Below are 55800 nucleotides of genomic sequence, written 5' to 3' on the forward strand. Positions count from 1 at the left end.
CGGCCTGGTGGGAGGCCTTCCGGCAGGCGGGGCACCGGGTGCCGATGCACGCCGTCCACCGGGCCGTGGGGCTGCCCTCCTCCGACCTGGTCGCCCGTCTGCTGGGCGAGGACCGGGACACCGGCCGCGACGACGAGCTGAGCGCGGCGCACAAGGCGCTGTACGGGCAGTACTTCGACCGGCTGCCCGCGCTGCCGGACGCCGGCCGGCTGCTGAAGCGGCTGCACCGGGACGGCTGGACGGTGGTGCTCGCCACCTCGGCGGGCGGTGCCGAGCTGAGCGCGCTGCGCCGGGCGATCGACGCGGACGAGGCGATCGGCGCGACGGCGAGCGCCGACGACGTGTCGGAGGGCAAGCCCGCGCCGGAGCCCGTCGAGCACGCCCTGGAGCTGGCCGGGGTGCCCGCGGAGCGGGCGGTGTTCGTCGGTGACACGGTGTGGGACATGCGGGCGGGCAGCCGTGCCGGGGTGCGCTGCGTGGGCGTGCTGTGCGGCGGCATTCCGCGCGCCGACCTGGAGGAGGCCGGCGCGGACGCGGTCTACGCCGACCCGGCCCATCTGCTGGCGTCCCTGTCGGACAGTCCTCTGGCATGACACGGGGCACGGCACGGGTACGGGAGAGGACCGGAGGGGGTGACGCCGTGGGGCGGATGACCCCGGTGGCACGGGTGCGGGACGCCGTGCGGTGGGACGCGCGGTCCGTCGGCCGCGCGGCGCGGGCCGCGTGGCGGGGACCGGGGCGGGAGCGGGATCTGCTCGTCCAGTCGCTGAAGGCCGCCGCGGCGGCGCTGCTGGCCTGGCTGCTGGCGCGGGTGTGGCTCGACGACCCGATGGCCCTGATGGCGCCCTGGGTGGCGCTGGTCCTGGTGCAGGCCACCGTCTACAGCTCGCTGATGCAGGCGGCGCGGCAGTTCACGGCGATCTGCGTGGGAGCCCTCGTGGCGTCGGGGGCGCAGGCGGTCACCGGCGACACCACGGGCGCCCTGGCGCTGTCCGTGCCGGTGCTGGTGCTGCTGTCGAACTGGCCGCGCTTCGGCGACCAGGGCATCTACGCCGCCACCACGGCCGTCTTCACGATCGCCACGGGGACGGTGAGCGCGGTCGCCGTCGGGCACCGGCTGGGGCAGGCGGCGCTCGGCGCGGTCATCGGTGTCGCCGTCAACGCGCTGGTCCTGCCGCCGATCCATCTGCGGGACGTACGGGAGAACCTGGCGGCGCTCGCCCGTGAGGCGGGGGACGTGCTGCACGCCGTCGCCGGGGATCTGCGCGGCGGCGAGTGGGACGCGCAGACCGCCGCGGGCCGGCTCGCCGCCGCGGCGCGGCTGCAGGACCGTCTGGAGGCGCTGCGCTCGGCCCGCGGCTGGAGCAGGGAGAGCCTGCGGCTGACCTCGGGCGCCCTGCGCGCCCTGCACCGGGCGCCGACGGCGGCGCTGCCGCCGGAGCACGAGGACGAGCGTTTCAGCCGCGTCACCGGACATGTCACGGCGCTGACCCGCACGCTCGCGGTGGCCGCCGACGAGGACCGGACGCCCGCCGCGCCGGACGCCGCGGTGCTGAGCTGCTACGCGGAACTGCTGGAGCTGATCGGCGACGCCTGCCACGCGGAGGCCGACCGGCTGCCGGCCGGCGGCACGCGCGTGGACGCCCTCCTGGACGAGCGGACCGAGGCGGTGATGCGGGAGCTGCACGGAAGGCTCCAGGACGGGCTGCGCGAACAGGCCGGGCAGGGCGCCGCGCGGACGGCCGTCCTGGGCACGCTGGTGCTCCAGGCCGAGAACCTCTGGGCCGACCTCGACAGCGGCGGGCGGGACCGGTGACACACGTCACGCCCGCGAGCTGCCGGATGCGGAACACCCGGGGGTGGTTCCCCGTTGAACAGACCGTGGGTGCGGACGGGACAGTGTCCCCGGGCCTCATCATTCGCCCACAGGGACGATCGTTCGGCTGAAGCCCTGTGGAGCCTTTCGCCGAGAGGCGACCGCCGCCCGTGCCCACCACCGAGCCGCCCCGGCCGTGATTCCCCCGTCGCGGTCGGGGCTTCCTTCCGCCCCGCTCCGGGCGCCGCTCGACTTCGAGAGCGCTCCAGTCCGTAGCGTGACGGACATGAACGACACCAGCAGCGCACAGCACCCCATCGGCTCGGGCTTCGGTGCCCGCAGCACCGCGGACGACGTCCTCGAGGGCGTCGACCTGACCGGACGGCTCGCGCTGGTCACCGGCGGCTACTCCGGACTCGGCCTGGAGACCACCCGCGCCCTCGTCAAGGCCGGCGCCCGGGTCGTCGTCCCCGCGCGCCGCCCCGGCTCCGCGCGGGAGGCGCTGGACGGCCTGGAGCGCGTCGAGGTGTCCGAGCTGGACCTCGGCGACCTGGAGAGCGTGCGCGCGTTCGCCGACCGCTTCCTGGCGTCCGGGCGGACCCTGGACATCGTGATCGGCAGCGCCGGGATCATGGCCTGCCCTCAAACCCGGGTCGGGCCCGGCTGGGAGGCCCAGTTCGCCACCAACCACCTCGGGCACTTCGCCCTCGTCAACCGTCTGTGGCCGGCCGTCGAGCCCGGCGGCGCCCGCGTGGTGTCCGTCTCCTCGCGCGGGCACCACGCCTCCGGCATCCGCTGGGACGACGTCCACTGGGAGCGCGGCTACGACAAGTGGGAGGCGTACGGGCAGGCGAAGACCGCCAACGTGCTGTTCGCCGTGCACCTCGACCGCCTCGCCCAAGGCCGCGGCGTCCGTGCCTTCTCCCTCCACCCGGGCGGCATCCTCACCCCGCTCCAGCGGCATCTGCCCCGGCAGGAGATGGTGGACCGGGGCTGGATCGACGAGCAGGGCGACCCGCTGAACCCCGAGGGCTTCAAGACCCCGCAGCAGGGCGCGGCCACCCAGGTCTGGGCCGCCACCTCGGCGCGGCTGGACGGCATGGGCGGGCTCTACCTGGAGGACTGCGACGTCGCCGGGCCAGCCCGGTCCGACGACGCGCGCACCGGGGTCAAGGACTGGGCGGTCGACCCGGAACAGGCGGCCCGCCTGTGGGAACTCTCGGCCCGGCTGACGGGCGTGAACGCCTTCGCGTGAGGGGTACTCGGCCGGTTCCGCGGAGCAGCGGCCGAGAGGAGCGGAAGGTGAGCAGCACAGCGGGCAAGAGGGTCGTCGTCACGGGTGCCACCGGCAACGTCGGGACCAGCGTGGTGCGGGTCCTCTCGCAGGAACCGGAGGTCGGCTCCGTACGGGGCCTGGCACGGCGGATCCCCGACCTGTCGCTCCCGAAGACCGAGTGGTCGGCGGTGGACCTGGCCTCGGACCGGTCCGATCTGGTCGGGGAGTTCACCGGCGCGGACGCGGTGATCCATCTGGCGTGGGCGTTCCAGCCGACGCACGATCCGGCGGCCACCTGGCGCACCAATGTGCTGGGCGGCATGCGGGTGTTCGACGCGGTGGCCGAGGCGGGGGTGCCGGCGCTGGTGCACGCCTCGTCGGTCGGGGCGTACTCGCCGGGCCCGAAGGACCACGCGGTGGACGAGTCGTGGCCGACGCACGGCTGGCCGGACGCCGCGTACTGCCGGGAGAAGGCGTACCTGGAACGGGCCCTGGACACGTTCGAACGTGACCATCCGGGGACGCGGGTGGTACGGATGCGGCCCGCGTTCCTCTTCAAGCGGGAGTCGGGGAGCGAGCAGCGGCGTATCTTCGGCGGCCGTTTCCTGCCGGGGCAGCTCGCGCGGCCCGATCTGCTGCCCGTCCTCCCGGACATTCCGGGGCTGCGGGTGCAGGCGCTGCACACCGACGACGCGGCCCACGCCTACCGGCTGGCCGTGCTGTCCGCCGAGGCGCGGGGCGCCTTCAACCTCGCCGCGGAGCCGGCGGTCGACGCGGAGCTGCTCGGGGAGATGCTCGGGACGCGCCGGGTACGGCTGCCGCGTACCGCGGCCCGCTCGGCGGTCGCCGCCGCGTGGGGGCTGCGTCTGCTGCCGGCGTCGCCGCATCTGTTCGACGCCGTGCTGAGGCTGCCGCTGATGGACTGCACGCGTGCGCGCGTGGAGCTCGGCTGGCGGCCGGAGCACACGGCGACGCAGGTGGTGGAGGAGTTCCTGCTGGGCATGGAGCAGGGCGCCGGGGAGGACACGGAACCGATGCGGGGCCGCAAGGTCGGCTGAGCACCGGGTTTCACCGGTCCGCGCGGAGGTACCCGCGAGGGTCGCGTACGAACGAAGGGAGAGCGCCGTGACCGACCACCGCCTCGAAGGACCCGGTGAGAACGGCGCCGGTGTCCCCCGCGACCTGCCCGACCAGCAGGCCGGCCCCGGTGAGGACCCCTGGGAGGTCGCGCCCGCCGCGGCGGAGCGGGAGAGCGAGCGGAAGGCCGACGAGTCGGAGGAGCCCGAGTCCGACGTGCCGGACACGGACGAGGCCGGCACCGGCCGGCAGGGCGCCCCGCACTCGGCGTCCCCCAACCCGGAACAACCCGTACCGGACGAGTCCTCCGGGTGACCGGCCCGCGCGGTCCCTCAGCGCGGGGCGCGTTCCTGGAGGGCCGTGTGCCAGGCGGGGGGCGGTGACTGCGGGTCCGGGTCGGGGCGGCGGCCGCCGCGGGCGAAGAAGTCGGCGAGCGGCAGGATCGCGGCGCCGACGGTGACCGCGTCGGGGCCGAGCCGGCCCAGTTCGATCGTCACCTTCTCGGCCGGGTGGCGCAGCGCGTACGACAGGGCGTGCCGGTGCACGGCCGGCAGGAAGCGGGAGCCGAGCTGGAGGCCGGCCCAGCCGCCCATGAGGATGCGCTCGGGCTGGAAGAGGTTGATCAGGTCGGACAGGCCCGCGCCCAGGTACTCGGCGGTCTCCTCCAGCACGGCGAGCGCGACGGGGTCGGGGGTGCTGTCGTCGGCCGGGTAGGCGGCGGCGAGCATGGCCGTCAGTGCCGTCTCCTCGTCCGTGCCCCCGGGCACCCGGCCGCCCTCCTCGCGCCACCGGGCGAGCAGCGACTCGGCGCCCGCGTACGCCTCCAGGCAGCCGAGCGCGCCGCAGCGGCAGCGGCGTCCCCTGACCCGTACGGTCAGGTGCCCCCACTCGACCGCCCGGCCGTGTTCCACCTCGGGCGTGACCAGGCAGGCGCCGACGCCGGAGCCGAAGAGGACCACGAGGGCGTTGCGGGCGCCGCGTCCGGCGCCGAACCACATCTCGGCCTGGCCGAGGGTCTTGGCGCCGTTGTCGATGAAGTACGGCACCGTGTCGGGCAGCGGGGACCCGGCGCGCAGCAGGGACTCCAGGGGGACGGCGTCCCAGCCGATGGTCTGGCCGTGCACGACGGCGCCCCGGTCGGGGGTGTGCTCGACGATGCCGGGGACGCCGATGCCGACGCCGAGCAGCCGCTCGGGGGCGAGGCCGGCGCCGGCGAGCACCTCGGCGATGCCGGAGCGGATGTGGTCGACGATGACCTCGACCTCGTAGCGCTGCTGCTCCAGCGGGCGCTGCGCGCGGGCGAGCTCGGTGAGGGTCAGGTCGAACAGTTCGACGCGGACCCGGGTCTCGCCCACGTCGACGCCGATCATGTGGCCGCTGCCCGGTGCCACCCGCAGCAGAGTGCGCGGACGGCCGCCGTCGGAGTCGACGCTGCCGGCCTCCTCCACGAGGCCGTCGGCGACCAGGTCCGCGACGACGTTGCTCACCGATCCGGAGCTGAGTCCGGTCGCGGGGCCGAGTTCGAAGCGGCTCAGCGGGCCGTCGAAGTACAGCCGTTGCAGCACGGCCGTGCGGTTGGCCCGCCTGAGGTCGCGCACCGTGCGCCCGTTCCGCCCCGCCATGTGGCTCCTTCCGAAACCCTGCCCGACCTGCAACATACCGCCGGGAACCGGCTGGGCGCGACTTTCCAGCACCCTTATTTAATGATGTGAACTAACAGGAGTGGCGGATCTCCTCCAACGCGGCCTCCAGTTCCGGGGCGACGGCGGCCCCGAGCCATCGGTCGTGCTCGTCCCCGCTCGCCCGCGGAATGGTCTCGGTGAGCATGATCAGGTAGAGGTAGGCGCGGTAGAGGGCGAGGCGGACGCGGGCCGCCGCGTCGAAGACGGCCCGGCCCCCGGCCTCCCCGTATCCGGCGAGAAACGCCTCGTCCGTCCTGATGTCGCCGAGCAGCGCCAGGGAGACGAAGTCGGCGAGCGGGTCGCCCCAGAACATGCGCTCCCCGTCGATGAGCCCGCCGATCCGGGCCTCCCCCGCCGCCGGGCGCTCCACCAGGATGTTGCCCGGCCACAGGTCGAAGTGGACGAGGACCGGCACGGTGACCTCGTCGAGCGCCCCGGCGGCGGTACGGATCACGGCGGCCACCTCGTCGACGGGGCGCGGCAGCCGGGCGCCGTAGTCCCGGGCGTCGGCGAGGACGGCGTCGGTCATCACGGTGAACGCGGTCCGCCAGTCGGGGGCGAGCGGGCCGAGGGCACCGGACGGATAGCCGAACCCCGGTCCGGTCACCCGGTGCAGCCGGGCCACCTGACGGCCGAGCTCCGTGCGCAGCGCCGCCCGCTCCCCGTCGGCCGGCTCCGCCCGCGTCCAGGGCTCGCCCGGACAGGCGGTCATCAGCAGGTACGGTACGGAGGTGTCGCCGCCGACGGACACGGCGTGCGGTGCGGGTACGCCGGCCTCGGCGGCTCCGGCGCAGAAGTCCGCCTCGGAGACGAGCAGGCGCCGCTCGTGCCGGAGGCCGGGGACGGCGGGCGCGGGCGGGACCTTGAGCACATAGCGGCCGCCGTCGGCGAGGAGGAGTTCCTCGACGGTGTTGTAGGTGCCCCCGCTCAGCGGGCGCACCCCGGTGAGCGCGTCGGGCGGCAGCCCCGCCTCCGCGAGCACCCGGCGGGCCCGCTCCCAGGAGTCCCCCATCGTCCGCACCCCTCCCCTTCGGCGACTGCGGTACAGCGTACGGAACGCACGGGGCCACGGTCCCCGGTAAAAATCGCTGGCTCCCCCCGACGCCGGATATCTACCCTGATCCAGAAACCTAGACCCCCTAGGTTTCGAAAGAGCACGCCAGGAGACGACCCCCATGAGAGCACTCACCGAGCAGGACATCCGCGGTTCGTTCATCAACTGCTCGAAGGGTGAGGCCAAGCGGCTGGCCGTACCACGCGACCTGGGCGAACGTCCCTGGGACGATCTCGATTTCCTGGGCTGGCGCGATCCGGGCGCACCCGACCGCAGCTATCTCGTCACCGAGCGGGAGGACCGTCTCGTCGGGGTGGCCATGCGCTTCCAGCCGGCCCAGCGCGGCTTCCTGCACCGCAGCATGTGCTCCCTGTGCCTGACGACCCATCCGCGCGGCGGTGTCGCCCTGATGACCGCGCGCAAGGCGGGCCCGGCCGGCCGCGAGGGCAACTCGGTCGGCGCCTACATGTGCACCGACCTCGCCTGCTCCCTCTATCTGCGCGGCAGGAAGGTCCCGGAGACCGGTGCCCGCTTCGAGGAGAGCCTCACCCTGGAGGAGCAGATCGCCCGCACCAGGGGCAACCTGTTCGCCTTCCTCGACAAGCTGTAGGCCCGGCCCGCCTTCCCCCGGGGGACTGCCGTCACCGGTGAACACGTTCGTCGCGTCCGGGGAAGGGGAACCGTCCGAGGATGCAAGTGGTACGTGAGATGACCGCGCCGGCCGTCGAGTTCGTCAGGCGGCGCCGGGACCCGGTGACCGTGCAGATGGTGCGGTCGGCGGCCGCGGCGACCGTCGCCTACGTCATCGCCCTGCGGCTGAGTCCTGAAGCCGCCCCGCTCACCGCGCCCCTGACCGCGCTGCTCGTCGTCCAGGTCACCCTGTACTCCACCCTCACCACCGGGGTACGCCGGGTGAACTCCGTGGTGGCCGGGGTCGTGGTGGCCATCCTCTTCAGTCTGCTGGTGGGGCTGACCTGGTGGAGCCTGGGCCTGCTCATCCTGGCGTCGCTGCTCGTCGGCCATCTGGTGCGGGTGGACGAGTTCGTGCCCGAGGTGGCGATCAGCGCGATGCTGGTGCTCGGGGTGACCACGCACGGGGACACCGCCTGGGCCCGGATCGTGGAGACGCTGATCGGGGCGATCGTCGGGATGGGGTTCAACCTCCTGCTCGCCCCGCCCGTGTGGGTGGAGGAGGCCGGCGAGTCGATCGAGGAGCTGGCGCGCCGGGTGCGGCAGCTGATGCTGCGGATCGGCGAGGAGGCGGCGGGCCGCACGCCCCCGCACCGGGCGGCGGCCCGGCTGCACGAGGCCCGCCGCCTGGACCACGACATCACCGAGGTCGACGCGGACCTCCGGCAGGCGGAGGACAGCCTGCGGCTCAATCCCCGGGTGCGTGAGGGCCTGCTGCACCGGGTGGTGCTGCGCACCGGCCTCGACACGCTGGAGATCTGCACGGTGGTGCTGCGGGTGCTGGCTCGCACGCTGACCGACCTGGCCAAGGAGCGCGATCCCGAGCGGCTGTTCGATCCGGAGACGGGCGCCGCCTTCGAGGAGCTGCTGTCCGAGATCGCGGACGCCGTGGTCAGCTTCGCGGTGCTGGTGACCACGAGCGTGAGCGCGAACGCCGAGTCGGCGGAGGAACGGCTCGCCTCCGAACTGCGGCAGGCGGCCGCCACCCGCGACAAGCTGGCCCGGCTGCTCTTCGAACAGGCCCGGCGCGACGCCCGCCAGTGGCAGTTGCTGGGCGCCGTGCTGACCGAGGTCAACCGCATCCTCGACGAGATGGACACCGAGCACCGCACGCGCCGGCTGTTCGAGGAGCTGGACCGGCACTCGCAGGAGCAGCGCGAGCGGCTGCCGCGGCTCACCCGGATACGGGAGCGGCTGCGCCGCAAGCGCGGCGGCGCCTCCCACCGCTCCCGGTGACGCACCCGGCCGGAGGCGCACCCTCCGCGTCATCCGTCGTCATCCGTCGCCGTCCGTGCGCTGCCGCTGCAGCGCACGGGGGCAGGAGGCGGCGCTCGCCTGGGCGAGCAGCACGTGCATGCGCTCGGTGAGCTGCGAGACGTCGTCGGCGGGCGCGTGGAACGGCAGGCGTACGTCACCGTCCGCGCGGAGGCGTTCGATGCGCAGGGTCAGTCCGTGCCGGTCGACGGCGAGCGGCTGGACGCGGACCGCGCCGTGCAGGCTGCCGTGGTCGACCAGCCGGGTCAGCCGCTCGACGGCGTCGGCGTGGCAGTCGGCGAGGTGGGTCAGCAGCCGGGCCTCGGCGGTGGCGAGCCGGTCGGGCTCGGCGGCGGCGAACTCCTCGACGTCGACGACCAGGGCGCCGGACGGCTGCCGCAGCACCACGCGCGTGGGCTGGAAGACGAGGTGTCCGTCCCGCGCGGCGAACCAGCCGGCCAGCCACAGCCGGGCGCGGATCCGGTTGCGCACGGGGACGGGTGCCACGTCGGCGAACTCCAGCACGGCGGACGGCTCGCCGCGGGGCGCGCAGATCGCGGCGGCGAGCAGGGCGCTGTCCTCGGGCACGTGCAGCAGCACCCGTCCGTCGTCGGTCACGGCGTGCGCGCCGACGAGCTCCTCCCGGGTGCCCTCCGCGGTCACCGCGCAGGACCATGCGGCGGCGAGCACCGAGCGGGCCCGTTCCGCCGCGCCGGGCGCGGCCGTCCAGCCGTGTGTGTCGTCAGCCATCCCCGAACCTCCTCTTAGGTAAGCCTTGCCTAACCTACCGAAGATCGGGGTGTGCGCCAACCGGGTGGCGTGATCCTCACGGGACCTTTCAGGGCGCGAGGACGCCCAGCAGGGCGCGTGCGCACAGGTCGCGCACCTGCTCGCGGTCCGGTTCCGGGCCGCGCAGCCACTCCAGGCAGACCGCCGTGGTGAAGGCCAGCCAGCCGCGCACGGCGAGCCGGGTGTCCGGCCGCGCCTCGAAGACGGGGCCGAACTCGGGATCCGCGGCGAGCGCCGCCAGGATCTGCCGCTCCTGCGCGGCCAGCGCCCGCCGGTAGACCCGGCGCACCGCCCGGTCCCCCGCCGCGTCGGCACGGTGGAAGGCGCGGTAGCCGTGCGCGTGGGCCTCGACGTACTCCAGGTACGCGTCGAGACCCGCCGTGAGCTGCTCGCGCACCGGGACGCCGGGGACCGCCGCCGTCATCCGCAGCATCCGCTCGCTCTCCCGCTCCACCACCGCCGCGAAGAAGTCCCGCTTGGTCGGGAAGTAGTGGTAGAGCAATCCCCGCGAGACCCCGGCGATCTCGGCGACCTGCTCGATCCACACGTCGTCGTAGGGGCTCTCCGAGAACAGCCGCGCACCGACCGACAGAAGCTGCTCCCGGCGCTCCGCGGTGCTGAGCCGGCGGCGCGTGCGCCCGCCCTGGTTCACGGCCATCCCCGCACTTTACTTGACGCCCGTTCAGCGGCCGGACCAGACTGAACCCGCCTTATTGAACTCGCGTACAACACGTCGACATGTCACACTCGCGCGCCGGGTCGAAGGAGATCGCGTCATGGCGGAGACGACGACACGGGCCGTACTGCCGAAGGGGTTCCGCAGCGCGGAGCACGGCTGGCCGGAACTGCACCGCATCCCCCACCCGCCGTACCGCCTGCCGCTGCTCGGCGACGTCCTCGGGGCGAGCAGGCGCACTCCCGTGCAGGACTCGCTGAAGTACGCCCGCCGACTGGGGCCGGTCTTCCGGCGGAGCGCCTTCGGCAAGGAGTTCGTGTTCACCTGGGGGGCCGGGCTGGTGGCCGATCTGGCCGACGAGTCGCGGTTCGCCAAGCACGTCGGGCTGGGCGTCGCCAATCTGCGGCCGGTCGCGGGCGACGGGCTGTTCACCGCGTACAACCACGAGCCCAACTGGCAGCTCGCGCACGACGTGCTGGCCCCCGGGTTCAGCCGGGAGGCCATGGCCGGTTACCACCCGATGATGCTGGCCGTGGCGGAGCGGCTGACGGAGCACTGGGACCGCGCGGCGGCCGGGGGGCGGCCGGTGGACGTGCCCGGGGACATGACCAAGCTGACGCTGGAGACGATCGCGCGGACCGGGTTCGGGCACGACTTCGGGTCCTTCGAGCGGTCCCGTCCGCACCCGTTCGTCACGGCGATGGTCGGCACGCTCAGCCACGCCCAGCGGCTGAACAGCGTTCCCGCGCCGCTGAGCCCGCTGCTGCTGCGACGGGCGGGGCGACGGAACGCGGCCGACATCGCGTGTCTCAACCGCATCGTCGACGAGGTGGTCCGGGTTCGGCGGGCGGAGGGCGGCGGGGGCGGGGGCGGTGGGAACGGGGATCTGCTGGACCGGATGCTGGAGACCGCGCATCCAAAGACCGGGGAGCGGTTGTCGGCGGAGAACGTCCGCCGACAGGTGATCACGTTCCTGGTCGCCGGTCACGAGACCACCTCGGGCGCGCTCTCCTTCGCGCTGCACTACCTTTCCCGGCACCCCGATGTCGCGGAGCGTGCCCGTGCCGAGGTGGACCGCGTCTGGGGCGACGCGGTGGCGCCCGGGTACGAGCAGGTGGCCAAGCTGCGTTATGTGCGCAGGGTGCTGGACGAGTCGCTGCGGTTGTGGCCGACCGCGCCGGCCTTCGCCCGGGAGGCTACGCGGGACACGGTGCTGGGCGGGGAGCATCCGATGCGGCGGGGGGCGTGGACGCTGGTGCTGACGCTGATGCTGCACCGGGATCCCGAGGTGTGGGGGGTGGACGCGGAGCGGTTTGATCCGGAGCGGTTCGAGGCGGGGGCGGTGCGGGCCCGGCCCGCGCATGTGTTCAAGCCGTTCGGGACGGGGGCTCGGGCTTGTATCGGGCGGCAGTTCGCGCTGCACGAGGCGACTCTCGTGCTCGCCCTGCTCCTACGGCGTTACGAGCTGCGCCCCGACCCCGGGTATCGGTTGCGGGTGACCGAGCGGCTCACGTTGATGCCGGAGGGGCTGCGGCTGCATCCGGAGCGCCGGGGCTGAGCACGGGGTTTCGGTCTTTGGGCGCGTTGGGGCGGGGCGGGGGTGGGTCGCGCCGCCCGGCGCTTGCGGGGTGCCGTCGCGCCCACCCGTGCCGCCCTGGGGGTACCTCCCAGGCCCTTAAGGCACTGGGGGATGCACGACTGCCCGCGGAGGACGGCGGTGTGCGGCTGCCCGCGGGGACGGCGGCAGGTTCCCGCGGGAGCGGTGGGGTGTTCGGGGGAGTGGTCAGTTCTTCGGGGGCTCCAGGTGGGTGAGGCGGTCGGGGTCGGCCAGGATGTACATGCCGGTGATGTGGTTGTCGGTGATGGTGACGGACATGATCGATCGGATGCGGCCGTCGACCATGCTGAGCAGGCCCAGGGAGTCGTTGACCAGGGCCATTTGGCCGTCCGCGGTGTAGCGGGCGAACAGCATCGCCGACTCGGCGACCGTCTTCGCGCCCCGGAGGACCTTGGATCCGGCCACGCCCCGGACCAGCGCGCCCGCGTCCGCCCGCAGCACCACGTCCGGGTGGAGGACGGCGACCAGCGCCTCGAAGTCGCCGCCGCGCGCGGCGGCCATGAACGCTTCGAGGACCTGCTTCTGCCGGCCGAGGTCGGGGTCGGACGGAGGGGTCGTGTCCCGTACCCGGCGGCGGGCCCGGCTGGCGAGCTGCCGGGTCGCGGCCGTGCTGCGCTCCACCACCGGGGCGATGTCGTCGAACGGCACGGCGAACATGTCGTGCAGGACGAACGCCAGCCGCTCGTCGGGCTCCAGCGTCTCCAGGACCACCAGCATCGCCACGCCCACCGAGTCGGCGTGCAGCGCCTCCTGTTCCGGGTCCACCTGGGAGAGGGGTCTGATCACCGTGTCCGGGACGAACGTCTCGTCCATCGGCTGCTCGCGGCGCGCGGTGCGCGACCGCAGCAGGTCCAGGCAGATCCGGCCGGTCACGGTGGTCAGCCAGCCGCCGAGGTTGCCGATGTCGCCGGTGTCGGTGCGGCCCAGCCTCAGCCAGGCCTCCTGGACGGCGTCCTCCGCCTCGGTCAGCGAGCCGAGCATGCGGTAGGCGACCGCCTTGAGGTGCCCGCGGTGCTCCTCGAAGCGCTCCGCCAGCAGTTCCTTGTCCACGTCCATGGGGCTCACCGGGAGAACACCTCGAAGGCGACCGCGGGCCGGTTCCCGAACCGCTTCCCCGTCTCCTCGGCGAAACCGGTCAGCAGACCGCGGGCGTACGCCTCCGGGTCCTCGTCGGTCAACGCCTCGATGTAGGTGCGGTGTGCGAGCAGCGACGCGACCGCACGCTCCAGCCCGTCCGTCGCGTCCACCGCGTGCGTGGGACTGTCGGAACCGGCGACCGCCACCCAGCGGACGCCGTTCCAGGGTTCGAGGCCCCGCTCGATCAGCTCCGGGAAGATCCAGCGGTTGCCGGCGTCACCGGCCGCGTCGAGCACGGCCCGCCCGACGGCCACGTGGTCCGGGGTGTTCCAGTAGGTGCCGCCCCAGGTGTCCCGGTGGTTCAGGGTGATCACCAGCTCGGGCCGGTACTGGCGGATCGCGGCGGCGATGTCCCGGCGCAGCGCGGGGCCGTACTCGACGACCCCGTCCGCGTGGTCGAGGAAACCGACCTCCGAGACGCCGACCACGGCCGCGCTCGCCCGCTGCTCCCGCTCCCGGAGCGGGCCGCACTTCGCCGGCTCCAGGGTGTCGATGCCCGCCTCGCCGCGGGTCGCCAGGACGTAGGAGACCTCACGGCCGGCGTCGGTCCAGGACGCGATCGCCGCCGCGCAGCCGTACTCGAGGTCGTCCGGGTGGGCCACCACGGCCAGGGCGCGCTGCCAATCGTCGGGCATGGGTGGGAGTTGACTGATCGTCGGCTCGGTCATGCCCGCAGACTAACCCGCCGCACCGACATCCCACCGGCCCGCGCCCGGCCCCGGACTCACACCTCGTCGCGCGCCAGGGCGAGCAGCCGGTCCAGGACGCGGGGACCGCCGGCCCGGACGCCGTCGTGCTCGAACTCGTCGGTGACCCAGGTGCGCAGGCCGCGGATCGCGCGGGCCGTCCCGAGGGAGTGGGCGGTGTCGACGTACATGTCGTCGTGGTAGACGGCCGCCGCGACCGGGACCTCGTTGGCGGCGAGGCGCGCCGGGTCGTACAGGGGCGTCCAGTCGGTGCGCTCGGCGAGCAGTTCGGCGGTCTCGCGCAGCGGGCGCAGCGCGGGGTCGCAGTCGAACATCCACGGGTGGATGGTCTCGCCGGTGAACAGCAGCGGCTCGTCGCCGGCGAGCGTCTTGGCCGCGTCGAACCGCGGGAACTCGGCCCGCACGCGCTCGGCGGACCAGGCGGTGGGCCGGGCGTCCTGACCGTAGATCGCCTCGTGGACGAGCGCGTACAGCGGGTGTCCGGCGTACGACAGCAGGCCCTGCGCCTGCTCCTGGAAGGCGTCGGAGAGTTCGTGGCCGCCCGGGGTGCGGACGAAGGCGTCCTCCAGGAGGAAGTGCAGCTTGTGGCTGCCCTCGCTGCCGCCCAGCATGATGCCGAGCGACTGGAACGCCTCGACGGTGAACCGGTAGCCGTTCGGGAGGACGACCTCGTGGGTCAGGAGGTGGTCGGCGATGCGGCGGGCGCGTTCGACGTCCTGCGGGTAGCGGGCGTAGTGCGCGGCGACCTTGCGCTCGATGCGCGGGTAGGCGGCCCGGTAGACGTCGTCGGCGTGGGCGTCGAGGGAGGGCAGTCCGCCGGTGATCAGGGCGGTGTCCAGGCCCTCGGGGGCGGTGGAGAGGTAGGCGACGGTGCAGAAGCCGCCGAAGCTCTGGCCGAGGACGGTCCAGGGGGCGCCGCCGGTCACCTCGGGGCGGATGGCCTCGCAGTCCCGGACGATCGAGTCGGCGCGGAAGCGGGTGAGGTACGCGGCCTGCTCGGCGGGGCCGCCGCGCAGCGGGAGCGTCTGCCGGTTGGCGGGGGTGGAGTGGCCGGTGCCGCGCTGGTCGAGGAGCAGGACCCGGTAGTCCTCCAGGGCGCGGCCGAGCCATGCGGGCTTCCCGACGAAACGGTTCGCCCCGAAGCCGGGGCCGCCCTGGAGGTAGAGCAGCCAGGGCAGGTCCTGGCCGGCCTTGTCACGGGCGACGACCTCGCGCGCGTACAGCTCGATCGTCTCCCCCGAGGGGTCGTCGTGATCGAGGGGCACGGTGAACCGGCGGTCGGTGAGGACCACTCCGGGCTGGCGGTAGCTGACGGACAACGGGGCTCCAGGGACGAACGGATTGTCGGATCGTGACCCAGTTCAGCACATGTTCGTCCGGCCAACGAGTCCGGGATCATGGAATTTTGCTGAATGCCCGTCAGCGGGCCGCCAGGCTGGAGCGTCGGACCACCAGTTCCGGGCGGAGCACGACCCGGCGGTGCTCGTGCGGCTCGGCCGCGTTCTCGCCCTCGGTCTCCTCCAGCAGCAGCTCGGCCGCCAGGGCGCCCATGGTCACCGCGGGCTGCCGCACCGAGGTCAGCGGTACGGCGGCCGCGGCGGCGAACTCGATGTCGTCGTAGCCGACGATCGCGAGGTCGTCGGGGACGCCGACGCCGGCCGCGTACATCGCCTGGAGCACACCGAGGGCGAGCAGGTCGTTGGCGCAGAAGACGGCGGTGGGCCGGTCGGCGAGTCCGAGCAGGCGGGCGCCCGCGTCGCGGCCGGCGGCGACGTCGAGCCGCTCGGTGGGCAGTTCGCGCAGGCGGTCGGGGCCCAGTCCGGCCTCGGCGAGGGCGTTCAGGGCGCCGGTGCGGCGGTCCCGGACCTGGTTGAGTCCGGGCGGGCCGCAGACGTACGCGATGGAGCGGTGCCCGGCGTCGACGAGGTGCCGCACGGCCAGCGCGCCGCCCGCCACGTCGTCCACGGAGACCGAGCACTCGGTGGTGCCCTCGGCGACCCGGTCGACCAGTACGAAGGGGATGCCGTGCCGGCGGAACGCCTCGATGTTGCGGCCGGTGGCGTCGGCCGGGGTGAGCAGCACGCCCCGCACCCGCTGCTCGGCGAAGAGGGAGAGGTACTCGGCCTCCTCGCCCGGGTTCTGGGCGCTGTTGCAGACCATCACGCCGAGCCCGGCCTCGCGCGCGGCGCGTTCGGCGCCGCGCGCGACGTCGACGAAGAACGGGTTGCCCATGTCGAGGACGAGCAGGCCCATGATGCGGCTGCGGCCGGCGCGGAGCTGACGGGCGGACTCGCTGCGCACGTAGCCGAGCCGGTCTATGGCGGACAGCACCCGGGCCCGGGTCTCGGCGGCGACCGTGTCCGGGCGGTTGATCACGTTGGAGACCGTGCCGACGGATACTCCGGCGACGCGGGCGACGTCCTTGATACCCACCGACTGGGCCATCGGGCAGGGACCTCCAGGGAGAGGGGCGGCGCGGCGGGCCATCACACTACCGGCACCGGCCGCCCCGGAGCGGACACGGTCAGGTGGGCAGGCGGAAGTCGACGACGTGCAGGGGCGAGGGCGTCGTACCGGTGGACTTCTCCTGGTACATGACCGACAGCACCCCGTCCTGGGCGACGCGGGTCTCGTCGACGACCACCTCGCCGAAGGCGTTCAGGCCGGCGCCGTCGTACAGCGGCTTCCAGTCGGTGTGTCCCGAGGCCGCGGAGGCGGCGGCGATACGGCCGTAGGGGAACACGGCGTAGGCGTTGTCGTACCGGTCCAGGACCAGTTTGGTGCGCTGGCTGGAGTTCAGCGGGACGGGGATCTCGGTCTTCCGCCAGCCGGCGGCGGTGCGGCGGACGTGGAAGGCGCGGCCGTTCGCGGTGCGGTCGGCGACGTAGTCCGTGGTGCACTGGCCGAAGCGGCCGGGGACGTAGGAGATGATCGCGTGCGGCCGGCCGGCGGAGTCGGTGAACTGGCTCTCCTGGTTCATCAGGGAGTGGTCCGGGTTCAGCGGGTCGACGACCAGTCCGGCGTCGGTGACGGAGACCCGGTCCGAGCCTCCGGTCCTGCCGACGACGGTGCCCGCGTCGTTGCGCCAGGTGCGGCCGCGGTCGTCGGAGTAGACGTAGCCGGTGTCGTGGTTGGTGATGCCGCCGCCACCGCACATCACGGCGCCGTTCTGCTCGCGCCAGGTGAAGAAGGAGTGCAGGCGGCCGCCGCGGTCGTAGTCGATGCCGTGCAGGTACATGTTGCGGGCGGTGGAGGAGCCGTGCTCGCTGCTGTAGGTGCCGGCGGAGGCGGTCCACTCCCCCAGCGCGGTCCACCGGGTGCCGTCGTACTCGGCGAGGGCGTTGCGGCCGTTGCCGGAGACGCCGGCCCGGTAGCTGAGCTGGAGCCGGCCCTCGGGGGTGGCGACGAACTGCGGGTAGGTGAACCGCGAGGTGAGGGCGAGGCCGTCGAGCGTGGACTGCGGGGCGCCGAAGCGGCTCGCGGTCCAGCTCAGCCCGGTGGGATCGTCCAGGAGCCCGGCGACGGACTTCACGTAGGTGAAGCCGTCGCTGTGGGAGTCCATGTTGAGGTGCAGCCGGCCGTCGGTCTTCGAGACACCCATGGAGATGACGTTGTGGGAGTCGTCGTAGCGCAGGGTGTGGCCGACCCGCACGGTCTGCCAGGTGCTCGCGCCGAGGGCGCGGCGGGCGACGACGGCGTTGCGGTCGGCGGTGTACCAGGCCGCGTACTGATGGCCCTTGTGAGTGAGCAGGCCGTTCTTCTGGAACGCGTTGTTGTTGACCAGGCCGTCGTAGGACACGAAGTAGATGGCCCGGCTGTCGAGCGTGGTGCTGCCGGTGCGGGTGACCGACGGGCCGGGGGCGGCGGCCCGTGCGGTGCCGGAGGCCAGGGCGGGGGCCGCCGCGGTGCCGAGGAGTGCGCCGGCCAGAAGAGTGCGTCGTCTCATCGCGGGCTCCTTCGTCGGGTTCGTCAGGCGAGGTGGAAGACCTCGGTCAGCGGTTTCATCGCCTCGTCCGGCCGGGAGCCGTCGAGGGACTCGAAGAAGGGGGACATCTCGGCCTGCCAGCGGGCGTTGACCTCGGTGGCCTCCATGCCGGCCTTGGCGGCCTCGAAGTCCTCGGTCTCCAGGTAGCCGACGAGGAGGCCGTCGTCGCGCAGGAAGAGGGAGTAGTTGTGCCAACCGGTGGCCGAGAGCGCCTCGCGCATCTCGGGCCACACGGCGGCGTGGCGTTCGCGGTACTCGGCGATCCGGTCCTGTCGGACCTTGAGCAGGAAACAGACGCGTTGCATGAAGTACCGCTCCTTCAGGGGGAAGTGGGGATCAGAAGTCGAACTGGTCGATGTTCTCGGCGTTGAAGACGGTGGGCTTGCCGAGGTTGATCACGCCGTCCTTGCCGATGGTGTACTCGCCCATCGCGCCGGCCTTGAAGGTCTCGCCCTCCTTGCCGGTGATCTGGCCGGAGGACAGGGCGACGGCGGTGCGCGCGGCCAGCTCGCCGAGCTTGGCCGGGTCCCAGAGCTCGAACGCCTCGACGGTGCCGTTCTTGACGTACTTGCGCATGTCGTTGGGGGTGCCGAGGCCGGTCAGCTTGACCTTGCCCTTGTACTTGGAGCCGGACAGGTACTGGGCGGCGGCCTTGATGCCGACGGTGGTCGGGGAGATGATCCCCTTCAGGTTCGGGTACTCCTGGAGCAGGCCCTGGGTCTGCTGGAAGGACTGCTGCGCGTCGTCGTTGCCGTAGGCGACCTTGACCAGCTTCATGTCCTTGTACTTGGGATCCTTGAGCTCGTCCTTCATGAACTCGATCCAGGCGTTCTGGTTGGTCGCGGTCTGCGCGGCGGACAGGATCGCGATCTCGCCCTTGTAGCCGATCTGTTCGGCGAGCAGCTGCACCTCGGTGCGGCCCAGGTCCTCGCCGCTGGCCTGCGAGACGAAGGCGTTGCGGCAGTCGGGAGTGGTGTCGGAGTCGTAGGTGACGACCTTGATGCCGTTCTTCATGGCCTGCTTGAGCGCGGTGCACAGGGCGCCCGGGTCCTGCGCGGAGACGGCCATGGCGTCGACCTGCTGCTGGGTCAGGGTGTTGACGTAGGAGACCTGTCCGGCGGTGTCGGTGGCGCTGGAGGGGCCGACCTCCTTGTAGGTGGAGCCCAGTTCCTCGACGGCCTTCTGGCCGCCCTTGTCGGCGGTGGTGAAGTAGGGGTTGTTGACCTGCTTGGGCAGGAAGCCGACGGTCAGCCCCTTCTTGGTGGGCGCGTCGGGGTCGGCCTTGCCGGCCGAGGCGGCGGCACCGCCGCCCTCGTTCTTGACGTCCTCCTTGGTGGTACCGCCACAGGCGGTGGCGGCCAGGGCCAGCGAGGTGACGGCGGCGAGTGCCGCACAGGTACGACGGAGGGATGCCTTGCGCATGACGCAATCCTTTTGATGAGGGTGAGTGGAAGCGCCCCATAGGGGCGCGGGGAACTGCGCGACCAGCCACAGACGGCCCGCAGTCGTCAAGCAGCCCTATGACGTTGACGTCAGCCTTCGCGCCCTGGCCAGGGCGATCTGCCGCGCCACACGCGGCCCGAGCACGGACAGCACCAACAGCACACCGGTGACGACGATCTGCGACTGCGCGGACACGTCCTGAAGGCTCATCACGTTCTGCAACGCACCGAGCAGGAACACACCGGCGATCGCACCACCGAGCGTCCCCTTGCCACCGTCGAAGTCGATCCCGCCGAGCAGCACGGCAGCCACAACGGAGAGTTCGAGGCCGGTGGCGTTGTCATAGCGCGCACTGGCGTAGTGCAACGCCCAGAAAACACCCGTGAGGGAAGCCATCAACCCCGTCAGGGTGAAAAGGATGAGCTTCTGCCGCTTGACGCGGATGCCGGCGAACCGCGCCGCCTCCTCGCTCGCGCCGATCGCGAACAGCGACCGGCCGAACGGGGTGGCGTGCAGGGCGACGACGGCGATGGCGAGCAGCACCAGGAAGGGCAGGAAGGCGTACGGGACGAACGTGTCGCCGATGCGTCCGGCGGCGAAGTCCAGGTACTGGGTGGGGAAGTCGGTCACCGCGTCGGAGCCGAGCACGATCTGTGCGATGCCCCGGTAGGCGGCCAGCGTACCGATGGTGACGGCGAGGGACGGCAGCCCGAGGCGGGTCACCAGCAGGCCGTTGACCAGGCCGCAGACGACACCGATCACGAGGCAGATCGGGATGATCGTCTCGATGGCCATGCCCTGGTTCCACAGGGCGCCCATCACCGCGCCGGACAGGCCGGCCGTGGAGGCCACGGACAGGTCGATCTCGCCGGAGACGACGAGCAGGGTCATGGGCAGGGCGATCAGCGCGATCGGCAGGGTGTTGCCGATGAGGAACGACAGGTTGAGCGCGTTGCCGAAGCCGTCGACGGTGGTGAAGGACAGCAGCAGGACGACGACGAGCAGGGCGCCGACGACCGTGTCCCAACGGACGGCGCGCGTCAGGGACTCAGGCATGGCGGGCGTTCCTCTTCTTCAGGGCCAAGGCCACGCGCAGCGCGACGATCCGGTCGACCGCGATGGCGAGGATGAGCAGGATGCCGTTGATGGCGAGCACCCACACGGAGCTGACACCGAGGGCGGGCAGCACGCTGTTGATGGAGGTCAGCAGCAGCGCGCCGAGCGCCGCGCCGTAGACGCTGCCGGAGCCGCCGGTGAAGACCACACCGCCGACCACGACCGCGCTGACGACGGTGAGTTCGTAGCCGTTGCCGGTGCCGGAGTCGACGTTGCCGAACCGGGCCAGGTACAGGGCGCCCGCGAGGCCGGCGAGGGCTCCGCAGAAGGTGTACGCGGCGAGGATCCGCTTGCGTACGGGGATGCCGGCGAGCCGGGCGGCCTCCGGGTTGGAGCCGAGCGCGTACAGCTCGCGTCCGCTGCCGAAGTGCTTGAGGTAGTACGCCGTCGCCACGAGCACCGCGAGGGCGATCAGCGCCAGGTACGGCACGGCCGAGATGCCGCCTGAGCCGAAGTCGACGAATCCGCCGGGGAGGTCGGCGGCGGTGATCTGGCGGGAGCCGACCCAGATGGAGTCGATGCCGCGGATGATGTAGAGCGTGCCGAGGGTGACCACGAGGGCGGGCACCTGGCCGAGGCTGACGAGCAGGCCGTTGAGCAGTCCGAAGCCGATGCCGAGCAGGACGGCGAGGGCGATGGCGACGACCGGGTTCCCGCCGCCCTGGAGGTGGATGCCGGCGGCGAAGGCGCTGATGCCGAGGGTGGAGCCGACGGACAGGTCGACGTTGCGGGTGATGACGACCAGGGACTGGCCGGTGGCGACCAGGACCAGGATGGTCGCGTTCAGCAGCAGGTCCTTGATGCCCTGTTCGGACAGGAACTCGCTGTTGCCGGCCTGGGTGACGGCGATCATCACCAGGAAGACGACGAGGATGGCGAGTTCGCGCATCTTGAAGACGCGGTCCACCAGCCGGGTGGCGCCGGCCTTCGGCGCCTCGGCGACGGGGGCTTCTCCGGGAGCGGCGACCGTCATGCGGCGGCCCTCCCCGTGGCTGCGGCCATCACGGTTTCCTCGGTGGCGTCGGTGCGGGGGATCTCGGCGGCGAGCCGGCCCTCGTGCATCACCAGCACGCGGTCGGCCATGCCGAGGATCTCGGGCAGGTCGGAGGAGATCATCAGGACGGCCACGCCGTCGGCGGCGAGCTGCGACAGCAGCCGGTGCACCTCGGCCTTGGTGCCGACGTCGATGCCGCGCGTGGGCTCGTCGACGATCAGCACCTTCGGCCCGGTGGCGAGCCACTTGGCGAGGACGACCTTCTGCTGGTTGCCGCCGGACAGGGTGTTCACCGTGTCGGCGATCCGGGCGTACTTGACCTGGAGCTTGACGGCCCAGTCGAGGGAGCGGCTGCGTTCGGCGCCGCGGTCCATCAGGCCGGCCCGCACGGTCGTACGGAGTCCGGTGAGGCCGATGTTGCGTTCGATGGACATGTCCATCACCAGGCCCTGGGCACGCCGGTCCTCGGGGACCAGGGCGAGGCCCGCGGCCATGGCCGTGGACGGGGCGCCGTTGGTGAGCCTGCGTCCGTCGACCTCGACCTCGCCGGCGTCCCAGCGGTCGACGCCGAACACGGCGCGGGCCACCTCGGTGCGTCCGGCGCCGACGAGTCCGGCCAGGCCGACGATCTCACCGCGCCGCACGTCGAAGGAGACGTCGGTGAAGACGCCCTCGCGGGTCAGCCGGCGCACGCTCAGGGCGACCTCGCCCGGCGTCACGTCCTGCTTGGGGTAGAGCTCCTCGAGGTCGCGGCCGACCATGCGGCGGACCAGGTCGTCCTCGGTCATGCCGTCCAGCGGCTCGCCGGCGATCCAGGCGCCGTCGCGGAGCGTGGTGACCCTCTGGCAGATCTCGAAGATCTCCTCCAGGCGGTGGGAGATGAACAGCACCGCGGCGCCCTGTTCGCGCAGGGTGCGCACGACGCCGAAGAGGCGGGCGACCTCGCTGCCGGTGAGGGCGGCGGTGGGCTCGTCCATGATCAGGACGCGGGCGTCGAAGGAGAGCGCCTTGGCGATCTCGACGATCTGCTGGTCGGCGATGGACAGGCCGCGGGCCGGGCGGTCCGGGTCGAGATCGACACCGAGCCGCTTCATCAGGGCGGCGGTCGCGTCGTGGGTCGCACGGTGGTCGATCCGGCCGAGGGCCCGACGGGGCTGCCGGCCCATGAAGATGTTCTCGGCGATCGACAGGTCGGGGAAGAGCGTGGGCTCCTGGTAGATCACGGCGATACCGGCGTCGCGGGCGTCACCGGGACCGTGGAAGACGACGGGGGCACCGTCGAGCAGCACCTGGCCGGTGTCCGGCCGGTGCACTCCGGCGAGCGTCTTGATGAGGGTCGACTTGCCGGCTCCGTTCTCGCCGGCGAGGGCGTGCACCTCCCCGGGGAACAGCTCCAGGGAGACGTCCCGCAGTGCGCGGACCGCGCCGAAGGACTTGGAGATGCCCTTCAGCGCGAGGACCGGGGCCGGACCCGTGTCGGACGGGTGGGTCATGAGGGCTCCTCGACGACGCCGGTGGGAGGCCCTCGCGACGTCGTGAAAGGTTTCAACTGGGTTGCCGGGACGTTAGGCGCGCGACGCATGTCACGTCAATGGGTCCCGGTCGAAAAACTTTCGAGAGCTTCAAGTCTCGGCCTGGTCACGGAGGGCGGTCTTCGCCGGAGGGGTTGACACCCCTCCGGGAGACCCATAGCTTCCCGTTCTGAATCGTTTCACTCAGTGGTCGTTACGACCCGATGTCACAGGAGCCCTGACGTGACCGAGCTCGCCGCGGTGAAAGCCGCTCTCAAGACACAGGCCGTGGAGACGCCGTCCTGGGCGTACGGGAACTCGGGGACCCGGTTCAAGGTGTTCGCACAACAGGGCGTCCCCCGCACCCCGCAGGAGAAACTGGACGACGCGGCCCAGGTGCACGCGTTCACGGGGGTCGCGCCGACCGTGGCGCTGCACATCCCTTGGGACAAGGTCGAGGACTACGCGGCGCTGGCCAAGCACGCCGAGGACCGCGGGGTGAGGCTCGGCGCGATCAACTCCAACACCTTCCAGGACGACGACTACAGGCTCGGCAGCATCTGCGCCCCGGACGCGGCGGTGCGCAGGAAGGCCGTCGACCATCTGCTGGAGTGCGTCGACATCATGGACGCGACCGGTTCCAAGGACCTGAAGCTGTGGTTCGCCGACGGGACGAACTACCCCGGGCAGGACGACATCCGCGCCCGGCAGGACCGGCTCGCCGAGGGGCTCGCCGAGGTGTACGAGCGGCTCGGGGACGACCAGCGGATGCTGCTGGAGTACAAGTTCTTCGAGCCGGCGTTCTACACGACGGACGTGCCGGACTGGGGCACCGCCTACGCGCACTGCCTGAAGCTGGGACCGAAGGCGCAGGTCGTCGTCGACACGGGCCACCACGCTCCGGGGACCAACATCGAGTTCATCGTGGCGACGCTGCTGCGGGAGGACAAGCTCGGCGGGTTCGACTTCAACTCGCGGTTCTACGCGGACGACGACCTGATGGTCGGCGCCGCCGACCCGTTCCAGTTGTTCCGGATCATGTACGAGGTGATCCGTGGGGGTGGGTTCACTCCCGAGGTGGCGTTCATGCTGGACCAGTGCCACAACATCGAGGCGAAGATCCCGGCGATCATCCGTTCCGTCATGAACGTCCAGGAGGCCACGGCCAAGGCGCTGCTTGTTGACCGAGCGGCGTTGGGGGAGGCCCAGCGGGCGGGGGATGTGCTCGAGGCGAACGCCGTGCTGATGGACGCGTACAACACGGACGTGCGTCCGCTTCTTCGTGAGGTGCGGGGGGAGATGGGGTTGGACCCCGAACCGCTCAAGGCGTACAAGGCGTCCGGGTGGAACGAGAAGATCGTTGCCGAGCGGGTCGGTGGGGAGCAGGCCGGTTGGGGGGCGTGAGCGTCCGCCCTGTGCTGTTCGTCGCGGACTGCGGGTCGATCGTGGTTGATCGCGCAGTTCCCCGCGCCCCTTTGGGGCGCCCCACCTCCCCTCGTTCGAGAAGGACTGATGATCGATGTCTACCCATCCCGAAGCCGCCGCTCTGCTCGCTCGATCGCACCGGCTCGGTGCCGATCCCCGCAACACCAACTACGCCGGCGGCAACACCTCCGCCAAGGGCACCGACACCGACCCCGTCACCGGGGGTGATGTCGAGCTGATGTGGGTCAAGGGGTCCGGGGGTGACCTCGGGACGCTCACCGAGGCGGGGCTGGCCGCGTTGCGGCTGGACCGGCTGCGGGCGCTGACCGATGTCTACCCGGGTGTCGAGCGCGAGGACGAGATGGTCGCCGCGTTCGACTACTGCCTGCACGGCAAGGGCGGTGCGGCCCCGTCGATCGACACCGCGATGCACGGGCTCGTCGACGCCGCGCACGTCGACCACCTCCACCCCGACTCCGGGATCGCGCTCGCCTGCGCGGCCGACGGGGAGAAGCTGACCGCCGAGTGCTTCGGCGACACCGTGGTGTGGGTGCCGTGGCGGCGGCCCGGTTTCCAGCTCGGGCTGGACATCGCCGCCGTGAAGAAGGCCAACCCGCAGGCCGTCGGGTGTGTGCTGGGCGGGCACGGCATCACCGCGTGGGGTGACACCTCCGAGGAGTGCGAGCGGAACTCGCTGCACATCATCCGCACCGCCGAGGCGTTCCTCGCCGAGCGCGGCCGGCCGGAGCCGTTCGGGCCGGTGATCGAGGGGTACGAGGCGCTGTCCGGGGAGGAGCGGCGGGAGCGGGCCGCCGCACTGGCGCCGTATGTGCGGGCCGTCGCCTCGCAGGACCGGCCGCAGGTCGGGCACTTCGACGACTCCGACGCCGTGCTGGACTTCCTGGCCCGCGCCGAGCACCCGCGGCTGGCCGCGCTGGGGACCTCCTGCCCGGACCACTTCCTGCGCACCAAGGTCCGGCCGCTGGTCCTGGACCTGCCGCCGTCCGCCCCGCTGGACGAGGCGGTCGCCCGGCTGAAGGAGCTGCACGCGGCCTACCGCGAGGAGTACGCCGCCTACTACGCGCGGCACGCGGAGCCGGACTCCCCCGCGATGCGCGGCGCCGACCCGGCGATCGTGCTGGTGCCGGGTGTGGGCATGTTCAGCTTCGGCAAGGACAAGCAGACCGCGCGGGTGGCCGGCGAGTTCTACATCAACGCGATCAACGTGATGCGCGGGGCCGAGGCGGTCTCCACGTACGCGCCGATCGAGGAGTCGGAGAAGTTCCGCATCGAGTACTGGGCGCTGGAGGAGGCCAAGCTCCAGCGGATGCCGAAGCCCAAGCCGCTCGCGACGCGGGTCGCGCTCGTCACCGGCGCCGGCAGCGGGATCGGCAGGGCGATCGCCCAGCGGCTGGTGGCCGAGGGCGCGTGTGTCGTCGTGGCCGACCTGAACGGGGAGAACGCCGAGCGGGTCGCCGAGGAGCTGGGCGGGTCCGACAAGGCCGTCGCCGTGACCGTCGACGTGACGTCCGAGGAGCAGATCGCCGGTGCCTTCAAGGCCGCCGTGCTCGCCTTCGGCGGGGTCGACCTGGTGGTGAACAACGCCGGCATCTCGATCTCCAAGCCGCTGCTCGAGACGTCCGCGAAGGACTGGGACCTCCAGCACGACATCATGGCCCGCGGTTCCTTCCTCGTCTCGCGCGAGGCGGCCCGGGTGATGACCGCGCAGGAGCTGGGCGGGGACATCGTCTACATCGCGTCGAAGAACGCGGTGTTCGCCGGTCCCAACAACATCGCCTACTCCGCCACCAAGGCCGACCAGGCCCACCAGGTGCGCCTGCTCGCCGCCGAGCTGGGTGAGCACGGCATCCGGGTCAACGGCGTCAACCCGGACGGTGTGGTGCGCGGTTCCGGGATCTTCGCGGGCGGCTGGGGCGCCAAGCGCGCCGCCGTGTACGGGGTGCCGGAGGAGAAGCTGGGCGAGTTCTACGCCCAGCGGACGCTGCTGAAGCGCGAGGTGCTGCCCGAGCACGTGGCGAACGCCGTGTTCGCGCTGACCGGCGGCGACCTCACCCACACCACCGGACTGCACGTCCCGGTCGACGCCGGCGTCGCCGCCGCGTTCCTGCGATGAGCGCCGTGAAGTCCTACGCCGCGGTCGACCTCGGCGCGTCCAGCGGGCGCGTCATGGTCGGCCGCGTCGGCCCCGACAGCCTGGAGCTGACCGAGGCCCACCGCTTCCCCAACCGGCCGGTGCGGGTGCCCGAGGGGCTGCGCTGGGACGTGCTGGGGCTGTACGCCGGTGTGCTGGACGGGCTGAAGGCGGCCGGCGCGGTGGACTCCGTCGGCATCGACAGCTGGGCCGTGGACTACGGGCTGCTGGACGCGGACGGGGCGCTGCTCGGCAACCCGGTGCACTACCGCGACGGCCGTACCGACGGGATCGCGGAGAAGGTGTGGGCGACCGTGCCCGCCGAGGAGCTGTACGCGGCGACCGGTCTGCAGTACGCGCCGTTCAACACGCTGTACCAGTTGACGGCGGCCCGTGAGTCGGCCCAACTGGCTCAGGCCCGGCGGCTGTTGCTGATCCCGGACCTGCTGACGTACTGGCTGACGGGCGAGCAGGGCACGGAGCTGACCAACGCCTCGACCACCCAGCTGATCGACCCGCGCACCCGCGACTGGGCGCACGGGGTCGCGGAGCGCCTCGGCATCGACCTCTCGCTGTTCGCGCCGCTGCGGCAGCCGGGGGACGCGGCCGGGGTGCTGCGGCCCGAGGTGCTGGAGGAGACCGGGCTGGCCGGGCCGGTCCCGGTGACGGCGGTCGGCTCGCACGACACCGCGTCCGCGGTGGCCGCCGTACCGGCGGACGGCGAGCGGTTCGCGTACATCTGCACCGGCACCTGGTCACTGGCCGGCCTGGAGCTGGACGCGCCGGTGCTCAGCGAGGAGAGCCGGGCCGCCAACTTCACCAACGAGCTGGGGCTGGACGGCACGGTCCGCTATCTGCGCAACATCATGGGCCTGTGGCTGCTCCAGGAGTGCGTACGGGCCTGGAGGCAGCCGGATCTGGGCGCGCTGCTGCTCGACGCGGCCAAGGTGCCGGCGCTGCGGTCGGTGGTGGACGCCGGGGACGCGGCGTTCCTCGCGCCGGGGCGGATGCCGGAGCGGATCGCCGAGGCCTGCCGGGATTCGGGGCAGCCCGTGCCGGCCACGCCCGCCGAGATCACCCGGTGCATCCTCGACTCGCTGGCCCTGGCCCACCGCAAGGCCGTCGAGGACGCGCAGCGTCTCGCCGGGCGGTCGGCCGACGTCGTGTACATCGTGGGCGGCGGCACCCGCAACGCCCTGCTGTGCCAGCTCACCGCCGACGCCTGCGGGCTGCCGGTGGTGTCCGGGCCGACGGAGGCGGCGGCCCTGGGCAACGTACTGGTGCAGGCCCGTGCGCACGGGCTGGTCGGCGACCTGGCCGGGACGCGGCGGCTGCTCACCCGCACCCAGCCGCTGACGCGGTACGAGCCGCGCGGCGGTACGCAGCGGTGGCAGGCGGCGCAGGCCCGGCTCGCCCGGGGCTGACGGGGTCTCCCCCGGGCCCCCGCTCCCGCACTACCCTGCATTCACCCGATGATCGATTCATTAGGAGCCGCGATGCGTGTCGCACTGTTCCTGACCTGTGTCAACGACACGCTCTATCCGGACACCGGGCGCGCCGTGGTGAAACTCCTGACCAGGCTGGGCGTCGACGTCGACTTCCCGATGGCGCAGACCTGTTGCGGTCAGGCGCACTACAACACGGGCTACCGGCACGAGGCCGAGCCGCTCGCCCGGCACTTCTCCGATGTCTTCGGGGAGTACGAGGCGATCGTGACGCCGTCCGGGTCGTGCGGGGCGATGGTGCGGGAGCTGTATCCGCGGATGGGCGAGCGGGCCCGGGCGGAGGGCCGCGGGGACACCCTCGCGGCGACACTGGCACCGGTGGTGCCGAAGACGTACGAGCTGACGGAGTTCCTGGTGGACGTACTGGGGGTGACGGACGTCGGGGCGTACTACCCGCACAAGGTGACCTACCACCCGACCTGTCACGGGCTGCGCGGGCTGGGCCTGGGCGAGCGGCCCCTGCGGCTGCTGCGGGCGGTGAAGGGGCTGGAACTGGCCGAGCTGCCGGGCGCCGAGGAGTGCTGCGGCTTCGGCGGCACCTTCGCCCTGAAGAACTCCGACGTCTCGGCGGCGATGGGCACCGACAAGGTGCGCAACGCCGAGTCGACGGGCGCCGAGGTGCTGTGCGCGGCGGACAACTCCTGTCTGATGCACATCGGCGGAACGATGACCAGGCTGCGGACCGGCATGCGGCCGGTGCACATCGCGGAGATCCTGGCGAGCACGGAGGAGGAGCCTGCCGTATGAGCGGGACGTTCGTAGGCATGCCCGCGTTTCCCGCCGCCGCGCGGGACGCCGTGCGCGACACCACCCTGCGCGGCAATCTGCGGCACGCCACGCACACCATCCGGGCCAAGCGGGCGAGCGCCGTCGCGGAGGTCTCCGACTGGGCCGAGCTGCGCGAGGCCGGCAAGCGGATCAAGGACCACACGCTCCGTCATCTCGACCGCCACCTGGAGCGGTTGGAGGAGTCGGTGACGGCGGCGGGCGGCACCGTGCACTGGGCCACGGACGCCGACGAGGCCAACCGGATCGTCACCGAACTGGTGAAGGCGACCGGTGAGTCGGAGGTCGTCAAGGTCAAGTCGATGGCCACGCAGGAGATCGGGCTCAACGAGGCCCTGGAGGCGGCGGGCATCGCCGCCTACGAGACCGATCTCGCCGAGCTGATCGTGCAGTTGGGCAAGGACCGGCCCTCGCACATCCTGGTGCCGGCGATCCACCGCAACCGCGGGGAGATCCGGGAGATCTTCGCCCGCGAGATGAGCGAGTGGGGCCGCCCCGCCCCCGAGGGGCTGACGGACACGCCCGCCGAACTCGCCGAGGCGGCGCGGCTGCACCTGCGGGAGAAGTTCCTGCGCGCCAAGGTGGGCATCTCCGGCGCCAACTTCATGGTCGCCGAGACCGGCACGCTGGTGGTGGTGGAGTCCGAGGGCAACGGGCGGATGTGCCTGACCCTGCCCGAGACGCTGATCTCGGTCGTCGGCATCGAGAAGACCGTGCCGACCTGGCGGGACCTGGAGGTGTTCCTGCAGACCCTGCCGCGCTCCTCGACCGCCGAGCGGATGAACCCGTACACGAGCACCTGGACCGGCACCACCGACGAGGACGGACCGCGGAACTTCCACCTGGTCCTGCTGGACAACGGCCGCACCGACACCCTCGCCGACGAGGTGGGCCGGCAGGCGCTGCGCTGCATCCGCTGCTCGGCCTGTCTGAACGTGTGCCCGGTGTACGAGCGGGCCGGCGGCCACGCCTACGGCTCGGTCTATCCGGGGCCGATCGGCGCCATCCTCAGCCCTCAACTCCGGGGCACCGGCAGTGAGATCGACGCGTCCCTGCCGTACGCCTCGTCGCTGTGCGGGGCCTGCTACGAGGTGTGCCCGGTCGCCATCGACATCCCCGAGGTGCTGGTGCACCTGCGGGAGCGGGTGGCCCAGGGCGGGGAGGTGACCCGGGGCGGCAACAAGGTGGTGCTCAAGCCGGCCAAGGGGCACGCCGCCGAGCGTGCCGCGATGCGCGCCGCCCGCTGGGCGTTCACGTATCCCGGAGCCCTGCGCACCGGCCAGCGGCTCGCCTCGCGCACCCGCCGCCTCCATCCGCGCGCCCTGCCGGGCCCCGGCCGGGCGTGGAGCGGGACCCGGGACCTTCCGCCGGTGCCGGCGGAACCGTTCCGGGACTGGTGGCAGCGTACGCGGGGCGGGAAGGGAGCGGCGAAGTGAGCAGCAGGGAACGGATCCTGGGCCGGGTGCGGCGGGCCCTCTCCGACGTACCGCGCGACGACACCCCGTACGAGCGGGCGGTCGCCCGTGACTATCTGCGCGAGCACGGTGAGCGCACCGCCGAGGAGACGGTGGACCTCCTCGCGGAGAACCTGGCCGACTACCGGGCGGTCGTGCACCGTACGGACGCGGCCGGGCTGGCCGGTGTCGTCGCCGGGCTGCTCGCGGCGCGCGGTGCGTCCTCGGTGCTGGTTCCGCCCGGTCTCGACGAGGGCTGGCTCGCGTCGACGGAGGTGACGCGGGTGGCGGACCGGGCGGAGAGCACTCCGCACGAGCTGGACCGGGTCGACAGTGTGGTCACCGCCTGCGCGGTCGCCGTCGCGGAGACGGGCACGATCGTGCTGGACGGCTCCCCCGACCAGGGCAGGCGCCGGATCACCCTCGTCCCCGACCACCACATCTGTGTGGTCCGCGTCCCGGACCAGGTCGTCTCCTCCGTCCCCCAGGCGCTCGAACGCCTCGACCCGGCCCGCCCGCTCACCTGGATCTCCGGCCCCTCGGCGACCAGTGACATCGAACTCGACCGGGTGGAGGGCGTGCACGGACCGCGCACGCTGGAGGTCGTGCTGGTCGGGTGAACCCCCTCGGGGGGTGTCCCTGACTACACCCCCTGATACGGGTTCTGCGCCCAATGTGGCGCGGCCGTCTCCTCCGTAGCGTCTTCGGCATGGCACAGGACGTGCCGGACGGAGGAGATGACGATGTTTCGCAACGGCGCACGACGCGACCACGACTCGGGACCCGCCCCCGAGGCACTGCGCCTGGTCAAGGTCACCAAGTCCTACGGGACGGCGGACAGTTCCGTGACCGCCCTCGACGGGGTGACGCTCGGCCTGCCGCGGGGCACGTTCACCGCGGTGATGGGGCCGTCCGGCTCGGGCAAGTCGACGCTGTTGCAGTGCGCGGCGGGCCTGGACCGGCCGGACAGCGGGATCGTACGGGTCGACGGGACCGAGCTGACGGGCGGCGGCGAGGCGGAGCTGACGAAGTTCCGGCGCGGGCGGATCGGGTTCGTCTTCCAGCAGTACAACCTGCTGGAGACGCTGACCGTCGCGCAGAACACCGTGCTGCCGCTGAAGCTGGCCGGCAGGCGCGTGGACCGGAGGCGGGCGCGGGAGATCCTCACCGCCGTCGGCCTCGGCGACCGGCTCGGGCACCGGCCCGACCAGCTCTCCGGCGGTCAGCGGCAGCGCGTCGCGATCGCGCGGGCGCTGGTCACCGAACCCCGGGTGATCTTCGCGGACGAGCCGACCGGCGCCCTGGACACGCGCAGCGCGCGGGAGGTGCTGCGGCTGCTCCAGGAGGCGGTGCGGGTGCACGGGCGGACCGTGGTGATGGTGACGCACGACCCGGTCGCCGCCTCCTACGCCGACAGCGTGCTGTTCCTCGCGGACGGCAGGCTGGCCGGCCGGCTGGACGCGCCGACGGCGGACGCGGTGGCCGAACGGCTGGCGCACCTGGGCGACGACACGATGGCGGGGGTGTGAGCCGTGTTCGTACTGGCCCTGCGGTCGATCCGGCGACGCCCCGGACGGTTCCTCGCGACGCTGCTGTCCGCCTTCCTGGGCGCGGCGATCATCATGATGTTCAACTCGATGCACGACACGGCCGGACAGCCGGGCGTGGACGCGGTGAGCTCCGACACCCTGGGCACGGCGGCCGGCGTCGTCGGCGGGTACGGCACGCTGCTGGTGCTCTTCGCCGTCGCCTCGACCCTGACGGTGAACGTGCGGCAGCGGGCGGCCGAGCTGGAGCTGCTGCGCTGCTCGGGGGCGACCCCGGCGCAGATCAAGCGGATGGTCGTGGGTGAGGCGGTGGCCGTGGCCCTGGTGGGCGCGGCGCTGGCGATCGGCCCGGCGATGCTCGGCGGGCGGGTGCTGCTGGACATGTTCCAGGACGGCGGTCAGGTCGCGCGGTCGGTCGAGTACTCGTTCGGCCCGATCGCGCTGCTGTCCGGAGTGAACATCACGCTGCTGGCCGCGGCGGGCGCCGCGTTCCTCGCCGTGCGGCGGGCGACGCGGCGCGGCAGGGAGCGGGCCGGTGCACGGCGCGTCCTGGCGTACGGCGCACTGGCCGCCGGGGCCGCCGGGGCGGGCTCGACCTTCTTCTTCTCCGCGACGGACGAGATGCTGATGGCGCCGCCCGCCCAGGGGGCGATCATGCTCTCGGTGGGGTTCGCGCTGATGTCGCCGCGGCTGCTGAAGGGCGTACTGGACCGGCTGGCGCTGAGCGGGGCGAGCGGGTGGCTGGCCGTGCGGAACCTTCGGCAGCGGGCCGGGGAGCTCGCCGGGATCCTGGTGTCACTGATCATGTTCACGGCCGTGTCCACGGCGACGCTCACCATGCAGGCGGTGGAGAGCGACGCCGTCGCGGCCTCGGGCCTGGTGAAGTCGGTCGACGCGAAGAACCTGGAGACGCTCAACCTCACGGTCGTCGGCATCATCGCGGTCTTCGTCTGCGTCATGCTGGTCAACTCGCTGTACGCGGCGACGACCTACCGCTCCCGCGAGTTCGGGCAGCAGCGTCTGGCGGGGGCCACTCCGGGGCAGGTGCTCGGCGTGGTGGGGGCCGAGGGCGCGATCCTCGCGGTCGCGGGGGTGTTCTTCGGCACGGTGGCCGCGCTGGCCGGGGTCGTCCCGTTCACGGTCGTCCGCACCGACGGGGTGCTGCCGGACCAGTTCCTCGGCACATGGCTCGCCACGGTGGCGGTGACGGCCGCGGTGACCCTCGGGACGAGCCTGGGCACGGCGCGGCGCGTGCTGCGCACGCCGGCGGTGCGGGCGGTCGCCGTCACCGCGTGAACCCCGCCCGGCCACCAGGGGCGTCCGCCGCGGCGGGCGCCCCTCGGCCGTTTCCCGCGGCCCGGGGCGCGGGACCCGGCCGACTCGGGTGGTGTGTGCCGGCTAGTCGGCCTTGGCGTACTCCTGGGCCATGCCGCCCGCGAAGTCGTACACGACGACCTGGTCGTCCCCGACGACCCACGCGTCGTGTCCCGGCGGGCAGACGAAGACGTCGCCGGGGCCGACCTCGCCCTCGGCTCCGTCGTCCATGCGGATGCGCATGCGGCCCTGGACCACGTAGCCGTTGTGGTGGATCTGGCAGCTTTCCGTCCCCGCGATGGGGCCGACGGACTCCGACCAGCGCCATCCCGGCTCGAAGGTGGCCACGGCGAAGTCCAGCCCCGTCATGTGGACGGCTTCGAGATGGCCCCTGGGGAAGTCGCGCCGCTCGTCGGGCTTCTCCAGCATCTTGACCTCGAACATGCCCCTTCTCCCTTCCGGTCGTCGCGCCGCACGACCGGGTCCGGTCTCCGTCTGTCCCGAACGGCACCGGCGGGGCCGGGCCCCACCACTTCATCGTCCGTCCGTCCACTCGGTGCCGCCATTCGGGTGAAGCCGGTCCGTCAGTCGTCCGGACCGCAGAGCCGGGCGAAGCGGTCGGCGTCGATGTTGCCGCCGGACAGGATCAGGCCGACGCGGGGCGGGAGAGGGCCCGCGCGGCCGGTGAGCAGTGCGGCGAGCGGGGTGGCGCCGCTCGGTTCCAGGACGATCTTCAGCCGTTCGAAGGCGAACCGCATCGCGTCCCTGATCTCGTCGTCGCCGACCAGTACGATCCCGTCCAGGAGCCGCCGGTTGAGGGAGAACGTCAGCTCGCCCGGGGTGTGCAGGGCCTGGCCGTCGGCGATGGTGCGCGGGACCGGGATGCTGACGCGCCGGCCCGCCTCCAGGGACCTCTTGGTGTCGTCCCCGGCCTCCGGCTCCACGCCGATCACCCGGGTCTCGGGGTGCAGGCCCTTGACGGCGGTGGCGCTTCCGGCGATCAGTCCCCCGCCGCCGACCGGTGCGAGCAGCGCACCCAGCTCCCCCGCCTCCTCGACGAGTTCGAGGGCCGCCGTGCCCTGCCCCGCGATGATGTGCGGGTGCTCGTAGGGCGGTACGAGGGTCAGGCCCCGCTCGGCGGCGAGGGCCTCGGCGATGGCGACCCGGTCGCCGGTGTACCGGTCGTAGGTGACGATCTCGGCGCCGTACCCCTCGGTGGCCGCCCGCTTCGACGGCGGGGCGTCCTCGGGCATGACGATGACGGCGGTGGTGCCCAGCTCCCGGGCGGCCAGGGCGACGGCCTGGGCGTGGTTCCCGGAGGAGTAGGCGGCGATGCCCCGGGACAGCTCGTCGGGGGTGAGCCGGGAGGCCGCGTTGTAGGCGCCGCGGAACTTGAAGGCGCCCACGCGCTGGAGGTTCTCGCACTTGAGGTGCACCTCGGCGCCGGCGAGCGCGTCCAGGGTGCGGGAGCGCAGGACGGGCGTGCGGTGTGCGACGCCCTTGAGGCGCTCGGCGGCGGAACGGACGTCGTCGAGGGTGACCGGCGGGGTGGTGGTCGTCACGTGGTGCCTCCGGCGGGGGTCGGGTCGGTCGTCGTCCTGGACTGGGAGAGGTAGCTGTAGGCGGAGGCGCGGGAGATGCCGAGCCGGCCGGCGACCTGCTCGACCGCCCGTCGCACGGCGAAGACACCGCGGGCGTCCAGGTCCCGGAACAGCCGCAGCCGTTCCTCGCGGTCGAGCTGGGCCCAGCCCCGGTGCTGCCGCAACCGGTGGGCGTCGACGATCGCCTCGACCACGGAGTCGATGTCATTGCCGAAGGCGGTCGTCGGCGGTTCGGCGGAACCTGCGCCGAGACCGGCGAGGGCGCCGAGCAGGGTGTGCGCCTGGCCGACGGCGGTGACGTCGACGTTGACGCACAGGGCGCCGAACACCGCTCCCGCGGAGTCCCGCAGCACCATCGTGGAGGATTTCACGAGGGTCCCGGTCCCGGTCCGGGTGACGTAGTTGAGCTCGTCGGCGGCCTCGTCGCCGCGGGCCAGCATCCGCATGCCGATCTCGCTCATCGCCCCGCCCACCGTCCGCCCGGTCACGGAGCCGGCCACGGCGACCACCGATCCCTCCGGGCGGCGGTAGTCGTGCAGCACCACCTCGCAGACCGGCCCGAACGTCGCGGCGATCCCGTCGACGAGCGGCGCCAGCGCGGCGAGGATCGCGTCCCTCTCGGCGTCCCGGCCCTGTGCGGCCACCATGAGCACACCTCCCGTCCTCTTTCCTTAGACTACACGTCCAGACGCTGGATTCTCAGTCCAGACCAGTTCTCCGTACGGCCGTGTCCGCCTCCTCCGCCTCGGTGACGAGGGCGGCGAGGGCCGTCCGCGCACGGGCGACACGGGAGCGGACGGTGCCGACCGGACAGTCGCCGAGGGCCGCCGCCTCCGTGTACGGCAGCCCGAGCAACTGGGTGAGGACGAACGCCTCCCGCCGCTCGTCCGGCAGCCGGTCCAGCAGGTCGAACAGCACGATCCCGTCGTCGAATCCGGGCAGCCCGCGCGGCTGCGCCCGTTCCACGGCCAGCTGCCAGTCGGAGACATCCGCCGTCCGGGGCCGTACGGCCGTGTACCGGTGGCTGTCGGCCACCGCGCGGCGGGCGATGGCCAGCAGCCAGGTGCGCGCCGAGGAACGTCCCTCGAAGCGGTGCAGGCTGCCGAGTGCCCGCAGGAACGTGTCCTGGGTCAGGTCGTCCACCGCCTGCGGGTCGGCGCACAGCCGGGCGACGTAGCGGATGACGTCACGGTGCAGGGCGCGGACGAAGCGGTCGACGGCGTCGGAGTCACCGCCGCGTGCGGCCAGCGCCCAGGCGGTCGCCGTGTCGTCGGCGGGTCTTCCGGCAGGGGTGGGCAAGGTGGGAGTGATCACCTGAGGTCCTTCGCGGAGGAACCGGGAACCGCGGGCGTGCGCGGGCCCGGTCGGCGGGGATACGGCCGCGGGCGGTACGCGGAACAGGGCTGTACCGGCACACGGCCGAAACCCGGGGCGCGCAGGGGCGGCCCGGGGTGTCACCGGCTGCCGTCAGGCGGCAGCGGCCCCGGCGGGCGGACCGCGTGAGGTGATCGCGTGGACGAGGAGGAGACGCGGCGCGCGGCGCGAGCGGCGGCGCCGGCGGACGCGGAGAACCGGACGGCGCGGCGGCACCGGCGTGAGGAACAGCGGCCGCACCGGGGCGGCCAGCCATCCGCCGACGGCCCGCAGCACCCGGAACACCGCCCGCTCGCCGTACCCGAGCCACAGACCGCACAGCAGTGCGGCCAGCAGGTGGGCGGCGAGCATGCCGGCGGAGGAGTCGCCGGAGGGTGCCGTGTGCCCCTCCATGCCCATGCTCGCCCCCGCGGGCATGGGCATGGTGTGCATGCCGTGCGGCATCGCTCCCGTGTCCATGGGGCCGACGGAAGGGCTCACGAGCGAGAAGGCCGAGTGCAGAACCGTCTGGGCCGCGACGGCGACGGCGGTGATCAGCGGCAGTCCGCGCTCACGCCCCGCGAGCCCCCAGCCCACGGCACCGGTCACGACCCAGCCGGCCGCCAGGATCCAGGGGGGAACGTGGTCGCCGGACATCATGACGTGCCCCAGGGCGGCGAGCACGACGCAGACGGCCGCGAACACCGCGGCCCGTCCCGTGCGAGCACCCCACCCAGCAGTCATGGCCCCTCATCGTCGCATCCGGGCCCAAGCGGTCACCCGTGGATACGGTTTCTCCCACGCTCGCGACTCATTCCCCGACATGTGATCCAGAACACCCCTCGGAGTGACCGGAGTTGTGGGAGAAGGGAAAGGCCCGGCCGGCCGTGGTCCCGTACGGGGAGCGGGAACCACGGTCGGCCGGGCCGGTCAGGGGGCGGGTGGTGTCAGAGGCTCGTCTCTCCGGCGAGGCCGAAGAAGTCGTGCCATTTGCGTCCGTCGACGAAGCCGTCCGTGCCGTTGGACACGTTCACGTAGACGTCGGCCAGGTCGTTGTGGGTGAAGGTGACGATGTCGTCCATGCCGTCGCCGTCGTAGTCGCCCACGTACGGGAACTCGCCGTCTGGGGCGAAGTAGTCCGCCCACTTCCGGCCTCCGCCGAAGACCGCGCCGTCGGACAGGGCCACGTAGACGTCGCTCGCCTCACCGCCCGTGAAGGTGATGATGTCGTCCAGGCCGTCCCCGTCCACGTCGCCGACGCGCGGCCGCTCGCCCTCCGGGGCGAAGTGGTCGTGCACCTTGCGCGGGGCGCCGAACCGGCCGCCCTCGTTGAAGGCCACGTACACGTCGTCGGAGGCGTCCTGGGTGAAGGCGATGATGTCGTCCAGGCCGTCCCCGTCGACGTCGCCGACGGCCGGGAACTGGGCCCAGGGCGCGAAGTCGTCGTGCCACTTCTGACCTTCGCCGAAGGTGCCGCCGTCCGAGAGGGCGACGTACACATCGGCCGTGTCCTCGCGGGAGAACGTGATGATGTCGTCGATGCCGTCGCCGTCGAAGTCGCCCACCGCGGGCACCTCACGGCCGGGGGCGAAGTGGTCGTGCCACTTCTCGCCCGTGGCGAAGGACTTGCCGTCGGAGACGGCGACATACACGTCCGCGTTCGTGCCGTGGGTGAAGGTGACCGCGTCGTCCTTGTCGTCGCCGTTGAAGTCACCGGTCAACGGGGTCTCCCCGCCCGGCGCGAAGTGGTCGTTCCACTTCACCTCCCGGCCGTCGAACCCACTGCCCGTGGACCTCGCGACATAGGCGTCGGCCCGGTCGTCCTGGGTGAAGGTGACGATGTCGTCCTTGCGGTCGCCGTCGAAGTCGGCCGGGGAACCGCCCAGCATGCCGCCGCCGGTGAGCCGCACCCGCATCAGGTACACGTTGTACGGCTGCCACTGCGACATCGTGAAGTACAGGTACGGGCTGTTGGAGTCGGCCGACCACGGGTGGATGAACGACCCGTACAGCTGCGGGTAGTCGGCACCGGACGCGACCACCTGCTTCCCGCTCCACGGCCCCCACGGCGTCGCCGAGGTCCGCATCACGATCGAGCCGCCCGGGTCGTCCAGGTACATCATCACGAACCGGCCGAGATAACGGCTGTACTGCACGGACAGTTCACCGACCGGAGCCCCGGCGATCGGCGTCGCGGCGTACGAGTCGGTCACCCAGGTACCGCCGGTCCAGTACCGGTAGGCACCGGGCTCCAGGAGCTGCCCCTCGGGGACGCGGGACAGGAACACGTCCCCGAAGCGGCCGTTCTTGGTGCCGTACAGGTAGACGTAGCCACCCTGCTTGAGCATCGCCGCCATCTGGAACTTGTTGCCGAAGGACGCGTCGTTCTGCCAGCGGGCGTCGGCGTCCTTCACCCAGTTCTCGCCGTTGTCGTCCGAGTAGGCGATGCCCGAGTAGTTGGTGAACCACTCACCGCCCTTCGCGCTCCAGCGACGCACGGACATGTAGTGCATGTACTGCCGATCGCCGACCGAGATGCCGGCGGTGGGGATGGTGGTCAGCTCGTCGTTGTCGACGCGCTTGCACGGCAGGACCTGCTTGGCGTGGCCCGGGCGGTCCGTCGCCATGCTGTCGATGCTCATGCCGTCGGCCAGGTTGCGGTCCGCGCTGCGCGCCACCAGGTTGCAGCGCCAGTCGAGCGTGGCCTGGTCGCCGACGGCGGCCCCCGGTCCCGTCCAGCCGTTGCCGTAGGAGTCGCCGAAGGCGGTGAGGATCTCGCCCTTGCCGTTGTCCCACATGATGCCGAGGTCGGTCGCCTTCAGCTGCCAGCGGACGTCGGTCGCGCTGGTGGAGCCGGGCCCGGTCAGCTTGGCGACGCGCTCGGCGCGCGAGACGACACCGGCGGCCTGGACCTCGGCGGTGCTCGCCGAGGCGGCGGGCGAGGCACCGGCGAACAGTGAGCCGATGACCAGGGAGGCCAGCGACAGTACGGCCGGGAGAAGTCTCCCGGTAGTGCGTTTCACCACGTGTTCCTTTCCGGTCAGAGGCTGGTTTCGCCGGGGGTGCCGAAGAAGTCGTGCCATTTGCGGCCGTTGACGAAGCCGTCGACGCCGTTGGAGACGGCCACGTAGACATCGGCCTCGGCGTTGTGGGTGAAGGTGACGATGTCGTCCTTGCCGTCACCGTCGTAGTCACCGACATACGGGAACTCGCCGGAGGGAGAGAAGAACTCGTTCCACCGCGCCCCCGGACCGAACGTCGTGCCGTTCGACAGAGCCACATACACGTCCGACTCGGCGCCCTGGGTGAAGGCGATGATGTCGTCCTTCTTGTCACCGTTGACGTCACCGACCCGCGGCTGCTCACCGGCCGGGGCGAAGTGCTCGTGCACCAGCTCGCCCGCACCGAACCCGTTCGCCCCGTTGGACAGAGCCACATACACGTCCGCCGTGGCACCCTGCGTGAACGCGATCAGGTCGTCGTCACCGTCACCGTCGATGTCACCCAGCGCCGGAAACTCACCAGCGGGCGCGAAGAAGTCGTGCCAGACCGTGGCCGGATGGAAACCGTCCCTGCCGTTGGACAGGGCGACATACACCTTGGCGTCGGCGTCGTGGGTGAACGTCACGATGTCGTCGAAACCGTCCGCGTTCACATCACCGACCGCCGGAACCTCACCGCCCGGGGCGAAGTGGTCGTGCCAGACCGTCGCCGGACCGAACCCGCCACCGTTGGACAAGGCCACGTACACGTCCGACTCCGCACCCTTGGTGAACGTCACGACGTCGTCCTTGTCGTCACCGTTGAAGTCACCACTCAACGGCGACTCGCCGCCCGGCGCGAAGAAGTCGTGCCACACCTTCGCCTCACCGAACCCCTCACGCGTGGAGGCGGCGACATAGACATCCGCCTCCGGGTTCTGCGTGAACGTCACGATGTCGTCCACACCGTCACCCGTGAAGTCCGTCGGCGAACCGGCCAGCATTCCGCTGCCACCGCTGGTGACAAGCTGCATGTAGTAGTTCCAGTTCCAGTGCGGTCCCGGATCCGTGTGGTCGTTGCCCGGCAGCTCGTTGTGGCCCAGGATGTGCGCCCGGTCCTTGGGGATGCCGTGCTGGTCGCACAGGTGCCGGGTCAGCGCGGCGGAGGAGCGGTACATGGCGTCGGTGAACCACGAGGCGTTGTCGACGTACCCCTCGTGCTCGATTCCGAGCGACGACGGGTTGGCGCTGCGGGCGTGGTACGCGGTGTCGGAGTCACGCACCATCTGGGTGACATCGCCGTCCGAGGAACGGATCACGTAGTGCGAGCTCACACCGGCCGAGCCGTTCTGGAACCAGCTGATGGAGCCCGCGTACGAGCCCTGGGTGACATGGATGACGACCTTGTCGATCCGCGCCGAACGCCCGGGCTCGTAGTTGTTCGCATGGGCGGGAACCCAGTGGGCCGGCCCGTAATCGGCGCTCAGGACGGAGACTTCGGCCTGCTCGCCGTCGCCGGTGGAGCTTCCGAGCGGGCGTGCCTTCTCGTACTCTCCGCGCTCCGGTTCGACCTTCCGCGGCTTCACGGTGACGCGCTCGCCGCCCGGCACCTTCTGGGCCAGCCCCTGTCCGAGGAAGCCGTACACGGTGTCGGCGTACAGTCTTGCCGTGCTCGCCCGGTCCGCGCCTCCGTACTCGGCGACGGCGGGATACCACTCGCCGATACGGTCCCGCTCGCCGGCGTCCAGTCCGAGGGCGTCGGCGTAGGACCGCAGGACGGCCGCGCCGCCACGGATGTTGGCGCCGGTGTCGCGCTTCAGCTCGCCGGCCGACAGACCGGTCAGCTCGGCCGCGGTCTCCAGGGTCCGGCGTTCCGGGTTGCTGACGAGGTGCATCACCCCGTAGCCACCGGACGCGCTCGGCTTGCCGGCGTGGCCGTCGAGATGGGTCTCCCCGTAACCGACGGCGACCAGGAGGTCGCGTGGAACGTCGAACTCCTCGCTCGCGACGGCGAAGGCGTCGTTCATGACGGTGTCGTCGACCGGGGCGGCGCTCGCCCGGCCGGTCAGGGTCAGTGCGGAGGCGAGCACGGCGACGAGCAGGGCCGCGCCCGGTCCGGTGCGTCTGCGGTTGGGTGGATGCTGGGACATGGGTTCCCCCTGTTGTGGAAGCTAGAGGCTGGTTTCGCCGGGGGTGCCGAAGAAGTCGTGCCATTTGCGGCCGTTGACGAAGCCGTCGACGCCGTTGGAGACGGCCACGTAGACATCGGCCTCGGCGTTGTGGGTGAAGGTGACGATGTCGTCCTTGCCGTCACCGTCGTAGTCACCGACATACGGGAACTCGCCGGAGGGTGAGAAGAACTCGTTCCAGCGCGCTCCCGGACCGAACGTCGTGCCGTTCGACAGAGCCACATACACATCCGACTCGGCGCCCTGGGTGAAGGCGATGATGTCGTCCTTCTCGTCACCGTTGACGTCACCGACCCGCGGCTGCTCACCGGCCGGAGCGAAGTGCTCGTGCACCAACTTGCCCGCACCGAACCCGTTCGCCCTGTTGGACAGAGCCACGTACACGTCTGCGGTGCTGCCCTGGGTGAACGCGATCAGGTCGTCGTCACCGTCACCGTCGATGTCACCCAGCGCCGGAAACTCACCAGCGGGCGCGAAGAAGTCGTGCCAGACCGTGGCCGGGTGGAAGCCATTGCTGCCGTTCGACAGGGCGACATACACCTTGGCGTCCGCGTCATGAGTGAACGTCACGATGTCGTCGAACCCGTCCGCGTTCACATCACCGACCGCCGGAACCTCGTGCCGCTGTGCGAAGAAGTCGTGCCAGACCGTCGCCGGACCGAACCCGTCGCCATTGGAGAGCGACACGTACACGTCGGCCTCGGGACCATGCGCGAAGGTGACGACGTCGTCCTTGTCGTCGCCGTTGAAGTCACCGGTCAGCGGGGTCTCGCCGCGCGGCGCGAAGAAGTCGTGCCACAGCTTCGCCCCACCGAACTCGCTGGTCGTGGACGGCGCGACATAGGTGTCCGCCTCGGGGTTCTGCGTGAACGTCACGATGTCGTCCACACCGTCGCCCGTGAAGTCGGTCGGGCCTCCGCCGAAGAGGCCGGAGCTGCGCTCCGCCTCGGCCAGCAGTGCGCGGGCCTTGTCCTCCGATTCGTCGTAGCGGGACGGGAAGCCGGAGCCCTGGACGCTCTGGGCGAGCTGGCCGGCGGTGTAGCCGGGGTATTTCCGGTCGTTGGCGATGGCACGGGTGACGAACTGCGTCGCCGCGTACCAGGGGTCCATGATCTGCTCGACGGTGCCCCAGCCGTAGCTCGGCCGCTGCTGGAAGACGCCGATGGAGTCCTTGTCGCCGCAGGCCAGGTTGTTCATGTGCGACTCGACCCAGCCGGCCTCGAAGGCCGCCAGGGTCACCTTCGCGTTGGCGTTGTGGGTGCGGGCGACGCGCAGCACGTTGACGAGGACGTTCGGATCGTGCGTCGACGGTACGTAGCACGAGGCGTCCAGAACCTCGGCGTTGGCCATGTTCTTGGGCGGCTTCGGCGACGGGTCGGCGGCCTGGGCGGGCGTGGCACCGGCGGCTATCAGGAGACCTGCCGCCGCCAACCCGGCGGCGCAGGCGGACAGACGTCTGTGACGTGGCATGGGTGTGCCCTTTCGGATCGGGATCAGGTGGTGGCTAGAGGCTGGTTTCGCCGGGGGTGCCGAAGAAGTCGTGCCATTTGCGGCCGTTGACGAAGCCGTCGACGCCGTTGGAGACGGCCACGTAGACATCGGCCTCGGCGTTGTGGGTGAAGGTGACGATGTCGTCCTTGCCGTCACCGTCGTAGTCACCCACGTACGGGAACTCGCCGGAGGGAGAGAAGAACTCGTTCCACCGCGCCCCCGGACCGAACGTCGTGCCGTTCGACAGAGCCACATACACGTCCGACTCGGCGCCCTGGGTGAAGGCGATGATGTCGTCCTTCTTGTCACCGTTGACGTCACCGACCCGCGGCTGCTCACCGGCCGGGGCGAAGTGCTCGTGCACCAACTTGCCCGCACCGAACCCGTTCGCCCCGTTGGACAGAGCCACATACACGTCCGCCGTGGCACCCTGCGTGAACGCGATCAGGTCGTCGTCACCATCACCGTCGACGTCACCCAGCGCCGGAAACTCACCAGCCGGAGCGAAGAAGTCGTGCCACACCGCCGCCGGATGGAAACCGTCCCTGCCGTTGGACAGGGCGACATACACCTTGGCGTCGGCGTCGTGGGTGAACGTCACGATGTCGTCGAAACCGTCCGCGTTCACATCACCGACCGCCGGAACCTCACCGCCCGGGGCGAAGTGGTCGTGCCAGACCGTCGCCGGACCGAACCCGCCACCGTTGGACAAGGCCACGTACACGTCCGACTCCGCACCCTTGGTGAACGTCACGACGTCGTCCTTGTCGTCACCGTTGAAATCACCACTCAACGGCGACTCGCCGCCCGGCGCGAAGAAGTCGTGCCACACCTTCGCCCCACCGAACCCCTCACGCGTGGAGGCGGCGACATAGACATCCGCCTCCGGGTTCTGCGTGAACGTCACGATGTCGTCCACACCGTCACCCGTGAAGTCCGTCGGCGAACCGGCCAGCAGCGGCTGAGGCGTTCCGCAGTTGCCGCTGGTGTGGCGGGCGGCGGTGGAGCTGTAGCGCAGCGCCACCCCGTCGATCACGATGGGCTGGTTCTGGCCGTCGGCCTCCTGCTCGTAGTGCAGGTGGGGGCCGGACGACTCGCCCGTGGTGCCGACTTTGCCCAGCTCGTCGCCGGTGCGGACGTACTGGCCCCTGGAGACGGTGATGCGGTCCAGGTGAGCGACCAGGCTGGTCCAGCCGCCGCCGTGGTCGACGCGCACGTAGTTGCCGTATCCGGAGGTGTTGGGCATGGGCACCACGTCGATCACGGTGCCGGGTGCCGAGGCCAGAGCCGGGGTGCCGAGGTCGGCGGAGCCCGCGATGTTGAAGTCCAGGGCGTTGTGGACCTCGGAGGAGTGGTGGTAGTAGTCCCGGACCTGGTCGCAGGGCCAGGGTGCGCGGAAGTCCGGGCGGGGACCTGCGGCCGAGGCCGTCTGCGCGGGGAGCAGGAGGGCGCTGGAGGCCAGTACGGTGCCGATCAGGCCCAGGCTGAGGTGCCGTCTTCGCACTTCGGTCTTCCTTCCATGGGGGTCGGGAATCGCCATCGGTCGGTTGTGGGCACAGGGCTGCCCGGGACGCGCGCCGGATCGGGGCGCGCGCCCGGGAGCCACGGGTGGAGGGGGTGGTGCGGAGGGTTCAGAGAGAGATCTCGCCGGGGAGACCGAAGAAGTCGTTCCACTTCCTCGACTCCCCGAAGGCGGTGCCGGACGAGAGCGCCACGTGCACATCGGCCTCGGGGGTGTGGTCGAAGGAGACCACGTCGTCCCGGCCGTCCTCGTCGAAGTCGCCGACGTACGGGTAGGCGCCGGGTCCCGAGAACGCGTCGTGCCAGACGCCCTTGGTGACGAAGCCCTCGCCGTCGGACAGGGCGACGCGGACCTCGGCGGCCGCGTCCGCGGTGAAGGAGGCGATGTCGTCGAGGCCGTCCCCGTCGAAGTCGCCCACCCGCGGCAGTTCGGCGCCGGGCGAGAAGCCGGTGAGGACCTTGCGCGCCGGCCCGAAGGACTTCCCGTCGGAGAAGGCGACGTAGACGGCGGCTTCGGTGCCCTTGGTGAAGGTGATGATGTCGTCCTTCTTGTCGCCGTTCACGTCGCCCACGGCCGGGAACTCGCCGCGCGGCGCGAAGTGGTCGTGCCATTTCCCGCCGGTGGTGAAGGACGTGTCGTCGGAGAGGGACACGTAGACGTCGGAGGTGTCGTCCTGGGTGAAGGTGACGATGTCGTCGGTCCCGTCACCGTCGAAGTCGCCCACGGCCGGGACCTCGCCGCCGGGCGCGAAGTGGTCGCTCCACTTCTGGCCGGTGGCGAACGAGGTGCCGGTGGAGGGCGCGACGTAGACGTCGGCCGTCGACCCCTGGGTGAAGGTGATCGCGTCGTCCTTGTCGTCCCCGTTGAAGTCACCGGTGAGCGGTGTCTCCCCGCCGGGGGCGAAGTGGTCGTTCCACTTGCCTCCACCGGTGAACGCGGTGCCGTTCGACGGGACCGCGTAGACCTCCGCGGCGGTGCCGCGGGTGAACGTGACGATGTCGTCCTTGCCGTCACCGGTCACATCGGTCGGTGAACCGCCGAGCATCAGGCCGCCGGCGTCGCCGTAGTGGACCTCGAGCTCCGCGATGGAGGTGAAGGTCTTCTCCCCGCCCGGACGTCCGACGATCCGCACGCCGTCGCCCGCCGTCGGGTCGAAGGAGAAGGTGTAGGTCCGGTGCGGGCCCGCGGTGTTGTCGTACGGGTACGCGGGGCCGACGCGCTGGCCGGAGACGTCCACCCACCGGTTGTCGCGCCGGACCTGGACGCGCAGGTCACCGGCGAACCAGCCGCCGTCCGCGAACATGTCGCCCGTGGTGTAGGTGACCTTGTTCATCATGTACTGGCGCGGCCAGGTGTAACCCCACCAACTGGCGTCCTTGCGCTCGTCGTTCCAGTCGTCCTCGCTCTGGTCGCGGTTGCCGTCGGCGTAGAAGGCGTCCTTGCCGAAGTGGGTGGCCCGCTGGATCGGCACGGTGCCGGGTTCACGGGCGAGGTTGCGGTTCGGATCGGCGGCGTTGCCGGGCGTGGTGTCGCGGCGCGGCTCCAGGCTCAGTTTCCGCAGGGAGAAGGTGTACGCGTAGTGGTCGCCCTGCGGGTAACCTCCGCCGCAGGGGCAGACGTTGGACTGGAGCCACATCGACTTGCCGTCGGCGCTGATGTACTTCGACGGGATCGTCGTCGCGTAGCCGCCGTGCTTGGTGTGGGTCCAGGGGTAGCCGCCGAAGTCCTTGGTCGCGAAGTGCTTCCAGGGGCCCCAGGGGGTCGGGGACTCGTAGAACTCGAAGGTGTACTCGGTCCACGAGGTGTAGATGTAGCGGTTCAGCGGCTTGTTGTAGACGACGCCGCCCTGGCTGAGGACCGTCATGTCGCGGGCCCGGCCGGGGGTGAGGACGTTCTGGTAGACGCGCCGGTCGTCGTGGAGGACGGGCTTGCGCTGTGAGATCTCCGTGGACCAGACCGGGTTGCCAGAGGTGTCCGTGCCGGACATGTACTGCCAGGCGTTCTCGTCCATGACGGAGTTCTTGTGGACGCGGGCCAGGTACAGGTCGACGGGATCGGGGACGGTGTTGTCGAAGGAGTCCCGCCAGTTGTGGTCCAGGCCGTAGGCGTAGACGTAGTCGTCGGGGGCGTTGGCGTAGTTCTTGCCGTAGTCCAGGAACATGACCGTGGTGAAGACGCCGCCGCCGAACATCGGCCGGTTGCGGTCCCAGGTCCAGGTGCGGCCCTTGTCGGTGGACCTGGCGATCGTCGCGGCGGGGGCGTCGTTGAAGTCGTGCGCCAGGTCCTGCACCGCGAGGTAGAGGTCGCCGTTCACACAGGCCATGCCGGTGGGCTTGCGGTTGTGGCCGGCGCTCCAGATCTGACCGACGTCGGTGGAGAGCTGTGATCCGGTCAGGGCGCCGGGCATGCCGGAGATCTTCGCGACTCCGATGTCGCTGAAGTCGCTGCCGAAGCCGGTCCCGTCGCCGTAGGCGGCGTACACGTTGTCGTCGTCGGACCAGCAGTTGGGCCAGAGGTCACCGTGGTCCCGGTTGTCGCCGGCCGCGGGCGCGCCGACGGTGGCCGCCGGGTCCACGGCGACGGTCGAGAAGAAGTCGCTCGCCGGAGGCGAACCGACGGCGGCCGCCTGGGTTTCCGCGGTCCGTACGGCGTCCGGCGTCGTACCGGTCGCGGCCGAACTCGGCGGCACGACCGTCAGCACCGTGCCGAGGACGAGCAGGGCCGTGGTCATGGCACGGCCCAGGGGCCCTGCCGGTCTGGAGAGTGGGGCGGATCTGCGCATTGACTGTGCTCCCGGTGGGGCTCGGGCCGGCCAGCGTCGAAATCGATTTCAGCGGACGGTACTAGTGCGCCGTGGAGGCGTCAACTGGCGTGTGGAGAGCGCTGGTTCGACGAGAATTGGCCGATGAGCCCCATTCCTCCGGCCGTGCGACCGCTGGGGCGCGAGCCTCTTGGATCTTCTGGCTCCTCGGCTTCTCAGCAGGTCACAGCGGTGAAGAGGGGGATTCGGCCTTGTCCGCGAGATGAGCGGAGGGATCGGCCGGCACATGCGTCTCCGTGGCGCGAGAAATCCATTTCATCTGTGAGCCGCTCAAGACCGGTCAACAGTTCGCCCCCCGTGACACGTGCGGTCACGGGGCTCGTCCTGTCCCCCGAGCGAGCTACGGGCAAGTGTCCACTGTGCGGTGACGATTCCCGGCCGCCGGATCCGTAGCGTCCGTCACGACACGCGGCGCTGGGCCGCGGGTCCGACGAAGGAGTTCTCGATGAGAGTGGTCTGGCAGATCCTGGCCGTGGTGGCGATCACCGCCATAGGCGGACAGAGCGTGAACGCGGTGCGGGACAACCCGTGGCTCACGCTCGCCCTCGGGACGCTGACCACCGTGCTCGCGGTGCTGGTCTACCGGTGGGTGGTGGGGCGCACCGAGCGCCGGCCGGTCACGGAACTGGACCCGAACGGCGCCACGCCGGCGCTCGGCCGGGGGACGCTGATCGGTCTCGTGATGTTCGGAATGGTCATCACGAACCTCTTCACCTCCGGCAACTACGAGGTGCACGGCCTGGGTTCGCTGAGCGGCACGGCCGGGCTGTTCGGCTTCATGGCCGCCGCCGCCGTCACCGAGGAACTGCTGTTCCGCGGGGTGCTGTTCCGGATCGTCGAGGAGTATCTGGGCACCTGGATCGCGCTGGTGCTGACCGCGCTGCTGTTCGGCCTGGCGCACCTGCCCAACCCGGACGCCACGGTGTGGGGCGCCTTCGCCATCTCGATCGAGGCCGGCGGCATGCTCGCCGCCGCGTACGTCGCCACCCGCAACCTGTGGGTGCCGATCGGTGTGCACTTCGGCTGGAACTTCGCCGCGGGCGGCATCTTCAGCACCGTGGTCTCGGGCAACGACACCGAGCAGGGACTGCTGGACTCCACGACGTCGGGCAACAAGTGGATCACCGGCGGTGACTTCGGCCCGGAGGGAAGCGTGTACTCGGTGCTGTTCGGTGTGCTGCTGACGATCGGGTTCCTGTGGCTGGCCCACCGGCGCGGCAATCTGGTGCCCCGCCGCCGGCGTGCGGAGCGGGTCGACGCCACCGCTAGACTGCCCCGGTGACCGCTCCTCGCCGGGTCCGGGAACTGTGGCGCCGGTCGGACGTCATTGTCAGAGACCTCCTGCTCGGGCTGCTCGTCCTCTCCCTGTCGCTGCCGCCTGCCTTCCAGAACCACGGAACGCTCGTCGGCGGCGTGCCGGAGCGTCCCTTCGACACGCTCGCCTTCGTGGCGGTGGCCCTCCAGGCCCTTCCGCTCGCCGTGCGCCGGCGGTGGCCGGCCGTCTGTCTCGCCCTGGTGGTGGCCGGGTTCGCCCTCGACCAGCTCCGCGGCTACCACTCCCCCGCGGGCACCGCGCTGCCCATCGCGCTGCTGAGCGCCGGGGCGTATCTGGAACGGTACCGGCGCACCACCGCGGTCGTGTGCACCGTCGCCTACGTGGCGCTGACGGTCGCGTTCCACCGGCTCGGTCCCGGCGAGCCGGCGAGCGAGTTCGTGACGTTCTACCTGGCGGTGGCCCTCGCGTGGGGCATCGGGGCGTGGCTGCGCTCCACCCGGGTCGCGGAGGCCGAACGCCGGCACCGCGTCGCCGAGGACACCCGTACCGCCGAACGCGCCCGGATCGCCCGCGAGTTGCACGACGTGGTGACCCATCACGTGACGGCCATGGTCGTGCAGGCCGAGGCGGCCCGCTATCTGACCGCCGCACCCGACCGACTGGACCAGACACTGACCGCCGTCACCGACACCGGCCGACGGGCCATCACCGACCTGCGGCACCTGCTCGACCTGCTCAACCCCGACCACGGCCCCGAGGCCAGGACACCGCCCGTCGGCCGGCTCCTCACGCTCGTGGAGCAGACCCGCCGGGCCGGGCAGCCGGTGAAGTTCACCGAGGAGGGCACGCCGGCGCCGTCGACCGGCAGCGCCGACCTCGTCGCCTACCGGGTCGTGCAGGAGGCCCTGACGAACGCCCTCAAGTACGCCCACGGCGACGCCACCCGGGTCGAGGTGCGGCACAGCGAACGGCAGATCACCGTGGAGGTCGGCACGGACGGTTCCGGCACCCCGGTGTCCTCCTCCCTCGGCGGGAGCGGCCGGGGCCTGGCGGGCCTGCGGGAGCGGGTCGACGTCCTGGGCGGCGACTTCAGCGCGGGACCGGAGGCGGGCGGCGGCTTCGTCGTACGGGCCCGCATACCGACGGGGAACACGGCATGACCGCACCGATCCGGGTCCTGGTCTGCGACGACCAGATGCTGATCCGCACCGGCCTGGTGACCATCATCGACGCCCAGCCCGACCTGGAGGTGGCCGGCGAGTGCGGCGACGGGCAGGCCGCCGTCGACCTCGCCGGCCGGCTCCGTCCGGACGTCGTGGTGATGGACGTACGCATGCCGGTGCTCGACGGCATCGAGGCCACCCGCCTGCTGGCCGGTGCGGGGGTGCCGCATCCGGTGAAGGTGCTCGTGGTGACGACGTTCAACCTGGACGAGTACGTCTACGAGGCGCTGCGCGCGGGGGCGAGCGGGTTCCTGCTCAAGGACGCGCCGCCGTCCCAGCTGCTCCACGGGATCCGGACCGTGGCCATGGGCGCGGCGCTGCTGGACCCGGAGGTGACCCGCCAGCTCGTGGGCCGGTACGCCGCCCGGATCCGCCCCGCCGAGGGCGGGGCGCCGCGGGACCTCCCCCTGACCCCCCGCGAGCTGGAGGTCCTCCGTCTCATCGCGGACGGCCTGTCCAACAGCGAGATCGCCGCGGCCCTGCTGATCAGCCAGGAGACCGTGAAGACCTTCGTCTCCCGCATCCTCGCCAAACTCGGCCTGCGCGACCGCGTCCAGGCGGTGGTCTACGCCTACCGCCGGGGCCTGGTGACCTGACCGGTCCCGGGCGGAATACGGGACCCTCCGGGTCCGTTGTCGGCCTCGAAGGAGGCCAGAAGTGGACACCACGTACTACGACCACGGGACGCCGGCCGAGCGCTGGGAGCGTGCCGGGATGTTCTTCGACGCCAAGGACTACGCCGCCGCCGCGCGCGTTCTCGGCGGGCTGGTCGAGGAGGTGCCGGAGCAGACCGGGCCGCGGCTGCTGCTGGCGCGCGCCTACTACCACTCGGCGCAACTGCGGCGCGCCGAGGCGGAGTTGAGGGTCGTCGTGGAGCGTGATCCGGTGGAGCACTACGCCCGGCTGATGCTGGGGCGCACCCTCCAGCGGCAGGGGCGGGACGACGAGGCCCGGCCGCATCTGCGGATCGCCGCCGCGCTGGGCGGCTCCTTCGACGAGGAGTGAGGACGGGCGCGGTGCCCGGTTCCCCGCGACGGGGAGCCGGGCACCGCGCGTCAGCGCGCCGCCGTGCCGCTCGTGTACGTCCGCCGTCCCCGGCGGTGGGCCACCTCCCCGAGCACGATGTCGACGGCGAGGAACGCCGCCAGGGGAATGCCGAGCAGCGGGACGAAGTAGCCCAGGACGGCGATCGCCGCCAGCAGGGGGACGAGTACGTACGGCGGTACCTGCTGCCAGGCCCCGCGCGGGATCGGCCGGCCGAAGCCGGAGCCGCGGCCCCGCTGCCACCACATGCGGTAGCCCCACAGGATCAGCAGGATCAGGGTGAGGGCCAGGGCCATCAGGACGATCTGGTTCACCAGGCCGAACAGGCTGCCGGTGTGCAGGTCGATGCCCCAGCGGGTGAGTTTCGCGAGGACCGGGTAGTCGTCGAACCGCAGGACGTCGGTGACCTCGCCGGAGGCCGGGTCGACGGCGACCGAGTCCTGCTTCTCGGGCCAGCTGCGCTGGATCTGCCGTACGACGTACGCGGACTTCTCGTCGGCGGGCGGCACGATCTCCACCGGGTCGCCCAGGCCCTCGGCCCGTGCCGCCGCGAGGACCTTGTCCAGGCCGACCCCGTGCGCCGCGTCGCCCGCCGTGCCGCCGGCCGCGTCGTGGCCCGCGTGCTCGCCGGCCGCCGCGGCCGACACCGAGGGGGTCTCCTGGCCGAGGGAGGCGCGCAGCTCGCCGATGCTCGCGCCGGCGTAGGTGGACCAGGTCAGGCCGGTCGCCGAGAGGAAGACGAAACCGGCCGCGACCCACACGCCCACACCGCCGTGCAGGGCCAGTGTGCGGCGCCGCCCACCGGTGCCGCGCAGCTTGCGCAGGGCGCGGCGCCGGGAGAACCACAGCACCAGTCCCCCGCCCGCGATCACCCACAGCCAGCTTGCGGCGAACTCGCTGTAGAGACGGCCCGGTTCGCCGAGGTGCAGATCGCGGTGGAACTCGTCGATCCAGGTGCGCAGCGGCAGCGCGCCCGAGGAGCCGTACTGTTCCAGTTCGCCGCGCACCTTCGCGGTGTACGGGTCGACGAACACGGCCAGGGTGTGGTCGGGGTCCACACCCGGTATGCCGGACAGCATCACCCTCGTGGTGGCGTCCGCCTCGGGTGAGGGGCGTACGGCGGAGATCGTGCCCTCGGGACGGGCCTCGCGGGCGGCGGCCACCTGCACGGAGACGGGCAGCTTGCGGTCGCCGACGGGGACGGTCAGCTCATGGTCGTAGACGATCTTCTCGGCCTGGAACGAGGCGGCGTACAGCAGGCCGGTGAGGGCGGCGACCAGGAGGAACGGCGCGACCAGGACTCCCGCGTAGAAGTGCAGGCGCAGGACGAGGGGGCGCAGGCCGGCCCAGGCGCTCCTCGCGGGTGCGGGTTCGGGGGTGGGGGGTTTCGGTGCCTGGTCCGTGGGGGTCGAGGGAGCGGTGGTCATCGGTGGGGTTCTCCCGGGGACGTCTTGGCGGGCGGAGTGGTGGTGCAGTAGTCGGGGCGGCGGGGCGTCCGGTTCCCGGGATGTGTATGTGACCTGCGCCACACGCGAAAGGCGTGCGATCCTGACGGGATGGGAACTCCGGACGATCGCGCGCCCCTGGCCGAGCGGGTCGAGCAACTGCTCTCCGCGGAAGGGCCGTTGACCATCGTCACGGCCGGTGACCCGGTGCTGCGCGGGGGCACCGAGCCGTACGACGGGCAGTTGGGGCCCGCGCTGCTGGCCCGGTTCGTGGCGGCGCTGCGGGTCACCATGCACGCGGCGCCGGGTGTCGGGCTGGCCGCGCCGCAGGTCGGGGTGGGGCTGCGGATCGCGGTGATCGAGGATCCGGCACCGGTCCCGGAGGAGGTGCGCCTCGCGCGCGAGCGGGTGCCGCAGCCGTTCCGGGCGCTGGTCAATCCGGTGTACGAGCCGGTCGGCACCCGGCGGGCCGGGTTCTTCGAGGGGTGCCTGAGCGTGCCGGGGTATCAGGCGGTGGTGGCGCGGCCCGCCGAGGTGCGGCTGAGGGGGCAGGACGAGTACGGGCGGACGCTGGACGAGGTGTTCACCGGCTGGCCCGCGCGGATCGTGCAGCACGAGACGGACCATCTCGACGGCACGTTGTACCTCGACCGGGCCGAGCCTCGCTCGCTGTCGTCCAATCGGTTCGTGATGGAACGCTGGTCGCAGCCGACGTCGGAGCGGGCGGCTCGGGAACTGGGATTCAGGCTTCCGTGACCTCGGCCCGAGGGGTGGTTCGCCCCCCTCCGCCCCTTCCCTCCCCGTCCCCGGAGGCTCCGCCCCCGGCCCCCCTTCGGCCCTGAACGGGCCTTGTCCTCAAACGCCGGACGGGCTGAAGGGGCGGACGGGCTGAAAGGACTCAGGCGTCGCGGTGGGCCTCCAGGAGGCGGAGCCAGATCTCGCTGATCGTCGGGTAGGACGGGACCGCGTGCCACAGGCGGGCGATGGGGACCTGGGCGGCGACGGCGATGGTCGCGGAGTGGATGAGTTCGCCGACTCCGGGGCCGACGAGGGTGAGGCCGCGCAGGATCTCGTCCTCGAGGTCGACGATCATGCGGGCGCGGCCCTTGTAGCCGTCGGCGTACAGGCCGGCGCCGGCGACCGAGGACAGGTCGACGTCGACGGCGCGGACGCGGTGGCCCGCCCGCTGCGCCTCGGCCAGGGAGAGGCCCACGGAGGCCGCCTCCGGGTCGGTGAAGACGACCTGGGGGACGGCGGCGTGGTCGGCGGTGGCGGCGTGCGCGCCCCAGTCCTCCGCGGGCACGGGCTCCCCGGCGGCCCGGGTGACGATGGCGGCGCCCGCGATCCGGGCCTGGTACTTGCCCTGGTGGGTGAGGAGGGCCCGGTGGTTGACGTCGCCGACGGCGTACAGCCAGTCGTGGCCGGTGACGCGGAGGCTGTCGTCCACGGTGAGCCAGGAGCCGGGCTCCAGACCGATCGTCTCCAGGCCGATGTCGTCGGTGCGCGGGGCGCGGCCGGTGGCGAAGAGGATCTCGTCGGCCTCGATCCGGTCACCGTCGTCGGTGACGACCAGGACCGTGCCGTTCTCCCTGGTCACCGACTTCACGGAGGTGCCGGTGCGGATCCGGGCGCCGGCCTCGGTGAGCGCCTCGGCGACCATCTCGCCGGCGAACGGCTCCATGCGGTTCAGCAGGCCCTCGCCACGGACGAGGACGGTGACCCGCGAGCCGAGGGCCTGCCAGGCGCAGGCCATCTCGGTGGCGACGACCCCGCCGCCGACCACGACCAGCCGGCCGGGCACGGACTGGGCGCTGGTGGCCTCGCGACTGGTCCAGGGCCGGACCTCGTCGAGTCCGGGCAGGTCGGGCAGCTGGGCGCGGCTTCCGGTGCAGACGGCGACGGCGTGCCGGGCGGTGAGGACCCGCCTGCCGCCGTCGGCGTCCGTGACGGTGACGGTGCGCGGGCCGGTGAGCCGTCCCTGGCCGCGGTACAGGTCGGCTCCGGTGCCCTCCAGCCACTGGACCTGGCCGTCGTCCTTCCAGTCGGAGGTGAAGGAGTTCCGGCGGGCGAGTACGGCGTCGGCGTCCAGGGGGCCCTGGACGGACCGGCTCAGGCCGGGGACGCGGAGGGCGTCCGCCCGGGCGATGACCGGGCGCAGCAGGGCCTTGCTGGGCATGCACGCCCAGTAGGAGCACTCGCCGCCGACCAGTTCGCTCTCCACGACCGCGGTGGTGAGCCCGGCGGCGCGGGTGCGGTCGGCGACGTTCTCGCCCACGGGTCCGGCGCCGAGCACCACGACGTCGTAGGCGGTTGATTCCGGTTGCGTCGATTGCGTTTCCGTCATGGCGTCAGTCTGGTGGGTGGTGTGCGCTGTGGCCACATGGGTAGGGGCGCGGAATACGTGACCGGCCGGCCGTGTTGTGCCGACGGCCCGACCCGACACCAGGAAGAGGAACGCGCGATGAGCAGCACCGTGGAGCTCACCAAGGAGAACTTCGACCAGACGGTCACGGACAACGGGTTCGTACTGATCGACTTCTGGGCGGCCTGGTGCGGTCCGTGCCGCCAGTTCGCGCCGGTGTACGAGAAGGCGGCGGAGGAGAACCCGGACCTGGTGTTCGGCAAGGTGGACACCGAGGCGCAGCCGGAGCTGGCCGCGGCCTTCGGGATCCAGTCGATTCCGACGCTGATGATCGTGCGTGATCAGGTCGCCGTGTTCGCCCAGCCGGGTGCGCTGCCCGAGGCCGCTCTGGCGGATGTCATCGGGCAGGCGCGCAAGCTGGACATGGACGATGTCCGCAAGCAGATCGCCGAGCAGCAGACGCGGCAGGGGGAGGCGCCGGGCGCCTGAGACGGCCGTGGCACGGGGGCTGAGGTGGGGGTGGGATCGCCCCCGCCCCTTCCCGCCCCGCCTCTGGGGGCTTCGTCCCCAGACCCCCTTCGCGCAGTTCCCCGCGCCCCTGAAAGGTCAGGTCGACTCGCGTCGTACCACCGACGCGCCCAGCGCCTTGTGGGCCTCGGGGGCCGTGGCCGGGTCGCGTACCGCTCGGTCCACCAGTTCGGCCAGTTCGCGGCCGGACGGCAGTTCCAGGTGGACGGTGCTCAGGCGGGGGCGCAGCAGCCGGCCCAGCATCAGGTTGTCGGCGCCGATGACGGCGGTCTCCTCCGGGATGCGGACGCCCTCGTCCTGGAGCGCTCGCATCAGCAGCATCGCGTACTCGTCGTTGTAGGTGAACACGGCGTCGAGGCCGAGTTCGCGCCAGCGGGCGGCCAGCCGGGCGGCGGCGCCCTCGTCGTGCGCCAGCGGCAGCTCGGTGACCGTGGCGTCGGTGCCGCGCAGGGCGGCGCGCACGCCGGCCAGGCGGGGCGCGGAGAACGCCTCCAGGCCGGGCTCTCTCGGGACGACCACGCCGATCCGGCGGCGGCCCCGGTCGAAGAGGTGGGCGCCGGCGCTGTGCCCGACGACGTCGTGGTCCATGAGCAGGGTGTACGCGCCGTCGACGGGCTCGGGGCCGAGGGTGACGACGGCCCGCGCCCCGGAGCGTTTGAGCACCTCGACGCCGCGCGGGCTCAGTCCGGAGCCGGGGGCCAGGACCGCCACGGGCCTCAGCTCGGCCCAGGCGCGGGCGGCCTCGTCGTCGTGCAGGCCGACGGTGCCGTACTGCACGACCGTGTAGTCGAGGCGGGCGAGGGAGCTCTGGAGATCGTTGATGAACTGGCTGTAGAGCGGTCCGACGGGGAAGGCGGGCGCGGGCATCAGGACCGTACGGCTGTGCCCGGCGCGCAGGCTGCGGGCCGCCGCGTGCGGCACGTACCCGAGTTCCCTCGCGGCCTCGCGGACCCGGC

Annotated in this window: 49 protein-coding genes and 1 pseudogene (2 of these 50 cut by a window edge); 22 read left to right on the forward strand and 28 right to left on the reverse strand. The window is 71.9% G+C overall.

From position 1 onward, the window contains the following. The 5 genes from ACZ62B_RS24105 to ACZ62B_RS24125 form a co-directional block, all read left to right on the forward strand. Positions 1-593 carry the 3' portion of an HAD family hydrolase gene (locus tag ACZ62B_RS24105; protein ID WP_468885448.1) on the forward strand. It extends 64 nt beyond the left edge of the window, so the window shows 593 of its 657 coding nt (coding positions 65-657); its start codon lies off the left edge, out of view; the stop codon is at positions 591-593. Between the two features lie 56 nt (positions 594-649). Further along, the gene (locus ACZ62B_RS24110) at positions 650-1816 is read left to right on the forward strand and encodes an FUSC family protein (protein WP_344557246.1); all 1167 of its coding nucleotides are present in this window, start codon (positions 650-652) and stop codon (positions 1814-1816) included. A gap of 286 nt (positions 1817-2102) precedes the next feature. Continuing rightward, positions 2103-3071 carry an SDR family NAD(P)-dependent oxidoreductase gene (locus ACZ62B_RS24115; protein WP_344557153.1) on the forward strand — a complete coding sequence of 323 codons (969 nt, stop codon included), beginning with the start codon at positions 2103-2105 and terminating at the stop codon, positions 3069-3071. Between the two features lie 47 nt (positions 3072-3118). Continuing rightward, positions 3119-4150, forward strand: a complete 1032-nt coding sequence (locus ACZ62B_RS24120; protein WP_344557151.1) for an SDR family oxidoreductase — start codon at positions 3119-3121, stop codon at positions 4148-4150. A gap of 67 nt (positions 4151-4217) precedes the next feature. Beyond that, positions 4218-4484, forward strand: a complete 267-nt coding sequence (locus ACZ62B_RS24125) for a hypothetical protein (protein WP_344557149.1) — start codon at positions 4218-4220, stop codon at positions 4482-4484. 17 nt (positions 4485-4501) lie between these two features. Here the strand turns inward: ACZ62B_RS24125 and ACZ62B_RS24130 are convergent, their stop codons facing one another. Together ACZ62B_RS24130 and ACZ62B_RS24135 are read right to left on the reverse strand one after the other, a co-directional pair. Continuing rightward, entirely contained in the window at positions 4502-5791 is a 1290-nt protein-coding gene (locus tag ACZ62B_RS24130) for an ROK family protein (RefSeq protein ID WP_468726776.1), read from the reverse strand. A gap of 91 nt (positions 5792-5882) precedes the next feature. Then, positions 5883-6863, reverse strand: coding sequence for a phosphotransferase family protein (locus ACZ62B_RS24135; protein WP_468726779.1), 981 nt, complete (start codon positions 6861-6863; stop codon positions 5883-5885). Between the two features lie 163 nt (positions 6864-7026). Here ACZ62B_RS24135 and ACZ62B_RS24140 point away from each other — a divergent pair, with 163 nt between their 5' ends. Both ACZ62B_RS24140 and ACZ62B_RS24145 read left to right on the forward strand, forming a co-directional pair. Beyond that, on the forward strand, positions 7027-7515 hold the full coding sequence (locus tag ACZ62B_RS24140) for an FBP domain-containing protein (RefSeq protein WP_344557144.1): 489 nt from the start codon (positions 7027-7029) through the stop codon (positions 7513-7515). A gap of 80 nt (positions 7516-7595) precedes the next feature. Then, positions 7596-8831, forward strand: a complete 1236-nt coding sequence (locus ACZ62B_RS24145) for an FUSC family protein (protein ID WP_344557143.1) — start codon at positions 7596-7598, stop codon at positions 8829-8831. 39 nt (positions 8832-8870) lie between these two features. Here ACZ62B_RS24145 and ACZ62B_RS24150 read toward each other — a convergent pair whose 3' ends face one another. Both ACZ62B_RS24150 and ACZ62B_RS24155 read right to left on the reverse strand, forming a co-directional pair. Then, entirely contained in the window at positions 8871-9599 is a 729-nt protein-coding gene (locus tag ACZ62B_RS24150; protein ID WP_468885453.1) for a DUF2470 domain-containing protein, read from the reverse strand. An 88-nt stretch (positions 9600-9687) separates the two neighbouring features. Next, positions 9688-10296: a TetR/AcrR family transcriptional regulator gene (locus ACZ62B_RS24155; RefSeq protein ID WP_085576315.1), complete on the reverse strand. Its 609-nt coding sequence runs from the start codon at positions 10294-10296 to the stop codon at positions 9688-9690. A gap of 118 nt (positions 10297-10414) precedes the next feature. Here ACZ62B_RS24155 and ACZ62B_RS24160 point away from each other — a divergent pair, with 118 nt between their 5' ends. Continuing rightward, a complete protein-coding gene (locus ACZ62B_RS24160; RefSeq protein ID WP_469692024.1) occupies positions 10415-11872 on the forward strand; it encodes a cytochrome P450 in 1458 nt (485 codons plus the stop codon). Between the two features lie 225 nt (positions 11873-12097). On the opposite strand, the gene ACZ62B_RS24165 is transcribed toward ACZ62B_RS24160, so the two are convergent. The 10 genes from ACZ62B_RS24165 to ACZ62B_RS24210 form a co-directional block, all read right to left on the reverse strand. Then, entirely contained in the window at positions 12098-12988 is an 891-nt protein-coding gene (locus ACZ62B_RS24165; protein WP_469692175.1) for a sigma-70 family RNA polymerase sigma factor, read from the reverse strand. Positions 12989-12993: 5 nt separating this feature from the next. After that, positions 12994-13737 carry a PIG-L deacetylase family protein gene (locus tag ACZ62B_RS24170; protein WP_469692026.1) on the reverse strand — a complete coding sequence of 248 codons (744 nt, stop codon included), beginning with the start codon at positions 13735-13737 and terminating at the stop codon, positions 12994-12996. A 56-nt stretch (positions 13738-13793) separates the two neighbouring features. Next, positions 13794-15095: an alpha/beta fold hydrolase gene (locus tag ACZ62B_RS24175; protein WP_344557133.1), complete on the reverse strand. Its 1302-nt coding sequence runs from the start codon at positions 15093-15095 to the stop codon at positions 13794-13796. Positions 15096-15195: 100 nt separating this feature from the next. Continuing rightward, a complete protein-coding gene (locus ACZ62B_RS24180) occupies positions 15196-16221 on the reverse strand; it encodes a LacI family DNA-binding transcriptional regulator (protein ID WP_344557131.1) in 1026 nt (341 codons plus the stop codon). 79 nt (positions 16222-16300) lie between these two features. Continuing rightward, complete coding sequence (locus ACZ62B_RS24185) at positions 16301-17722, reverse strand: BNR repeat-containing protein (RefSeq protein WP_468728810.1); 1422 nt, start codon at positions 17720-17722, stop codon at positions 16301-16303. Between the two features lie 23 nt (positions 17723-17745). Beyond that, positions 17746-18066, reverse strand: coding sequence for an L-rhamnose mutarotase (locus tag ACZ62B_RS24190; protein ID WP_344557127.1), 321 nt, complete (start codon positions 18064-18066; stop codon positions 17746-17748). A 31-nt stretch (positions 18067-18097) separates the two neighbouring features. After that, positions 18098-19183 carry a rhamnose ABC transporter substrate-binding protein gene (rhaS, locus tag ACZ62B_RS24195; RefSeq protein ID WP_344557125.1) on the reverse strand — a complete coding sequence of 362 codons (1086 nt, stop codon included), beginning with the start codon at positions 19181-19183 and terminating at the stop codon, positions 18098-18100. Positions 19184-19279: 96 nt separating this feature from the next. Then, the gene (locus ACZ62B_RS24200; RefSeq protein ID WP_344557118.1) at positions 19280-20260 is read right to left on the reverse strand and encodes an ABC transporter permease; all 981 of its coding nucleotides are present in this window, start codon (positions 20258-20260) and stop codon (positions 19280-19282) included. Beyond that, positions 20253-21293 (reverse strand): ABC transporter permease, encoded by a 1041-nt coding sequence (locus ACZ62B_RS24205; RefSeq protein ID WP_344557109.1) that lies wholly within the window; start codon positions 21291-21293, stop codon positions 20253-20255. The genes ACZ62B_RS24200 and ACZ62B_RS24205 overlap by 8 nt, the downstream gene beginning before the upstream one ends. Beyond that, complete coding sequence (locus tag ACZ62B_RS24210; RefSeq protein WP_468728816.1) at positions 21290-22807, reverse strand: sugar ABC transporter ATP-binding protein; 1518 nt, start codon at positions 22805-22807, stop codon at positions 21290-21292. Before ACZ62B_RS24210 ends, ACZ62B_RS24205 begins: the two co-directional genes overlap by 4 nt. A gap of 261 nt (positions 22808-23068) precedes the next feature. Here ACZ62B_RS24210 and rhaI point away from each other — a divergent pair, with 261 nt between their 5' ends. From rhaI to ACZ62B_RS24250, 8 genes are all read left to right on the forward strand, one after another. Further along, complete coding sequence (gene rhaI, locus ACZ62B_RS24215) at positions 23069-24229, forward strand: L-rhamnose isomerase (protein WP_468728819.1); 1161 nt, start codon at positions 23069-23071, stop codon at positions 24227-24229. Between the two features lie 115 nt (positions 24230-24344). Beyond that, positions 24345-26384 carry a bifunctional aldolase/short-chain dehydrogenase gene (locus ACZ62B_RS24220; RefSeq protein WP_469692031.1) on the forward strand — a complete coding sequence of 680 codons (2040 nt, stop codon included), beginning with the start codon at positions 24345-24347 and terminating at the stop codon, positions 26382-26384. Next, the gene (locus ACZ62B_RS24225; protein WP_469692033.1) at positions 26381-27826 is read left to right on the forward strand and encodes a rhamnulokinase; all 1446 of its coding nucleotides are present in this window, start codon (positions 26381-26383) and stop codon (positions 27824-27826) included. The genes ACZ62B_RS24220 and ACZ62B_RS24225 overlap by 4 nt, the downstream gene beginning before the upstream one ends. A gap of 72 nt (positions 27827-27898) precedes the next feature. Continuing rightward, positions 27899-28654: a (Fe-S)-binding protein gene (locus ACZ62B_RS24230; RefSeq protein ID WP_073935280.1), complete on the forward strand. Its 756-nt coding sequence runs from the start codon at positions 27899-27901 to the stop codon at positions 28652-28654. After that, the gene (locus tag ACZ62B_RS24235; RefSeq protein WP_344557079.1) at positions 28651-30129 is read left to right on the forward strand and encodes a lactate utilization protein B; all 1479 of its coding nucleotides are present in this window, start codon (positions 28651-28653) and stop codon (positions 30127-30129) included. The genes ACZ62B_RS24230 and ACZ62B_RS24235 overlap by 4 nt, the downstream gene beginning before the upstream one ends. Further along, the gene (locus ACZ62B_RS24240; protein ID WP_344557077.1) at positions 30126-30767 is read left to right on the forward strand and encodes a LutC/YkgG family protein; all 642 of its coding nucleotides are present in this window, start codon (positions 30126-30128) and stop codon (positions 30765-30767) included. The genes ACZ62B_RS24235 and ACZ62B_RS24240 overlap by 4 nt, the downstream gene beginning before the upstream one ends. Positions 30768-30890: 123 nt before the next feature. Next, positions 30891-31676 (forward strand): ABC transporter ATP-binding protein, encoded by a 786-nt coding sequence (locus ACZ62B_RS24245; protein WP_344557070.1) that lies wholly within the window; start codon positions 30891-30893, stop codon positions 31674-31676. Positions 31677-31679: 3 nt separating this feature from the next. Next, positions 31680-32990 (forward strand): FtsX-like permease family protein, encoded by a 1311-nt coding sequence (locus tag ACZ62B_RS24250; protein WP_344557059.1) that lies wholly within the window; start codon positions 31680-31682, stop codon positions 32988-32990. 102 nt (positions 32991-33092) lie between these two features. Here the strand turns inward: ACZ62B_RS24250 and ACZ62B_RS24255 are convergent, their stop codons facing one another. From ACZ62B_RS24255 to ACZ62B_RS24305, 11 genes and pseudogenes are all read right to left on the reverse strand, one after another. Beyond that, entirely contained in the window at positions 33093-33452 is a 360-nt protein-coding gene (locus tag ACZ62B_RS24255) for a cupin domain-containing protein (RefSeq protein WP_344557057.1), read from the reverse strand. Positions 33453-33592: 140 nt separating this feature from the next. Continuing rightward, entirely contained in the window at positions 33593-34570 is a 978-nt protein-coding gene (locus tag ACZ62B_RS24260) for a threonine ammonia-lyase (protein WP_469692036.1), read from the reverse strand. Next, positions 34567-35256 carry a helix-turn-helix transcriptional regulator gene (locus ACZ62B_RS24265; protein ID WP_468728832.1) on the reverse strand — a complete coding sequence of 230 codons (690 nt, stop codon included), beginning with the start codon at positions 35254-35256 and terminating at the stop codon, positions 34567-34569. The genes ACZ62B_RS24260 and ACZ62B_RS24265 overlap by 4 nt, the downstream gene beginning before the upstream one ends. A gap of 52 nt (positions 35257-35308) precedes the next feature. After that, on the reverse strand, positions 35309-35923 hold the full coding sequence (locus tag ACZ62B_RS24270; RefSeq protein ID WP_344557052.1) for a sigma-70 family RNA polymerase sigma factor: 615 nt from the start codon (positions 35921-35923) through the stop codon (positions 35309-35311). Positions 35924-36076: 153 nt separating this feature from the next. Continuing rightward, positions 36077-36706 carry a hypothetical protein gene (locus tag ACZ62B_RS24275; RefSeq protein WP_469692039.1) on the reverse strand — a complete coding sequence of 210 codons (630 nt, stop codon included), beginning with the start codon at positions 36704-36706 and terminating at the stop codon, positions 36077-36079. Positions 36707-36909: 203 nt separating this feature from the next. Next, positions 36910-38985 (reverse strand): DUF4185 domain-containing protein, encoded by a 2076-nt coding sequence (locus ACZ62B_RS24280; protein WP_344557049.1) that lies wholly within the window; start codon positions 38983-38985, stop codon positions 36910-36912. A gap of 17 nt (positions 38986-39002) precedes the next feature. Continuing rightward, positions 39003-39947, reverse strand: coding sequence for an FG-GAP repeat domain-containing protein (locus ACZ62B_RS24285; RefSeq protein ID WP_469692177.1), 945 nt, complete (start codon positions 39945-39947; stop codon positions 39003-39005). Further along, positions 39945-41093: pseudogene (locus tag ACZ62B_RS24290) on the reverse strand (N-acetylmuramoyl-L-alanine amidase); the annotation flags it as partial. The pseudogene ACZ62B_RS24290 and the gene ACZ62B_RS24285, both read right to left, overlap by 3 nt. Positions 41094-41114: 21 nt before the next feature. Continuing rightward, entirely contained in the window at positions 41115-42602 is a 1488-nt protein-coding gene (locus ACZ62B_RS24295; protein WP_469692041.1) for an FG-GAP repeat domain-containing protein, read from the reverse strand. A gap of 34 nt (positions 42603-42636) precedes the next feature. Continuing rightward, complete coding sequence (locus tag ACZ62B_RS24300) at positions 42637-44127, reverse strand: peptidoglycan DD-metalloendopeptidase family protein (protein ID WP_469692043.1); 1491 nt, start codon at positions 44125-44127, stop codon at positions 42637-42639. 127 nt (positions 44128-44254) lie between these two features. Beyond that, positions 44255-46876, reverse strand: a complete 2622-nt coding sequence (locus ACZ62B_RS24305) for an FG-GAP-like repeat-containing protein (protein WP_344557045.1) — start codon at positions 46874-46876, stop codon at positions 44255-44257. A 535-nt stretch (positions 46877-47411) separates the two neighbouring features. Here ACZ62B_RS24305 and ACZ62B_RS24310 point away from each other — a divergent pair. From ACZ62B_RS24310 to ACZ62B_RS24325, 4 genes are all read left to right on the forward strand, one after another. Beyond that, on the forward strand, positions 47412-48248 hold the full coding sequence (locus tag ACZ62B_RS24310; protein WP_344557043.1) for a CPBP family intramembrane glutamic endopeptidase: 837 nt from the start codon (positions 47412-47414) through the stop codon (positions 48246-48248). After that, positions 48245-49402 carry a sensor histidine kinase gene (locus tag ACZ62B_RS24315; RefSeq protein ID WP_344557041.1) on the forward strand — a complete coding sequence of 386 codons (1158 nt, stop codon included), beginning with the start codon at positions 48245-48247 and terminating at the stop codon, positions 49400-49402. The genes ACZ62B_RS24310 and ACZ62B_RS24315 overlap by 4 nt, the downstream gene beginning before the upstream one ends. Further along, on the forward strand, positions 49399-50061 hold the full coding sequence (locus ACZ62B_RS24320; RefSeq protein ID WP_344557039.1) for a response regulator transcription factor: 663 nt from the start codon (positions 49399-49401) through the stop codon (positions 50059-50061). Before ACZ62B_RS24315 ends, ACZ62B_RS24320 begins: the two co-directional genes overlap by 4 nt. Before the next feature lie 61 nt (positions 50062-50122). Next, complete coding sequence (locus ACZ62B_RS24325; protein WP_085575228.1) at positions 50123-50470, forward strand: tetratricopeptide repeat protein; 348 nt, start codon at positions 50123-50125, stop codon at positions 50468-50470. A 50-nt stretch (positions 50471-50520) separates the two neighbouring features. Here the strand turns inward: ACZ62B_RS24325 and ACZ62B_RS24330 are convergent, their stop codons facing one another. After that, the gene (locus tag ACZ62B_RS24330) at positions 50521-51936 is read right to left on the reverse strand and encodes a PepSY-associated TM helix domain-containing protein (RefSeq protein ID WP_468882461.1); all 1416 of its coding nucleotides are present in this window, start codon (positions 51934-51936) and stop codon (positions 50521-50523) included. A 129-nt stretch (positions 51937-52065) separates the two neighbouring features. On the opposite strand from ACZ62B_RS24330, the gene ACZ62B_RS24335 reads away from it, so the two are divergent. Then, positions 52066-52710 (forward strand): peptide deformylase, encoded by a 645-nt coding sequence (locus ACZ62B_RS24335; protein ID WP_469692047.1) that lies wholly within the window; start codon positions 52066-52068, stop codon positions 52708-52710. Positions 52711-52852: 142 nt separating this feature from the next. On the opposite strand, the gene ACZ62B_RS24340 is transcribed toward ACZ62B_RS24335, so the two are convergent. Beyond that, the gene (locus ACZ62B_RS24340) at positions 52853-54298 is read right to left on the reverse strand and encodes a dihydrolipoyl dehydrogenase family protein (protein WP_344557031.1); all 1446 of its coding nucleotides are present in this window, start codon (positions 54296-54298) and stop codon (positions 52853-52855) included. Between the two features lie 36 nt (positions 54299-54334). On the opposite strand from ACZ62B_RS24340, the gene trxA reads away from it, so the two are divergent. Continuing rightward, positions 54335-54805, forward strand: a complete 471-nt coding sequence (trxA, locus tag ACZ62B_RS24345) for a thioredoxin (RefSeq protein WP_344557029.1) — start codon at positions 54335-54337, stop codon at positions 54803-54805. A gap of 117 nt (positions 54806-54922) precedes the next feature. On the opposite strand, the gene ACZ62B_RS24350 is transcribed toward trxA, so the two are convergent. Beyond that, positions 54923-55800, reverse strand: partial view of a LacI family DNA-binding transcriptional regulator gene (locus tag ACZ62B_RS24350; RefSeq protein WP_468882456.1) — the 3' portion only. It continues 160 nt past the right edge of the window; only the last 878 of its 1038 coding nucleotides appear in the window; the start codon falls outside the window, past its right edge — the gene reads right to left on this strand; its stop codon occupies positions 54923-54925.

Source organism: Streptomyces sp. NPDC053426, from assembly GCF_055585405.1.

What these genes read in the sequence shown, in the direction of transcription:
- ACZ62B_RS24320 (WP_344557039.1), top strand. Translation starts at nt 49,399, where the DNA reads ATGACCGCACCGATCCGGGTCCTGGTCTGCGACGACCAGATGCTGATC.
- ACZ62B_RS24115 (WP_344557153.1), top strand. Translation starts at nt 2,103, where the DNA reads ATGAACGACACCAGCAGCGCACAGCACCCCATCGGCTCGGGCTTCGGT.
- ACZ62B_RS24110 (WP_344557246.1), top strand. Translation starts at nt 650, where the DNA reads ATGACCCCGGTGGCACGGGTGCGGGACGCCGTGCGGTGGGACGCGCGG.
- ACZ62B_RS24275 (WP_469692039.1), bottom strand. Translation starts at nt 36,706, where the DNA reads ATGACTGCTGGGTGGGGTGCTCGCACGGGACGGGCCGCGGTGTTCGCG.
- ACZ62B_RS24265 (WP_468728832.1), bottom strand. Translation starts at nt 35,256, where the DNA reads ATGGTGGCCGCACAGGGCCGGGACGCCGAGAGGGACGCGATCCTCGCC.
- trxA (WP_344557029.1), top strand. Translation starts at nt 54,335, where the DNA reads ATGGGTAGGGGCGCGGAATACGTGACCGGCCGGCCGTGTTGTGCCGAC.
- ACZ62B_RS24155 (WP_085576315.1), bottom strand. Translation starts at nt 10,296, where the DNA reads ATGGCCGTGAACCAGGGCGGGCGCACGCGCCGCCGGCTCAGCACCGCG.
- ACZ62B_RS24205 (WP_344557109.1), bottom strand. Translation starts at nt 21,293, where the DNA reads ATGACGGTCGCCGCTCCCGGAGAAGCCCCCGTCGCCGAGGCGCCGAAG.
- ACZ62B_RS24220 (WP_469692031.1), top strand. Translation starts at nt 24,345, where the DNA reads ATGTCTACCCATCCCGAAGCCGCCGCTCTGCTCGCTCGATCGCACCGG.
- rhaS (WP_344557125.1), bottom strand. Translation starts at nt 19,183, where the DNA reads ATGCGCAAGGCATCCCTCCGTCGTACCTGTGCGGCACTCGCCGCCGTC.
- ACZ62B_RS24140 (WP_344557144.1), top strand. Translation starts at nt 7,027, where the DNA reads ATGAGAGCACTCACCGAGCAGGACATCCGCGGTTCGTTCATCAACTGC.
- ACZ62B_RS24255 (WP_344557057.1), bottom strand. Translation starts at nt 33,452, where the DNA reads ATGTTCGAGGTCAAGATGCTGGAGAAGCCCGACGAGCGGCGCGACTTC.
- ACZ62B_RS24170 (WP_469692026.1), bottom strand. Translation starts at nt 13,737, where the DNA reads ATGACCGAGCCGACGATCAGTCAACTCCCACCCATGCCCGACGATTGG.
- ACZ62B_RS24225 (WP_469692033.1), top strand. Translation starts at nt 26,381, where the DNA reads ATGAGCGCCGTGAAGTCCTACGCCGCGGTCGACCTCGGCGCGTCCAGC.
- ACZ62B_RS24130 (WP_468726776.1), bottom strand. Translation starts at nt 5,791, where the DNA reads ATGGCGGGGCGGAACGGGCGCACGGTGCGCGACCTCAGGCGGGCCAAC.
- ACZ62B_RS24135 (WP_468726779.1), bottom strand. Translation starts at nt 6,863, where the DNA reads ATGGGGGACTCCTGGGAGCGGGCCCGCCGGGTGCTCGCGGAGGCGGGG.
- ACZ62B_RS24235 (WP_344557079.1), top strand. Translation starts at nt 28,651, where the DNA reads ATGAGCGGGACGTTCGTAGGCATGCCCGCGTTTCCCGCCGCCGCGCGG.
- ACZ62B_RS24145 (WP_344557143.1), top strand. Translation starts at nt 7,596, where the DNA reads ATGCAAGTGGTACGTGAGATGACCGCGCCGGCCGTCGAGTTCGTCAGG.
- ACZ62B_RS24310 (WP_344557043.1), top strand. Translation starts at nt 47,412, where the DNA reads ATGAGAGTGGTCTGGCAGATCCTGGCCGTGGTGGCGATCACCGCCATA.
- ACZ62B_RS24285 (WP_469692177.1), bottom strand. Translation starts at nt 39,947, where the DNA reads ATGCTGGCCGGTTCGCCGACGGACTTCACGGGTGACGGTGTGGACGAC.
- ACZ62B_RS24230 (WP_073935280.1), top strand. Translation starts at nt 27,899, where the DNA reads ATGCGTGTCGCACTGTTCCTGACCTGTGTCAACGACACGCTCTATCCG.
- ACZ62B_RS24335 (WP_469692047.1), top strand. Translation starts at nt 52,066, where the DNA reads ATGGGAACTCCGGACGATCGCGCGCCCCTGGCCGAGCGGGTCGAGCAA.
- ACZ62B_RS24190 (WP_344557127.1), bottom strand. Translation starts at nt 18,066, where the DNA reads ATGCAACGCGTCTGTTTCCTGCTCAAGGTCCGACAGGACCGGATCGCC.
- ACZ62B_RS24305 (WP_344557045.1), bottom strand. Translation starts at nt 46,876, where the DNA reads ATGACCACGGCCCTGCTCGTCCTCGGCACGGTGCTGACGGTCGTGCCG.
- ACZ62B_RS24165 (WP_469692175.1), bottom strand. Translation starts at nt 12,988, where the DNA reads ATGGACGTGGACAAGGAACTGCTGGCGGAGCGCTTCGAGGAGCACCGC.
- ACZ62B_RS24210 (WP_468728816.1), bottom strand. Translation starts at nt 22,807, where the DNA reads ATGACCCACCCGTCCGACACGGGTCCGGCCCCGGTCCTCGCGCTGAAG.
- ACZ62B_RS24245 (WP_344557070.1), top strand. Translation starts at nt 30,891, where the DNA reads ATGTTTCGCAACGGCGCACGACGCGACCACGACTCGGGACCCGCCCCC.
- ACZ62B_RS24200 (WP_344557118.1), bottom strand. Translation starts at nt 20,260, where the DNA reads ATGCCTGAGTCCCTGACGCGCGCCGTCCGTTGGGACACGGTCGTCGGC.
- ACZ62B_RS24180 (WP_344557131.1), bottom strand. Translation starts at nt 16,221, where the DNA reads ATGGCCCAGTCGGTGGGTATCAAGGACGTCGCCCGCGTCGCCGGAGTA.
- ACZ62B_RS24160 (WP_469692024.1), top strand. Translation starts at nt 10,415, where the DNA reads ATGGCGGAGACGACGACACGGGCCGTACTGCCGAAGGGGTTCCGCAGC.
- ACZ62B_RS24340 (WP_344557031.1), bottom strand. Translation starts at nt 54,298, where the DNA reads ATGACGGAAACGCAATCGACGCAACCGGAATCAACCGCCTACGACGTC.
- ACZ62B_RS24150 (WP_468885453.1), bottom strand. Translation starts at nt 9,599, where the DNA reads ATGGCTGACGACACACACGGCTGGACGGCCGCGCCCGGCGCGGCGGAA.
- ACZ62B_RS24330 (WP_468882461.1), bottom strand. Translation starts at nt 51,936, where the DNA reads ATGACCACCGCTCCCTCGACCCCCACGGACCAGGCACCGAAACCCCCC.
- ACZ62B_RS24295 (WP_469692041.1), bottom strand. Translation starts at nt 42,602, where the DNA reads ATGCCACGTCACAGACGTCTGTCCGCCTGCGCCGCCGGGTTGGCGGCG.
- ACZ62B_RS24185 (WP_468728810.1), bottom strand. Translation starts at nt 17,722, where the DNA reads ATGAGACGACGCACTCTTCTGGCCGGCGCACTCCTCGGCACCGCGGCG.